This window comes from Caballeronia sp. BR00000012568055 (genome assembly GCF_029439455.1).
In the GTDB taxonomy this organism is placed as follows: domain Bacteria; phylum Pseudomonadota; class Gammaproteobacteria; order Burkholderiales; family Burkholderiaceae; genus Caballeronia.
Genome location: NZ_JAQFVG010000251.1, coordinates 1 through 57671 on the forward strand (window position 1 = coordinate 1; position 57671 = coordinate 57671).

The 57671-nt window shown below is 62.3% G+C and carries 36 protein-coding genes and 1 pseudogene (1 of these 37 running past the window's edge); 19 read left to right on the top strand and 18 right to left on the bottom strand.

The window, feature by feature from the left end:
• Positions 1-311: 311 nt before the first annotated feature.
• The 5 genes and pseudogenes from P7F28_RS14435 to P7F28_RS14455 all read right to left on the bottom strand — a co-directional run bounded on the left by P7F28_RS14435 (position 312) and on the right by P7F28_RS14455 (position 5537).
• Positions 312-1751: an efflux transporter outer membrane subunit gene (locus P7F28_RS14435; protein WP_277185203.1), complete on the bottom strand. Its 1440-nt coding sequence runs from the start codon at positions 1749-1751 to the stop codon at positions 312-314.
• Positions 1748-2701, bottom strand: a complete 954-nt coding sequence (locus tag P7F28_RS14440) for an HlyD family secretion protein (RefSeq protein ID WP_277185204.1) — start codon at positions 2699-2701, stop codon at positions 1748-1750. The genes P7F28_RS14435 and P7F28_RS14440 overlap by 4 nt, the downstream gene beginning before the upstream one ends.
• Positions 2698-2907 (bottom strand): DUF1656 domain-containing protein, encoded by a 210-nt coding sequence (locus P7F28_RS14445; protein WP_277185205.1) that lies wholly within the window; start codon positions 2905-2907, stop codon positions 2698-2700. Before P7F28_RS14445 ends, P7F28_RS14440 begins: the two co-directional genes overlap by 4 nt.
• Before the next feature lie 34 nt (positions 2908-2941).
• Positions 2942-5071: an FUSC family protein gene (locus tag P7F28_RS14450; RefSeq protein ID WP_277185206.1), complete on the bottom strand. Its 2130-nt coding sequence runs from the start codon at positions 5069-5071 to the stop codon at positions 2942-2944.
• Between the two features lie 4 nt (positions 5072-5075).
• Positions 5076-5537: pseudogene (locus tag P7F28_RS14455) on the bottom strand (MarR family winged helix-turn-helix transcriptional regulator).
• 138 nt (positions 5538-5675) lie between these two features.
• Here P7F28_RS14455 and ampC point away from each other — a divergent pair.
• Both ampC and P7F28_RS14465 read left to right on the top strand, forming a co-directional pair.
• Entirely contained in the window at positions 5676-6824 is a 1149-nt protein-coding gene (gene ampC / locus P7F28_RS14460) for a class C beta-lactamase (RefSeq protein ID WP_277185207.1), read from the top strand.
• 33 nt (positions 6825-6857) lie between these two features.
• Entirely contained in the window at positions 6858-7787 is a 930-nt protein-coding gene (locus P7F28_RS14465) for a Gfo/Idh/MocA family protein (protein ID WP_277185208.1), read from the top strand.
• Here the strand turns inward: P7F28_RS14465 and P7F28_RS14470 are convergent.
• Entirely contained in the window at positions 7784-8833 is a 1050-nt protein-coding gene (locus P7F28_RS14470) for a LacI family DNA-binding transcriptional regulator (RefSeq protein WP_277185209.1), read from the bottom strand. The genes P7F28_RS14465 and P7F28_RS14470 overlap by 4 nt on opposite strands.
• A gap of 230 nt (positions 8834-9063) precedes the next feature.
• On the opposite strand from P7F28_RS14470, the gene P7F28_RS14475 reads away from it, so the two are divergent.
• A complete protein-coding gene (locus P7F28_RS14475; protein ID WP_277185210.1) occupies positions 9064-10227 on the top strand; it encodes a mandelate racemase/muconate lactonizing enzyme family protein in 1164 nt (387 codons plus the stop codon).
• 39 nt (positions 10228-10266) lie between these two features.
• Here the strand turns inward: P7F28_RS14475 and P7F28_RS14480 are convergent, their stop codons facing one another.
• Positions 10267-11943 (bottom strand): NAD-dependent malic enzyme, encoded by a 1677-nt coding sequence (locus P7F28_RS14480; RefSeq protein ID WP_277185211.1) that lies wholly within the window; start codon positions 11941-11943, stop codon positions 10267-10269.
• A 71-nt stretch (positions 11944-12014) separates the two neighbouring features.
• Between P7F28_RS14480 and P7F28_RS14485 the strand changes: the two genes are divergently transcribed.
• The gene (locus P7F28_RS14485; protein WP_277185212.1) at positions 12015-12926 is read left to right on the top strand and encodes an AEC family transporter; all 912 of its coding nucleotides are present in this window, start codon (positions 12015-12017) and stop codon (positions 12924-12926) included.
• Here P7F28_RS14485 and aroQ read toward each other — a convergent pair.
• Entirely contained in the window at positions 12923-13363 is a 441-nt protein-coding gene (aroQ, locus tag P7F28_RS14490) for a type II 3-dehydroquinate dehydratase (protein WP_277185213.1), read from the bottom strand. The two genes, P7F28_RS14485 and aroQ, sit on opposite strands and share 4 nt — an antisense overlap.
• Before the next feature lie 21 nt (positions 13364-13384).
• Positions 13385-14437 (bottom strand): Gfo/Idh/MocA family protein, encoded by a 1053-nt coding sequence (locus P7F28_RS14495; RefSeq protein WP_277185214.1) that lies wholly within the window; start codon positions 14435-14437, stop codon positions 13385-13387.
• A gap of 50 nt (positions 14438-14487) precedes the next feature.
• Here P7F28_RS14495 and P7F28_RS14500 point away from each other — a divergent pair, with 50 nt between their 5' ends.
• Complete coding sequence (locus P7F28_RS14500) at positions 14488-15456, top strand: LysR substrate-binding domain-containing protein (protein ID WP_277185215.1); 969 nt, start codon at positions 14488-14490, stop codon at positions 15454-15456.
• Between the two features lie 4 nt (positions 15457-15460).
• On the opposite strand, the gene P7F28_RS14505 is transcribed toward P7F28_RS14500, so the two are convergent.
• The 5 genes from P7F28_RS14505 to P7F28_RS14525 are packed head-to-tail and all read right to left on the bottom strand — an operon-like array spanning position 15461 to position 20758.
• Positions 15461-15952, bottom strand: a complete 492-nt coding sequence (locus P7F28_RS14505; RefSeq protein ID WP_277185216.1) for a GNAT family N-acetyltransferase — start codon at positions 15950-15952, stop codon at positions 15461-15463.
• Between the two features lie 41 nt (positions 15953-15993).
• Positions 15994-16938 (bottom strand): spore coat U domain-containing protein, encoded by a 945-nt coding sequence (locus P7F28_RS14510; protein ID WP_277185217.1) that lies wholly within the window; start codon positions 16936-16938, stop codon positions 15994-15996.
• The gene (locus P7F28_RS14515; protein ID WP_277185218.1) at positions 16935-19442 is read right to left on the bottom strand and encodes a fimbria/pilus outer membrane usher protein; all 2508 of its coding nucleotides are present in this window, start codon (positions 19440-19442) and stop codon (positions 16935-16937) included. Before P7F28_RS14515 ends, P7F28_RS14510 begins: the two co-directional genes overlap by 4 nt.
• A gap of 6 nt (positions 19443-19448) precedes the next feature.
• Positions 19449-20219 (bottom strand): molecular chaperone, encoded by a 771-nt coding sequence (locus P7F28_RS14520; RefSeq protein ID WP_277185219.1) that lies wholly within the window; start codon positions 20217-20219, stop codon positions 19449-19451.
• 11 nt (positions 20220-20230) lie between these two features.
• Positions 20231-20758 carry a spore coat U domain-containing protein gene (locus P7F28_RS14525; protein WP_370467323.1) on the bottom strand — a complete coding sequence of 176 codons (528 nt, stop codon included), beginning with the start codon at positions 20756-20758 and terminating at the stop codon, positions 20231-20233.
• A gap of 307 nt (positions 20759-21065) precedes the next feature.
• Between P7F28_RS14525 and P7F28_RS14530 the strand changes: the two genes are divergently transcribed.
• On the top strand, positions 21066-22016 hold the full coding sequence (locus P7F28_RS14530; protein WP_277185220.1) for a transporter: 951 nt from the start codon (positions 21066-21068) through the stop codon (positions 22014-22016).
• An 18-nt stretch (positions 22017-22034) separates the two neighbouring features.
• On the opposite strand, the gene P7F28_RS14535 is transcribed toward P7F28_RS14530, so the two are convergent.
• The 3 genes from P7F28_RS14535 to P7F28_RS14545 form a co-directional block, all read right to left on the bottom strand.
• Entirely contained in the window at positions 22035-24578 is a 2544-nt protein-coding gene (locus P7F28_RS14535) for a fused MFS/spermidine synthase (protein WP_370467324.1), read from the bottom strand.
• 80 nt (positions 24579-24658) lie between these two features.
• The gene (locus P7F28_RS14540) at positions 24659-26323 is read right to left on the bottom strand and encodes an arylsulfatase (protein WP_277185221.1); all 1665 of its coding nucleotides are present in this window, start codon (positions 26321-26323) and stop codon (positions 24659-24661) included.
• Positions 26320-27447 carry a formylglycine-generating enzyme family protein gene (locus P7F28_RS14545; protein WP_370467325.1) on the bottom strand — a complete coding sequence of 376 codons (1128 nt, stop codon included), beginning with the start codon at positions 27445-27447 and terminating at the stop codon, positions 26320-26322. The genes P7F28_RS14540 and P7F28_RS14545 overlap by 4 nt, the downstream gene beginning before the upstream one ends.
• Before the next feature lie 205 nt (positions 27448-27652).
• On the opposite strand from P7F28_RS14545, the gene P7F28_RS14550 reads away from it, so the two are divergent.
• The 13 genes from P7F28_RS14550 (at position 27653) to P7F28_RS14610 (ending at position 53239) form a co-directional block, all read left to right on the top strand.
• Positions 27653-28612, top strand: a complete 960-nt coding sequence (locus tag P7F28_RS14550) for a MoxR family ATPase (protein WP_277185222.1) — start codon at positions 27653-27655, stop codon at positions 28610-28612.
• 17 nt (positions 28613-28629) lie between these two features.
• The gene (locus P7F28_RS14555) at positions 28630-29586 is read left to right on the top strand and encodes a DUF58 domain-containing protein (protein WP_277185223.1); all 957 of its coding nucleotides are present in this window, start codon (positions 28630-28632) and stop codon (positions 29584-29586) included.
• Positions 29583-30056, top strand: a complete 474-nt coding sequence (locus P7F28_RS14560) for a DUF4381 domain-containing protein (RefSeq protein ID WP_277185224.1) — start codon at positions 29583-29585, stop codon at positions 30054-30056. The genes P7F28_RS14555 and P7F28_RS14560 overlap by 4 nt, the downstream gene beginning before the upstream one ends.
• A complete protein-coding gene (locus tag P7F28_RS14565) occupies positions 30043-31053 on the top strand; it encodes a VWA domain-containing protein (protein WP_277185225.1) in 1011 nt (336 codons plus the stop codon). Before P7F28_RS14560 ends, P7F28_RS14565 begins: the two co-directional genes overlap by 14 nt.
• A 1-nt stretch (position 31054) precedes the next feature.
• A complete protein-coding gene (locus P7F28_RS14570; protein WP_277185226.1) occupies positions 31055-32563 on the top strand; it encodes a VWA domain-containing protein in 1509 nt (502 codons plus the stop codon).
• Positions 32560-33885, top strand: a complete 1326-nt coding sequence (locus tag P7F28_RS14575; RefSeq protein ID WP_277185227.1) for a hypothetical protein — start codon at positions 32560-32562, stop codon at positions 33883-33885. The genes P7F28_RS14570 and P7F28_RS14575 overlap by 4 nt, the downstream gene beginning before the upstream one ends.
• A 26-nt stretch (positions 33886-33911) precedes the next feature.
• The gene (locus P7F28_RS14580) at positions 33912-34997 is read left to right on the top strand and encodes a linear amide C-N hydrolase (protein WP_277185228.1); all 1086 of its coding nucleotides are present in this window, start codon (positions 33912-33914) and stop codon (positions 34995-34997) included.
• Between the two features lie 98 nt (positions 34998-35095).
• Positions 35096-35815, top strand: a complete 720-nt coding sequence (locus P7F28_RS14585; protein WP_277185286.1) for a DUF3348 domain-containing protein — start codon at positions 35096-35098, stop codon at positions 35813-35815.
• A gap of 10 nt (positions 35816-35825) precedes the next feature.
• The gene (locus P7F28_RS14590; RefSeq protein ID WP_277185229.1) at positions 35826-38192 is read left to right on the top strand and encodes a DUF802 domain-containing protein; all 2367 of its coding nucleotides are present in this window, start codon (positions 35826-35828) and stop codon (positions 38190-38192) included.
• A complete protein-coding gene (locus P7F28_RS14595; protein WP_277185230.1) occupies positions 38189-38848 on the top strand; it encodes an OmpA family protein in 660 nt (219 codons plus the stop codon). Before P7F28_RS14590 ends, P7F28_RS14595 begins: the two co-directional genes overlap by 4 nt.
• Positions 38841-39386, top strand: coding sequence for a DUF2894 domain-containing protein (locus tag P7F28_RS14600; RefSeq protein ID WP_277185231.1), 546 nt, complete (start codon positions 38841-38843; stop codon positions 39384-39386). The genes P7F28_RS14595 and P7F28_RS14600 overlap by 8 nt, the downstream gene beginning before the upstream one ends.
• 275 nt (positions 39387-39661) lie before the next feature.
• The gene (locus P7F28_RS14605; RefSeq protein ID WP_277185232.1) at positions 39662-51445 is read left to right on the top strand and encodes a YDG domain-containing protein; all 11784 of its coding nucleotides are present in this window, start codon (positions 39662-39664) and stop codon (positions 51443-51445) included.
• A gap of 90 nt (positions 51446-51535) precedes the next feature.
• The gene (locus P7F28_RS14610) at positions 51536-53239 is read left to right on the top strand and encodes a ShlB/FhaC/HecB family hemolysin secretion/activation protein (RefSeq protein ID WP_277185233.1); all 1704 of its coding nucleotides are present in this window, start codon (positions 51536-51538) and stop codon (positions 53237-53239) included.
• 3 nt (positions 53240-53242) lie between these two features.
• Here P7F28_RS14610 and P7F28_RS14615 read toward each other — a convergent pair whose 3' ends face one another.
• Positions 53243-57671, bottom strand: the 3' portion of a protein-coding gene (locus P7F28_RS14615) for a response regulator (protein ID WP_277185234.1). It continues 404 nt past the right edge of the window; the window shows 4429 of its 4833 coding nt (coding positions 405-4833); its start codon lies beyond the right edge, outside the window — the gene reads right to left on this strand; the stop codon is at positions 53243-53245.

The following is a 57671-nucleotide window of genomic DNA, read 5'->3' on the forward strand; positions in this document are numbered from 1 at the left end:
ATAGACCCCTACGGCGATGGCGCGTGAGCGCCGAACACGCCGCGCGGATGAGCGCGTGCCGCTTGGTTAAGGAAATAGAGGTGCTTAAATGGCGCGTACCGAGCACTTGACAGGCCGGGCAGGCCTCCGTGGCGGCGGGCTATTGTTACCGAGAGAAACCATTAATCCACTTGCCGTATCAAGAGGCAGTGTCCGGTTGAAAAAGCTGCTTTCTTTGGTGACTTTCTTTGCAGCAGCAAAGAAAGTTACCCCCCCGCCGGGGAGGCGGCTACTGCATAACCAGCAAGACAAAGCCAGCAGCAAAAAAAACCTCACCGACCGCCGTCATCCCGCTCCCACCCACCGCCTAACGCCAGAAACAAATTCACCTGATCCTGCGCAACCTGCCCTTCAGCCGCGGCAACCTGAGCCGCAACCCCAGTCAGCGTCCTGGTCGCATCAAGATCAGCGACAAAAGACTCCCGCCCAGCGGAATAAAGCCGATGTGTCTCATCCGCCGATTCAACCGCCGATTGATAAGCCGTCCGTAAAGCATCCGCACGCGTCGTATCGCCCGCGTAAGTGGCGAGATTGCTCTGAGTCTCGCGCAAGGCATTGAGCACCACAGCATCGAAATGAGCCAGCGCACCGCTGGAAGCCGCTTCCGCCTGAATCACGCGCGCGCGCTGTCCGTTGATCGGAAAGCTCCAGCTGATCAAAGGCCCGAACGCCCAGCGATTCGTATTCGCGCCGAACAAATCCTCCGCCACGCCCACCGATTCCACCGACGCTCCCAGACTCACCGATGGATACAAGGCCGCCGTCGCCACGCCAATGCGCGCCGTCGATGCCGCCAGTTGCCGCTCGGCCTGCCGCACGTCGGGACGGCGCTGGAGCAGGGCCGCGCCATCGCCGACGGGAATCGGCTGACGCAGCTTCGGCAGCTTCTTGCACGCGAGCGCTTCGGGCGGCAAAGCCGACACCGGACGCGCCAGCAATTGCGACAGCCGATACCGCGCCACCCGCTGACGCGCGATAAAACGCGGAATATCGGCAGCGAGCGTATCGGCCTGAGTTTGTCCGCGCGTCACTTCGGACACGTTGCCGCGTCCCGCGCTCTGCAATCGGCGTGACAGCACCACGCGCTGCTTCTGCAAGGACAGCGAACGCCGCGCAATCTCCAGTTCTTCAGATGCCGAACATGATTCGACATACGCCCGCACGACATCGGCGACGACCGTGATGCGCGCGAGGTCGCTCGCTGCCTCGACGGCGTCGTCATCGGCTTTGGCCGCTTCGACGCCGCGCCGCAGCTTGCCGAACAGATCGAGTTCATAGGAAACGCTCAGATCGAGCGCGCCTTCGTTCACGACCGGCAGTTTCTCTGTCAACAAATACTGTTCCGCCGATTCCTGCGCCCGCTGGAACGCCGCCGATGTCTTGCCCGAAAATCCTCCTTGCTGCTCCGCGAACGCGACTTCCGCGCGCGAGCGCGCGAGATTGGCCGCCGCCACGCGCAAATCCGCGTTCGAGACGAGCGCTTCATCGACCAACTTATCGACGACCGGATCGTCGTACAGACGCCACCATTTGACGGGCACGGCGCCTTGAGTGACGGGCGCATCGCTTGCGCCGTCGATGGCGCCGTTGGTGTACGAGGCCTTCGCCGCCGCGCCATCGGGCATCGAATAGTTGGGGCCGACAGTCATACAGCCGTTCAGCGCCAGCAGCGAGCAGGCGGCAAGCGCTGCATTCAGACGCGTCATCTTCATTGCGATGCACCCGAAGCATGCGCCGCAACAGGCGAGGCAGGCGCAGTCGGCGTCGCAGGCACCGCATTCGTCTTACCCGCAGGTGTAATACCACGTACGGAAACGGTCGCCGTGCGTCCCGCGATCATGCGGAAATCGGCGGGGATTTCATCGAGCTGGACGCGCACGGGAATACGCTGCGCGAGCCGCACCCAACTGAAGGCCGGGTTCACGTTCGGCAAGAGCGTCGAACTTTGCTGACGGTCGCGATCCTCGATCGCCGCGACGATGCTCTGCACATGCCCGCGCAACAGACCCGGCTCGCCCATCACCTTGATATCCACCGGCTGACCGATATCGATACCGCCGAGCTTCGTCTCCTCGAAGTAACCATCGACGCGGAACGAGTGCATATCCACCACCGACAACACCGCGCGTCCCGCCGACACATATTCGCCCACACGCGGCGCGCGATCGTTCAGATAGCCATCGACGGGACTGACGATGGTCGTACGCTGCAAATTGAGTTTGGCGGTATCCACGGCGACTTGCGCATCGGCGATGGCGGCAGCGGCGGTCTCCACGCGCGAGTGCGTTTCTTCGACCACTTCACGCGCCACCAGATTGCCGAGCGCGCGATTGCGGGCATCTTCGCGGCGCGCCTGATCGAGCGTGGCCTGACGCGATTGCACCACCGCCTGCGCATTGCGCAGCGCCAGTTCGTAGCGCGCCTGATCGATCAGAAATAGCACCTGACCTTGCTTGACCTGCTGATTGTCCGACACCTCGACGCTGGTGATGAGGCCCGACACATCGGGTGCGACCTGAATGACATCGGCGCGCACGTGGCCGTCGCGCGTCCACGGCGCGAACAGGTAGTAATCGACCAGCTTCCACAACACGACCGCGGCGATGGCGACGACGATAAGCGTGAGCAGCACTTGCCCGACGGAGAACCAGGTTTTTTTCACGGAAAGAGCCGATGCGAGACGATGACGACAAGCCCCAGCACCATCACATAGATGCCGAGATCGAAAATGGAGCGATGCCACACGAAGCGATAAACACCCAGACGCGCGAGCACGGTGCGGATCGCCAGATTCAGCAAATAGGCGATGAACATCAGCACCAGCACGGCGGGTACGAACACGCCGAGAATGTCGATTTCACCGATCATGCCTGACGGTCCATGAAGAAAAGTTGAGTGAGCATCATGCCGGTTCCTGACGCGGCGCGCCGCCAGCGGTATCGGGTTGCGGCTGCGTGGCGGGCGGATGCAGCGACAAACGCATGCCGATCAGCGCGTGCAGCGTATCGCGCAGGTACTTTTCGCCGAGCGTGGGGGCTTGCGGTTGCGGGTTCGTGGCGTCGGCATCGCCGGGGCCTTCTGCGATGTTGCGGCGCGAGACCTGGCGCGCGGCGGTATCGATTGCATCGATCAGTTCGTGCGGCACCGGCTGACGCGTGCGCGCCGCGATGCAGTGTTCGAAGTAGCGGCGCACATCGCCGAGTACGTCTTCGATCGAGCGCTGCAAATCCGTCGGCAATTTGCGATGCGCGCGCCGCAAATCCAGCGCATTCAACGCGACGCGAAAGTCGCGAAAGCTTTCCACCGATGGGTGCTTGTTCGAGTCCGTCGCGGCCAGACGCGGCAGCAGTTGCATCAGCCGGTCGAGCATGCGCGAATAGAGATTGCGCTGATCCGCAATCGCGCCCGGAGACGCGCATACGACGATATCCGCCCACGCCGAACGCGTCAGCCGCGCGACGGCCAGTTCCGCGCCGAACGGCCGCGTCACCGTGGTCCAGATATAGGCGAACAAGAGCCCGGCGACGCCCGCGAGATTGCTGTTCACGAACACGAAGAAGTCGGCTTCGTAAGCGCTCTGAATGCTAATGAAAGTGGCCGTGTTGACAGCGGCAAGCATGGTCACGAGCGTGAATTGCGGGCGCGGAATCAGCGTGCCGATAATCAAAAACGGTCCCGCAAAAATGATCACCAGCATCGGGAAATCGTGGACGATCGGCAACACGACGAACACGTAGAGACCGGCGAGCATCACGCTCGCGCAGGTCGCGAGGAAAAACTTGAAAACCTGCGGCGCGGGGTCGTCGAGCGTGGCGAAGAAGCAGCATGAAACGGCCGCGAGCGTGACCGCGCCCGCGCCATCGTTCCAGCCGGATTCGATCCACAGCGCGCACGCGAAGATGATCGCGCCGACCGCGACCGCCGTGGAGAACAGCATCATGCCGAGGTCGAAAAAGCGCTCGGTGCCGCCCAGACGCCAGTGTTTGAAGCGCGGCTGCCAGACTTCCGTGTCGTGGAGAATGGCGGCGCGCAGCGAGCGGATGTCCTGCCAGACATCGACGACCTGCGCGAGCCGCCACAGCGCGTTCGAAAGCAGCGCGCCGTCGATGGTCGCGAGCGCGTCGGCCGATGGGCGCATCGCGAGGATGCGGTTGCGCAAGGTATCGGCGGTGCGCGTGTCGTCGGGTTCATCGGGCTTGGGCACCGGCAGACCGACCCATTTCGCCACGTCCTGCAGCAGCGGAACAAGACCTTCGGGCTGCGTGCCGCGTGTATCGATCAGTTCGATCAGGGGATCGGCAAGCGAGGAAATCAGCGGCAGGAATATCTGCATGCGGCCCTGCAAGGCACGCGCGCGGCGGATAGTGCCGGGCTGCGTGTGATCGTAGGTCAACTGGCTCAGAATCAGTTCCAGCCCGTTGACGGTCGCCGCCAGCCGCTGCCGCGCCGCCGAAATCGGTGCGCCCGCCAGATGTCCGGACAGCGTTTCGCTCGCATAGAAAGCGGCGTCGCGGAACCACGCATCGGTACGTTCGATCAGCGTGGGCGCGAGCCGGCTCGGAAACACCACGCTGCCGACAATGCTCGCCACCACGATGCCCAGCGTAATCTCTTCGGTCCGCGAAATCGCCAGATCGAACACGGCGGTCGGATTGGTCACGGCGGGCAGCGCGATCAGCGGCAGCGTGTAGCCCGCCAGCAGAAACACGTAGCTGCGCGCGGTGCGATCGAACATCGAAAGAAACAGCAGGGTGCCGGTCCAGAGCGCCACGGCCGCGCTGAAGATATAGGGCGATTCGACGAACGGCGGCACGATCAGCACCGCGCCCGCCGCGCCGATCATGGTGCCGAGCGCGCGATACAGCGCCTTCGAACGCGTCGCGCCGACGAACGGATTCGAGACGATATAGACGGTTGCCATCGCCCAGTAAGGACGCGGCAGTTCCAGCCATAGACCGATGTAGAGCGCGATCATTGCCGCCGCGAAGGTCTTCGCGGAGAACAGCCACTCGCGGGCGGAGGGAAAGTTCACGGCTTCAGTCGTCGATAGGTTTGGCGGGTTTGCTTTCGAGCGATGCGTTGAAGACGTTCAGCACCCGCAACGTCGTCTCCAGATCCTCACGGCTGACATCTTTCAGCAGACGCGCGCGCAGCGTGACCAGCCGCGCTTCCATGCGCGCGGTGACGGCGCGGCCTTCATCGGTGAGCGTGATGGTTTTGGCGCGGCGATCCTCGGGGTCTTCGTCGCGGCGCACCAGACCCGCCGCACACAACTGATCCAGCAAACGCACCAGCGACGGCCCTTCGATCCCGACATGCTAAGCCAGCGTCACCTGTCTAACCGCTTCGCCCAGCCGGTTGGCCGTGAGCAGCGGCACGGCGCACGCCTCCGACACACCGTACGACGCCAGCACCCCATGACTGGTGCGGCGCCAGCGGCGCGCGGCCAGCACGAGCGTGCTGCTGACGGAGCGGCGAAGAATATCGAGATAGGGCATGGGGCGCGATTATAGCGACTGTTTAATTCGTTAGCATCCTATCTAACCAAAATTTCTCGTGAAGAAATCGTGTCGGGCGAGGGGAATAGAATCGCGGTTCGCGCAATCGTCGCGCAATCGTTTAAGGAACCCGGAGCTATGAAATTATTGATGGCGGCGGCACTGCTGATCGTTTCAGGTGCGGCAGCGGCGCAGGACGAAGTCAAACCCATCGTCGATCAAACCATTCAGCCGTTGATGCAGAAAAACGCGATCGCGGGCATGGCGGTCGGCGTGGTGGTGCAGGGCAAGGCTTATGTGTACGACTACGGGCTGGCATCGAAGGAAGGCAGGAAGTCCGTTACGCGCGATACCTTGTTCGAACTCGGCTCGGTCAGCAAGACGCTGACGGTCACGCTGGCGTCGTATGCGCGCGAGCAGGGCGCGCTTTCTCTGAGCGATCCCGTCAGCAAGTTCCTGCCGACGCTCAAAGGCAGCCCGTTCGGCGACGATGTCACGTTGCTCAATCTCGGCACGCACACGCCCGGCGGTTTGCCGCTGCAAGTGCCCGACGAAATCCACGATAACGCCGAACTGCTGACCTGGTTCAAGGCATGGCAGCCGCCGCATCCGCCGGGCTCGGTGCGCACGTATTCGAATCCGGGCATCGGCACCTTGGGTCTGGTGACCGCGAAAGCCATGCACGCCGATTACGATTCGCTGATGCAGCAGCGCGTTTTCCCTGCGCTCGGCATGAAGAACAGCTTTATGCACGTGCCCGCCGCGCGCGAACGCGATTACGCACAAGGCTATACGAAGGATGAGAAGCCGATCCGCATGAAGCCGGGCGTGCTGGCATCCGAAGCGTATGGCGTGCGATCGACGGCATCGGATATGACACGCTTTTTGCAGGCCAATATGAACGATGCAAGCGGTATTGCCGCGCCGTGGCAACGCGCGATCGACGCTACGCACACGGGCTATTTCAACGTCGGACCGATGACGCAGGATTTGATCTGGGAACAGTACGCGTACCCGGTGAAGCTGGACGCCTTGCTCGAAGGCAACGGCAATTCCATGATCCTCGATGCGAAGCCGGTCACGCGTATCGATCCGCCGCAAGCGCCGCGTGAGGATGTGTGGATCAACAAGACCGGATCGACGAATGGCTTCGGCACGTATATCGCGTTTGTGCCGGCAAAGCATGTGGGTATCGTGATGCTGGCGAACAAGAATTATCCAAATAGTGAGCGCGTGCAGGCCGCGTATGCGATCTTGGAAGCGTTGATGCTACGCTTGAAGCCCTGAGCTTTTTGACCCGACCACATAGCGGGATTCCTCATGAAACAAGCCATCAAACTCGCGGTTGTCGGTATCGGCAAGATCGCGCGCGATCAGCATTTGCCTGCGATTGCCGCGCAGCCCGGCTTCGAACTCGTCGCGTGTGCGAGCCGTAACGCGAGCGTCGAAGGCGTGCGCAATTACAGCGATATCGATGCCTTGCTTTCCGCCGAACCCGACGTGCAGGCCATTTCGCTGTGCGCGCCGCCCCAAGTGCGCTATGCACAAGCGCTCGCCGCGTTGGATGCGGGCAAGCACGTCATGCTCGAAAAGCCGCCCGGCGCGAGCGTGAGCGAAGTGAAGGCGCTGCACGAGATCGCACGGGCGCGTGGCGTGTCCTTGTTTGCGACGTGGCATTCGCGTGAATCGAATGCGGTGGCGCCGGCGCGTGAATGGCTGGCATCGAAGGCCATCAAGAGCGTGGAAGTGCGCTGGAAGGAAGACGTGCGGCGCTGGCATCCGGGACAACAATGGATCTGGGAAGCGGGCGGCCTCGGTGTGTTCGATCCGGGCATCAACGCCTTGTCCATCGTGACGCGCATTCTGCCGAACGAGATCGCGTTGCGCGGCGCGGTGCTTACCGTGCCGAGCGATACGGAAACGCCAATTGCCGCCGAACTGGATTGCATCGATACGAGCGGCGCGCCGGTGCGGGCGTTCTTCGACTGGCGTCACGGGCCGGTCGAAGAATGGGCGATCGATGTCGATACCGACGCGGGCCGGTTGTCGATTCGCGAAGGCGGCAAGCGCTTGTCGATCGACGGTGAAGAAACGGCGCTGGGTGCGGAGCGTGAGTATCCGGCGCTGTATGAACGCTTTCACGCGCTGATCGAATCGAAACAGGACGATGTCGATGTGCGCCCGTTGCAGATCGTCGCGGATGCGTTTTTGATGGGGAAGCGGGTGGAGACGGAGGCGTTTGGGCGTTAAGTACTCTGCCGCTCAACAATACTAAACCCCGTATCGATGCGCACCGCCTTCACGGGCGCATCGCTTTCCGCAGCGTTGAACCGCTCCAAAAGCGCGCGCGCCGCTTCGGTCCCGATCCGCGCGCCATCGATCCGCACCGTCGATAACGCCGGATAAACATGCGCCGCCGTGCTGAGATCGCCGAAGCCCATCACGGCGATATCGCGCGGCACCGCGACACCGCGACTCGCCGCTTCCGCCAGCACGCCTTGCGCGAGCGTATCCGAACTGCACACCACGATCTGCGGCTTTGTCGCGTGAGCAGCATCGAGAATCCGACTCAATCCTTCGCGTCCCGCCTGCAACGTAGCAGGCGCAGGCAGCACCTCGAACACCGGCTTCGCCGCCCGATGCTTCGCCAACTCGCGTTTCAGACTTTCGCATCGCCGCAAACCGCGCGGATCGTCCACGGACACGATGCCGAACGTCTCATAGCCCTTGTCCAGCAGATGCCGCGCGACTTGCCTGCCCACTTCCTCGTGTGAGAACCCGATCACCATATCGATCGGCTTATCCGTCAGGTCCCAAATCTCGACCACGGGAATTCGCGCCTTCGTCAGCCGTTCGATAGTCGCGGGACTATGACTCGTCCCCGCCAGCACGATCCCGTCCGGCCGCCGCCCGAGAATCGCCTCGACCAGCGCTTCTTCCTTCTCGCGCGAGTAACCGGTCAGCCCGAGCAAAGTCTGATAGTTCGATGACGTCAGTCCGTCCATCAAGGCCTGCACCGTATCCGAAAAAATCGAATTGGCGATGGTCGGCAGAAGGATCGCGACCAAACGGCTTTTGCTGCTCGCTAAACCTCCGGCCAATAGATTCGGCACATAACCCGTCGCGCGCACGGCTTCGAGAACCTTGCGCTGCGTATCGCTTTTGACGAGTTCGGGGCGGTTCAATGCGCGCGACACGGTCATTGGCGCGACGCCCGCTACGCGCGCGACATCGATCAGCGTGACGCTTTCGCCGCCGGGTGGAATCACAATCGGTTTTTCGTTTTTCTTCGCCATGTCGTTCGATACGGATACACGCTGTTCCACGCGATTAGACCATGAACCCACGGCCCGTCACGCTGGATGCGGGCATCAGTGTAAACCATGATGATTGCGCAATCATTTTCGCTTGGAATGATTGCGCAATCATTTTATGATCGGGGTATCGAATGAAAGGGTGAACCTGGCGGCGTGGGAATGCAGCGCGCCGTCGCATCGAATGTGATTTCCGCAAAGGAGAGATGTTCATGAGCATGGCTAACAATCTTGCAGCAGCGACGCCGTCGATCGATCAGATCAAGTGGGTGCGTGTAGCATCGACGTTTCTGCCGCTCGCCAATCCGATCAGCGATGCCAAAGTGCTCACCGGCCGTCAAAAGCCGATGACGGAAATCGCGATTCTGTTTGTCGAACTCGAAACGGCGGACGGGCATCGCGGACTCGGTTTCAGCTATTCGAAGCGTGCGGGCGGGCCGGGCCAATTCGCGCATGCGAAAGAGATTGCGCCGGTGCTGATCGGCGAAGATCCGAGCGATATCGCGCGTCTGTGGGACAAACTGGCGTGGGCGGGGGCATCGGTGGGGCGCAGTGGCATGGCCGCGCAAGCCATCGGCGCGTTCGATGTCGCGTTGTGGGATTTGAAGGCCAAACGCGCGAATCTGTCGCTGGCCAAGCTGATCGGCGCGCAACGCGATTCGGTGCGCTGCTACAACACATCGGGCGGCTTCCTGCACACGCCGCTGGATCAACTGCTGGTGAATACGGATGCGTCGCGCGAAAAGGGTATCGGCGGGATCAAGCTGAAGGTGGGCCAGCCGGATTGCGCGCTCGACATTCATCGCGTGCAGACCGTGCGCAAGCATCTCGGCGATGCCTTCCCGCTGATGGTCGATGCAAACCAGCAGTGGGATCGACCGACCGCGCAGCGCATGTGCCGCACCTTCGAGCAGTTCAATCTCATCTGGATCGAAGAGCCGCTCGATTGCTACGATGCCGAAGGTCACGCCGCACTCGCCGCACAATTCGATACGCCGATCGCCACGGGTGAAATGCTGACCAGCGTGTCCGAGCATTGGGAGTTCATCCGCCAGCGCGGCGCGGATTATCTGATGCCGGATGCACCGCGCGTCGGTGGGATTACGCCGTTTTTGAAGGTAGCGACGCTGGCGGATCACGCGGGTTTGATGCTCGCGCCGCACTTCGCGATGGAACTGCATGTGCATCTTGCCGCGTGTTACTCGCGTGAACCTTGGGTCGAGCACTTCGAATGGCTCGAACCGTTGTTCAACGAGCGGCTTGAGACGAAGAACGGCCGCATGATCGTGCCGACGCGGCCGGGGCTGGGTCTGACGTTGAGCGAGCGCGTGAAGGAGTGGACGGCGCAGGAAGTGGAGGTCGGAACGCGCGCGTAAGCAGCGTAGCGGCTCCGTTTTGAAACGGAGCCGCTCCCCTCAATACTTCGGCGTATAAGCCGCCTGCTTAATATGCTCCACCAGATTCGCGGGCCTTTCCACGCGCGCGAACCCATGATCGAAGATATATTCCGCTACCGATGCCGCCACGTGCATCGACGCTTCGAAAATCCGGCTTTGCGGCGGATAGATCAAACCCTTCTCAAGACTCTCATCGCTGACCTGTTCCGCGACCGCCTTCGCCGCGATGATGAACATCTCCTCCGTCACGCGCGTCGATTCTGTCGCGAACACAGCCATGCCCATCGCAGGGAAAATATAGACATTGTTGCCCTGACCCGGCACGAACGTGCGTCCTTCGATTTCCACTGGCCCGAACGGACTGCCGCTTGCGAAGATCGCCTGACCCTTCGACCACCGATACGCCTCTTCCGCCGTGCATTCCGAACGCGATGTCGGATTGGAATAAGGAAAGATGATCGGCCTTTCGTTCAACTCACTCATCGCTTCGATCACCGGTTGACTAAAGAGCTTAGGCACTGTACTTACGCCGATAATCCCAGTCGGTTTTAACGCACGCACCGCATCGACGAAAGTATCGATAGGCGCGTGATCCATCGCGAAGACCTTCTGAAAATCCGCCAGATCGGTGCGTGAATTCACCATCAATCCATTCACATCGAACAGCATGTTTTGCTTGCGCGCGCTGTCGATATCCATGCCTTCGAGTGCCATCGCCTGGCTGATCAATTCGGCGATGCCCGTCGCTGCCGATCCGCCGCCGAGAAACAAGAAGCGCTGATCGGTGAGCTTTTGCTTAGAGATGCGAAGCGCTGCATAGATGCCCGCAAGTGCGACGGCGGCGGTGCCTTGAATATCGTCGTTATAGGTGCAGACTTTATCCTTGTAGCGCGCAAGCAAAGGCACCGCGTTGAAGTTCGCGAAGTCTTCCCATTGGATGCAGCACTTTGGATAAATCTCCTGCACGGCGCTGACGAATTCATCGACGAAGGCGTGATAGTCGTCGCCACGTACGCGTTCATGCCGCGAGCCAAGATACAAGGGATCATCGAGCAAGGTGGCATTGTTGGTGCCGACATCCAGCGTGATGGGCAGGCAGTGCATCGGCGGCACGCCTGCACATGTTGTATAAAGCGCGAGTTTGCCGATGGGAATGCCCATGCCGCCGACGCCGAGATCGCCCAGACCGAGAATGCGCTCGCCATCCGTCACCACGATAAATCGCACATCCGGCTCGGGCCAGTTGCGCAGAATATCCTTCACGCGGCCGCGCGCGCTGATCGGAATATACAAGCCGCGCGTGGCCCGGAAAACGTGATCGAATTTCTGACACGCTTCACCGACTGTCGGCGTATAAACAATCGGCATATACGTCGCCGGATCGGACATCAATAAGGCATAAAAAAGGGTTTCAGTACGCGCCTGAAGATCGGAGAGAAAGAGGTATTTTTGAAGGTCGTTGTCGAGCTGTTCGAGTTGCGCATGCGTGCGCGCGACCTGAAGTTCGAGCGTGCTTACACCCGGCGGCAACAAACCTTCCAGCCGATACTGCTCGCGCTCCGCCTGCGTGAACGCGGAACCATGATTGAGCCGCGGATTGCGGAGGATGTCATAGCCGTGGGCTTGCGTGGACATGTGCGTGCTCCTCGTGACGTTGAGCGTGAAATGACATTGAAAAGCGCCATCGCTCGTCATAGTGTAGACATGCTTAGCGATCGAGTCAGCGAAGATGCCACGTATAAGTCTGAGAAAAGGAGATCATCGTTATGCAGCTAGCCGGCACGATCCTTCCGATCTTTGCGATCATCCTCACCGGATGGCTGGCGGGCGCATACGGCTATATTCCGCGCGAACTGTCGGGACCGTTGATGCGCTTCGCGTATTACGTCGCCATGCCCGCGCTGGTGTTTTTGACTATCGCCGATGAGCGGCTTCGCGCCTTGCTCGACTGGCGTTTTATCGCCGCGTTCGGCGGTGGATCGATGCTGTGTTTCGTGGCGATGATGCTGTTCGCGCGCGTCGCAAGAGGCGCGAATCTGCGCACGAGCGCAATGCTCGCGGCGGCGGTATCGATGACCAATACGGGCTTCGTCGCGCTGCCGATATTGAAGACGCTATACGGTCAGCCCGGCGTGTTGGCCGCTGCGATCGCGACGGTGTTCGTCGGCGCGATCATGTTTCCGGTACTGGTGATTCTGCTCGAAATGGATCGCGGCGAGTCGGCGCGCTTCGCGGTCGTCGCGCGGCAGATCGCGACCAATCCCGTCATTCTGGCGACTATCGGCGGGTTGATCTGGTCTTTGATCGGACTGAAGTTGTACGGGCCGTTTGCATCGTTTTTGTCGATACTCGGCGAAGGATTGACGCCGTGCGCGTTATTCGCAATCGGACTCGAACTCACGGTGAAAGAGTTGCGCAAAGGCATGACGTTCTATGCGGTGCTGACCGCATTGAAACTGCTCGTCATGCCGTTGATCGTCTACGCGTTATGTCTTGCGTGCCGGCTCGATCACACGGCGACGATTGCCGCCGTGGTGTGCGCCGCCGTGCCGACTGCAAAGAGCGCCTATGTGCTCGCCGTCGAATACGATGTCGAGAAACAGGTCGTCGGCGCGGTTATATCGATGAGCACGCTGTTCTCCGTGCTTACTTTGCTGGCGTGGTTGTATGTGCTTTAGCGCGCTTTCGCTGCCGATACCGCCGCACGCAACGCCAGCAAATAACTATCGACACCGAAGCCGCATATCTGCCCGTTCACCACTTCGGCAAACACGGAGTGATGCCGAAACGCTTCCCGCGCGTGAATATTCGACATATGCACTTCGACGATCGGCACGGTCATAATGGCGAGCGCATCGCGGATGCCGTAGCTGTAGTGCGTCCACGCGCCGGCGTTGATTAGCACGGCATCGACGCCATCGGTAAAGGCTTGGTGGATGCGTTCGCACATCTCGCCTTCGTGATTCGTCTGAAAGCTATCGACCTCGGCATTGAGTTCGCGGCCGAGCGCCTTGAGTTTGTCGTCGATTTCAGCGAGCGTGATGGTGCCGTATTGCGCAGGATCGCGCTTGCCGAACATATTGTGATTGACGCCGTGAAGCATGAGTACGTTCATTTGATTAGTGTCCCTATCTATTTAGTCGCGCGGCAATTCGACGACGGTGCCATGCGTGGCCGCCGTCACGATGGCTTCGGTCACGAGCAAGTTTCTGAGTCCATCGCGCGCAGATACCAACGGCTTCACTTCGCCGCGCGCGACCGCACCGAAGTGCTCCATCTGATGTTTGATCGGATCGTCCCGCACCATGCCGACGATGCCCGTTTCGAAGGGTTTCCACCATGAGCGGTCTTCATCGCGTGCATAGGTTTTCAGGCGCATAGTTGGGATTGCCAGGCTTCCGTTGGTTCCGGCGACGAGATAGCAATCTTCATCGTCGTAAGTGGGATAAGCCTTGTTTTCCTGCGATGTCTGCTCCCAGCTGCGCGCGCTCGCCGCCGTATCCGAGAGCAGGAAGGTGCCGAGCACGCCGTTCTCGAAGCGTAAATTGATGGCGACGGTATCTTCCACCGCGAAGCCGCGCGTTTCGTGCGATTTGAACGCCTGCACCGCGACGATATCGCCGCACATCATGCGCAGGTTGTGGACCTCGTGAATCATGTTCAGCAGAATCGGACCAGCGCCGATTTCACGACGCCACGGGGCATCGGCGAAATAGTGGTCGGGCTTCAGGAACATGGCCGTGCCGGTGACCGCGACCAGCCGCCCGAGCACGCCGGATTCGACCACCTGACGCGCTTTCGCCATGATCGGGCTGTGCGCGCGATGATGGCCGATCAGCACCGCCACGCCTGCATCGTCAACCGCGCGCACGAGGGATTGCGCTTCCGCCACGGTCGGCGCGATGGGCTTTTCGAGCAGCATCGGTACGTGTGCTTCGAGCGCTTGCATCGCGTGCGGCACGTGAAGCTGATTCGGCGTTGCCAGCACGATGCCATCGGGCTTGTCCTTCGCGAACAATTCGTCGAGCGTGGCGTGCAGCGGCACATTGGCTTGTTCCGCCAGCGCTTTCGCGGCGGGCGAAGGATCGACGATAGCCGACAGCGCGCGCGTGCCGCTTTGCTGAATTGCGCCGATATGCGCCTGTCCGATATAACCCGCGCCCGCCACCGCGATGCGTGTCTTGCTCATGCCTGTCTCCGTTATATGAATCGCAATGACGCACAGAATAAAGTCAACCGATGCGCTTACAATGCGTGCATCCTTCACTTCACTCATTCCAAATCGTGAATAATGATTGGGATCTCATCGACCTGAAAGTGTTCTGCGAAGTGGCGCGGCGCTCGAGTTTCGTGGCGGCGGCCACCGAACTCGGCATTTCACCGGCGTACGTCAGCAAGCGCGTGGCGGATCTGGAAAAGGCGCTCGGCGTGACGCTGTTTCATCGCACCACGCGGCGCGTGCGCATCAGCGATTCGGGCGAGGCGGCGTATGCGTGGGCGCGCAAGGTGCTCGAAGCGGTGGACGGACTGAACGACAGCGTCGCGCATACGGAGACGCGTCTGACGGGCGAGTTGCGCATCAGTTCGAGTCTGCGGCTGGGCCGCAATCATTTGTCGCCGATTCTCGCGGAACTGCATCGCGCGCATCCGGACCTTGAAATCTGGCTGGAATTGATGGATCGGCGTGTCGATCTGTTGGCGGAAGGCTTCGATATCGATATCCGAATGGGCGAAGTGTCGGAGCCGCATCTGGTGACGCATCTTGTGGTGGAGAACGCGCGCGTGCTGTGCGCCGCGCCGGAATATCTCGCCAAACGCGGCACGCCGAAGACGATTGCTGAACTCGCCGGGCACGATTGTCTGCTTTACCGCGAGCGGCATCAGACGTTCGGTGTGTGGCGTTTGCAAGGGCCGCAGGGAATCGAAGCGGTGAAGGTGACCGGGCCGATCGGCTCGAATCACAGCGATATCGTGAGCAATTGGGCGCTGGCGGGGCACGGCATCATTCTGCTCAATGGTTGGGATGTCGCGCCCGCGCTCAAGTCGGGGAGATTGCAGCGCGTGTTGCCGGAGTATCGGCAGGAGGCGAATGTGTGGGCGGTGACGGCGGCGCGCTTGCAGACATCGCCCAAGCTGAGGACGTGTACGAACTTTATTATGAAGCGGTTGAGGAAGGGGCCGTTTGCGTTGGATACGTCGGTGGGGTGAGCGCTCAGAAGCGCTTCGTCATCAGCAGCGAATCGAAATAAATCCCGTCGATTTTCAGTGCTCTTGGCTCTGTCGCGTACACGCTGAAACCCACCGCTTCGTATAGCCGGATCGCTGCGGCGTTATCCGGCGAACAGTGAAGCGTGAGTTCTTCGACACGCGTTTTCGCATAGTCGATTATCTCAAGGACCAGCGCCGCCGCCAGCCCCGTTCCGCGCGCGACAGGGCGCACATACATGCCCCAGAGCGTGCCCTTGTGCTTCATCTTCGCGCCTGTCGGCACCATCAGCCCGGCCACGCCTGCAAGCGATCCATTGTCGAGAAACGCGCCGAACACGGCATGATCGATCACGCGCGCGCGAAACCACGCGTCGGGCTGCGCGCGTTCGTCTTCGTAATCGGCACCGAATGCGGACGGGTGAAGCTGCAATCCTTCGAGCCGGATTTCGCGGAAGGCGTGAGTATCAACTTCGGTCAGGCGGCGAATGGAAGGCATGACGTATGAGCGACGATAAATGACTCATCTTACCGACACGCTCAAAACGTCACCGTCGCAATCACCGTATCGCTATAACTTCCCGGTGGCGGCGTGACCTGCGGCAACACGCGCGCATAGACCGGAATCGTCTGCGCCGATCCGTTGCCCGTGCCGCTTACCGTCGTCGTTCCAGACGTTCCATCGCCCCACGGCGTCGAATAACTCGATGTCGTATATAACCCGTACGCGATCTGTTCCGTTCCGCCAGTGCGCGTCATATTGCGCGTCGCGCCGCCCGACAGCGATATTGTGTAAGCCGCCGTATTCGTACATGTCACCGTCACGCCACCCGCTGCGCTCAGCGTCGTCTTGAGCAAACCCTGCGTGCCGAAGTCGATATTCGCCGCGTAAATCGAACAATCGTTGACCACGCTCGCCGTCACCGGAAACGAAAACGATCCCGTCAGCAGCGGAATCGCGAGGCAGTCCAACAGCGTTCCCGTCGATACCGTCGTCTGCAATCCAATTGCCGCCGATGCCCCGAACGATGCGCTATAACTGCCCGGCACCGCGCCCGTCTGCGGACTCATCAGCTTCCCGTACACGGTGACGGTCGTATCGATCTTGCCCGCCGTCACCGGTAAATCGAACGCCGCCGCCGGAAAACCCGCAGGCGCGAGCGTGCTTCCGACGATATTGGTGCCAGCCGAATCGGTATAAAGGTTGTACTGCAAAGTATTTGTGCCGCTCGTCATATAGCGAGGTGAGTAACTCGTCTGCCCGACGCCCGGCCCGATGCTGATGCACACGCGCGCCTTCGCAAGCAATCCTGTGCATTTGATCGCGATGGTCCCCGACACCGTCGCCGCCGTGCTGATCGGGCTGAACGAGCCGAACGCCAGCCCCGTCGATGTCGCTGAACAAAGCTGCGCATGTGCATTATTCGCGGCAAATCCGCCGCAAATCAGAATCACGAGCAAAAGCACACGGCGCAGCAGATTCATCGTGTCACCTTCGTGCAGACGTAGGGGCCGAGCGTATCGAGCGCATTGCCGGCGGCGGGTTCGAACGCGACGTCCAGCTGACATGCGCCGCTGCCGTCCGCGCCGTTCCATTGCGCTAGCAGATGATTATGCGGCTTGAGATCATCGATGAAGGTCAGGCCGTCGTAGCCGATCATGTATTGCTTGCCGGTTTCCGTGACGGTCGCGTGCGCGCCGGGCGCGAGCGGACGGCCTTTTTCATCGACGAGACGCAGTTGTGCGCCGCTGTAATTCTGAATCATAAAACGCGCCAGCACGCCTGCGCGCGCCTGCGGCGTCACGTTCAGGCTGGTCGAACTGATCGACGTGGTCGCGGGCAGACCGAGCGGATCGATCGACAGATGGTTCGAATCGTAAGGCAGCAGGTTCGGCACGAGCAAGTGACCCGAACCGTTCGTCATGCCAATCAATCGGTTCTCGTGCAGCACGGGCACGTTCGGCATGCCGTTGGTATCCACCACCGCAAAAGCCTCGTCGATACGCCTTCCCGCCAGCACATCGCCCGCCATCAGCACGATCGAACCGGAGCCGTCGAGTTCCGTCGATGTATGGCCGCGATTCTGATACACCGAGCCGATCAGGTCGCCGTAGCGGCTGCGATACGTGCCTTGCGCGAGACCAATGGTGTTCTGATCCTGCTGCCCGCCTTGCACCTGCCAGCCGAAGCCGCCGTCATAATCGGGCGTGCGGGTGAGCGAGGCGTTGGCCATCGGCGAATGATGATCGAAACCGCCCGAGACGCTTGCATTGATATTGCCGCCGATCGGCATGCTCAGTGCTACGAACAATCCCGTATTTTTGGTCGTGCCGAAATCGCGATAAAGACTCGTCGAAAGCGCAACGCTGCCGCCGATCGTCGATGAATACGACAGCGAGCCGATGCGTGAATGTCCGGTGTAGTCGTCATCGACGCCGACGTAGGTGACGCTGATCGAAGCGGGCATATCGCCGAGCTTGATCGGCGTGGCGATAGTCGCGCGTTCGGTATTGCGCGGCACGGGCGTGCCTTCGCTGGACGCGAGATCGCCGTAACGGGACGTCGCGTGCTGAACCTGCATATCGACCGATAACGCCGGCGCGCGATATTGCCAGCCCGCCGTGAATTGCGCGCCGGTGCCGGAAACGGTCGTCAGTTGCGGCTGCACGAGCGTGCCGTCGGCGTCGTAGTAGCCGGTGACGGGCGCGCTCACCTTGCCCGTGCTCGCCGCCGCCGACACATTCACCACGCCGAACGCGCCCGCGCGAATCAACGTGCCCGCGCCGAGGTTGACGATGCCGCGCGTCGCTTCCATATGCGCCTCGACGGTCAGCAACTGCCACACGCCGCGCCTGAGCGATCCTGAAAGCGACGGCTCGCTCGTATAGTTCATCGATTCCAGCCCGTAGGAGCGGCGCACGAAGCCCGCTTCCATCGAAAAATCCGTCAGGCCGGGGGCGAGCAGGCGCGAGTCCATGTAGAGCGGCACGGTGGTCATCACGTTGCGGCCGAGCGCATCGCGCGTGACGATGGTGGCTTCGCCTGCGCCCGTCACGGCCGGCACCGCGTTGATGACGAACGGGCCGGACGCGGTGTTGCCGCTGTATTGACGCACGTTGTTCACGTAGAGATCCACAGCGGTCGGCACTGCGGCCGAGCCGCCCAGCAAGGGCACCGGATACGTGACGAGATCCGGCCGCAGCGAGAAATCGCGCGACACTTGCACGCCGCCCATGCGCACCGGACGCGTCCACGAAAGCGAAGAACTGATCGTGTCGCCCACGCGCGTGGTGACCATGGTGTCGGGATCGGAATGCCGCCATGAAGTATCGAGGCGCGTGTAACCCATGCGCGCGCCGTATCGGTAAGCGGTGCCGGTATTGCTGAACGTGCCGCCCGGATAAAAGAAGCGTTCCTCGCTAAACAGACCGAAGCGCGACTGATCCTGCGGCTGCACGGTAAACTCGTAGTTGATGAGCGCGCCGGTCGCGGTGGACGTCACCTTGCGGCGCTGCGTGATATCGCCGAGCGTGGCGGGCACGCGGCTCGCATCGCTCACCTGAATATCGATCCGCTGCTGTTCCGGCCGATACACATACGACAGCCCCGCAATCGTCGCCAGCGCCACGCGGCCTTGTGCATCGGCGGGCGCGGTGCCGCTGAGAATGCCCACTTCGGCCAGCTCCTCGGAACGCGCATAGAACGCGCCGCCGATCATCTCGAACTGCGCCACCTGTTCCGTCGATACCCCGTTGATCACCACTTCGAGATACAGCGCGCCATCGCGCGTGGCGCTCGCCGTCCCCGGAACCGCCGATGCCGCTGGCACCGCCCACGCCGCATGCACGGCGAAGGCCAGCGTCGCGCCGGCCGCGAGCGCAGCAGGCCAACGATTGCGCAAAGGCGCACGCAAACCCGCGCACGATCGTTTGCTCGGCTGGGCGCGCGCGGTCCTCCGTCCGCACACGGCTGGGTCCCGGAGTTTCACGACGGCTTACTTCGACGACACCACGAGCTTGCTGTCCAGCGACACCTGCGCGGTCACCGGCGTGCCGTTGACGATCGCATGGACGGTGGCGTTGCCCGCGTTGCCAGAAACGCTCGCCGCATCGCCGACGGGCCACTGACGCGTGGCGTGAGCCAGCGCGTAACCAAGCAGGCCGGGCGCGAGTTCCGTGCTGTGGCCATCGGCCCATTCGATCCGCACCTGGCTCAATTGCGCATGCGCCGTATCCCCGTTTGATGCGCGCAGCATCAAGCGCCCCGGCACGTTTTTGCCATCCGCGCCGGCCACGCGCTGCAGCGAGAAATCGACCTTCGGCGTGGCGCTGGCGGGCGCGCCCGCGAACACAGGCACCGAATAGCGCAACTGCATGCGCACGCCGGAAGTACGCGCGGTTTCGGCCTGCGGAATTTCATCGACCAACAGGCGATACGTCTCTTCGCCCTGCGGCGCGTCGCGGCTCGTGCGCAGAATCCGCACGGTCTGATCGCCGCCTGCCGGAATCGTGATGATCGGCGGGCTGGCGACGATGCGCTGCGCTTCGTCGAGATGATCCTCGTCGAGCGTCTGCGACCAGCCGAACACGCGGACCTGCGCGGTGATCGGCTGATCGCCGCGATTGTGCAGCTTCATGACCGCTGCGGGCTGCTCCGCCGACAGATCGACGCGGATCGGCGAGACCTGGAGCGAGCCTGCGTGCGCGTGCATCGCAAGGAACAAGGGCGCTACGGCCGCAAGACGTTTGAAACGAGAGATAGACATCGCCTGAGTCCTCAGAAGGTCACGGTCGCCGTAATGGTCGATGAGTACGCGCCCGCGGCCGGAGCCGTTTGCGTCGGTACGCGGCCATACACGGTGAGGGCTTGCGCGGAACCGTTGCCGGTGCCGGACAGCGTGTCGGTGCCGACCGTGTTGCCCCAGTTCTGCGAACGTGCCGAGTCGCGATAGAGGCCAAAGTTGACGGTGTTCGAACCCGAGCCGCCGAGCAGACGCGTGCCGATGGCCGAGCCTGTTACGGAGCCCTGATCGAGTCCGACGTTGTACGCCGTGCCCTGGCTGCACGTGACGGCGAGACTGGTCGATTGATCGATGTTCGAGGTGATGAGGCCGGTTGTACCGAAATCGAGCGAATTGGCGGTGATCGAGCAATCCGCCTGAATGGTCAGCGACACCGTGAAAGTGGTCGTTTTCGGACTGGCGGCATCGGCCAGAAGGGGTGCTGCACCGGCGAGCGCGAGCGCCATGCCGGTCACAGCGACGCGCGGTCCGACGCGTCGCTTTCTCTCAGTCAAGGTCCGCATTTTTCTCTCCGAATATGCGTGTATTGGTGTTTGAAGGGATGTGGAAAAAGCCCGCTTGAGCCCGTTTAGTCCGCTTCAAACACCATAACGGCAGTCGGAAATAAATTCTTTAGCAGTCTGATGATTAATTTTTTTCAGTAAAAGTGACTGCTTAAACGTTTGGTTTTTGCGGATGCTTATGACCGGCGGCGCGCTTTACAACGCGGGGGAATTCCAATATTGCTGATTCGGCCTCGGCCTTTCACGCTTGGCCCTACGGGCAGCGGCGGGCGGTTTCGGGGCGATTCCCGGATCGAGAGGTGAAGCCATGAAGATTCGTCGGATAGCCATCGCGGTGGCGCTCGCGGGCGCTTGTTGCACCCAACCGGTATTTGCGACCGAAGGCGGGCTCGGGCGGCCGGTGGCGGGAACGAGCGTGCTGTCGGGTGTCGGCGTGGTGCCGCCGGAAGAAGTGTGGATCGCGAGCATCGAGGAGTTGTATCTGGATGGCTCGATTTCCGGCAGCAGGCAGGTGCCGGTGGGCGGGCGGTCATCGATCGGGCTGAACGGGGAGGTCGCTTTTACGCTGGCCACGCTGGTCAGAACATGGGGCAACTTCGGCGGCTGGAGTCTGGCCTCGGGTTTTACGCTGCCGTATGTGTGGGAACTGGCGCGCGGCACGTTCGCGGTAGGACAGCGAACCGCAACGACGAGCGACCGCGCATCGAATCTATACGACCTGTACTTCACGCCGATTCTGGCGGGCTGGCATTTTTCGCAGACCGACCATATCGCGCTGAGCTTCAACATCTGGGCGCCGACGGGCAATTACGAAGCGGGCGCGCTGGCCAATCCGAGTCTGAACACATGGACCTTCGTGCCGCAAATTGCGTACACGCATCTGATGCCGAAATACGGACTCGAATTCGATGCGGTGATGGGTTTTCAGTTCTACACGCGAAATTCGGCGACGAACTATCAGAACGCACCGTTATTCACGCTCGATGTGATGGGACTCAAGAAGTTCGCCAATGGCTGGGGCGCGGGTATCGTGATGGGAACCGTGCAGCAGCTTGGTAAAGATACCGGGCCGATTCCGGATCGGCTCGATGGCTTCGTCGGCCACGACTTTACTGTCGGCCCGATTCTGACGTATGGGATGAAAGTGGCCGGGAAAGCGCCGCTGTCGATGAGTATCCGATGGGTGCCTTCGGTCACGAGCACGAATCGGTTGAGCAGTACGAAGACGTTTTTGGCGACGGCGACGTTGGTGTTTTGAAGCGCGGGCGGAGACAGTTCAATTGCCTGCGCCCAACACCCATCGATAATAAGGATTACTATGATCCTCCGTCAACACGTCCTGAATCTCCCGCGCCCAGCCGTTCCGATCGCCCCGATACGCATCCAACCCGGCCCGATAGAACGCATGCAGCGTGGCGCGTTCGTTACGCATCGCATCGGCAAAAGCGGCATCTGCGTTCGATAAAACCGGCTCGCTTTGCAAGGCCATCAAATGCGCAAACGCCGATGCAAACTCCATCGAATTCACCCAGGGCGCATATTCGATACGCGGATCGTCGTCCGTCACGGGCAACGCATCGGCTGCGTAGTAGGCGAGCGCCGGCCCGTCCGCGACCCAGTTCGCCAGCAACGCTTCCGGCGATGCAATTCCCACTTCGCGCAACGCGCGCGCCACCTCCGGCACCGCGAATCGCGCGCGGACCTTCGCGACATCCAGCGTCAAAGGCGCATTCGATCCAACCAACATCATCTCGTGAAATTCGGTGGTCCACAGCGCCGCATACGGAAACACGCGCACGAAGCTCTGAATCAGCGAACGCGTCTGCGCTTCGTTCTGCGTCGCGAGCGGCAGCCATTGCGCGACGATTCCGCCCGGGTTCAAGCGCTTTGCCGCCAGCGTATAAAAATCGGTCGAATATAGATTGACGACGCCCGCAGCCGAGGGCGGCGGCGGTTCCAGCGTAATCATGTCGTAGCGTTCATCGCGTGCGAGCAGATCACGCCGTCCATCGGTGATGCGGATATCGATGCGCGGGTCCGCACTCACGCCATCGTTGCCATCGAAGCGCGAGGACGCGCGCACGACTGCCGGCAGCAACTCAGCTACCGCGCGCTTCTGCAAATCCGGCCACGTCAGCAGCGCGCCCGCCGTGATGCCCGTGCCCATGCCGATCACCAGCGCGGAACGCGGCGTGCCGTTGTGCACGATCAGCGGCGCGAGCGCCTGCAAACGCATGTAGCGCAGCGACGTCATTGCATCGCCGGAATTGGACACGCCTTGAATATAGAGGCGGCGAAAACGTTGCGCGTCGCTGCCTTGCTCAAGCACCGCGACCGTGCCACCCGCATTTTCTTCGTAGTACACAAGTGTTCCGTGATGCGCTTGCGCGAGCAACATACCGAGCCGATTCGCAGGCGTGAACAGCAAGAATATCGCTGTCAACACAGCCACGCACACGCAGGCAACGATGCCTGTTTTCTGCGGCTCGCGTCCCGACAAAGCCGCCGACAAGCCGACGAAACTTCCCGCTACGGCAAGTACGCCGAGTGCGCGAATCAAGCCGAGCGAAGGCACCAGCACGAAGCCAGCGAACAGCGTCCCGGCAATGCCGCCCGCCGTGTTCCATGCCACCACGCGTCCCACATCCGCGCCCAAAGCGGAAGAAGCCGTATGTTGTTTCGATTCGCGATCGCACGCCATGCGCAAGGCAAACGGAAACGCCGCGCCGAGCAGCACGGTCGGTACGAGCACGATCGCGCAGGCAGCGACAAAAAAGCCCGCGCACATAGATGCAAGCAGATTGCCGCTCATCGACAACACGAACGCGGCGGCATGCTGTTGAGCGAGCGCGAGCCAGTCGCCCGCACACGCGACGCCCGCAAACGCCACCAGTCCCGCCGATGCGATCAGCACGCCGAACACGCTCCACGCGTCGCGGACGCGATCGACGAATCGCGAGGCCAGCGCGCTGCCGATTGCCAGGCCGAGAAGATACGTTGCCAGCACGATCGAAAATGCGAAGCTGCGCGTGCTGATGAACTGTCCGATCGCCTGCGACCAGATTACTTCGTATCCCAAAGCAATGCCGCCTGCCGCTGCATAGAGCGCAACAGCGGATCGCACGTTCGCACCTTCAGCAATCGCATGGCCACGACCAAACGAAGCCTTTCGCATGATTCCAAGCGCGAAGGCGCAGAGTGCCGCCAGCGCATTCAGCGCCGCCGCAAACAAGCCACTGCCTTGCACGCCAAACGCGGGGATCAGCGCGAACGCGGGCAAGAGCGCGCCGAGAATCGCACCGGCCGTATTCGCGGCATAAAGCTTTGCGCCCGCGCCGCCGATCTGCGATCGCGCGGGCCCGATCACGCGCATCAAAACGGGTAAGGTGCCGCCCATTGCAATCGCCGGAATGCCGACGAGCGCAAACGGCAAGAGCCACGCAAGCACGCCCGCATGCGTCTGCATCGCATCGAAAAGCGCTGCACAGCGCGCCAACGCCAGCGTCGCGCCGATGCCCGTCACGAGCGTCAGCGCTTCCAGCGCGGCATACAGCAACAAGGGCCGCGCCGTGCGATCCGCAAGCTTGCCGAACAGCCATCCACCCAACGCAAGCCCTGCAAAAAAGGCGCTAATCGCAATACTTACCGCCTGCACTTCGACGCCCACCACGAGCGTCAACTGCTTCACCCAAATCACCTGATACACCAGCGACGCGCAACCCGACGCAATCAGCAACAACGCAGGCAATACGATGGAACGGCCCGCAACATAAGACGATTCGGCGTGACGTGCTTTCATATCGGCAGTGAGCGGCTTCATCGCAAACGGTCCCTCCTGTTGCAGAAAAACCCGCTGCCTCTTTCGAAGCAGCGGGTGTCATCGAGTACTGAAAAAAGGGCTTATTTGCCGGTGCCGCTCAGACTGTTCATCAGCGCCTCCGTCATCTGGTCGATGCTGAAGCTCGCGGGCCGCTGGCTCGGCGGATATTGCTTGAAGGTCGCGAGGAACGGCGCCACCTTCGCGACCGCGTATTGCGCGATATAAACGTTCTTCACGGTCCAGTCGTAATACTGATCAGAGACGATATCGGCGCGCTCATACGGGTCCATGCGCAGATTGAAGATCTTCGGAATGCGCAGGCAGGTGAATGGATTGGCCCACACTTCGTAACCGCCTGGCTGACGCTGTTCGCAGAAGACCACTTTCCAGTCGTCCTGACGCATGGCGACGAGCAAGCCATCGTCATTGAAATAGAAGAACTCGTGACGCGGGCCTTCCTTCGCTTGTCCGGTTAAATAAGGCAGAAAGTTGTATCCGTCCAGATGATTCTTGAAGGTCTTTCCGCCGATCGTTCCGCCCTTCAGCAAGCGGTCCGAGATGTTGCTGTCGCCTGCCGCTGCGAGCAGCGTCGGGAACCAGTCGAGTCCGGACATCATCTGGCGCGAGACCGTATCGGGCTTGATATGCCCCGGCCATCGGATGATCGCGGGGACGCGGAACGCGCCTTCCCAGTTGGTGTTTTTCTCGGAGCGGAACGGCGTGGTCGCCGCATCGGGCCACGAGAACTGGTTCGGGCCGTTGTCCGTCGTATAGATGACGATGGTGTTATCGGTCAGTTTCAGATCATCCAGCGCCTTGAGCAGCTTGCCGACATCGTTGTCGTGTTCGATCATGCCGTCCGCGTATTCGTTGCCGGGCATGCCGCTTTGACCTTGCATCGATGGCCGCACATGCGTGAACAAGTGCATGCGCGTGGTGTTCATCCACACGAAGAAAGGCTTGTTGGCCTTGGCCTGACGCTGCATGAAATCGATCGCCGCCGCCGTGGTTTCGTCGTCGATAGTCTCCATGCGCTTGGCCGTGAGCGGGCCGGTATCCTGAATCTTTCCGTCTGCGAACGAATGGATCACGCCGCGCGGCGCGTTTCCCTTGATCCATGCGGTATCTTTCTTCGGATAATAGGGACGCTCCGGTTCTTCTTCTGCATTGAGGTGATAGAGATTGCCGAAGAACTCATCGAATCCGTGCGCGGTCGGCAGATATTCGTTACGATCACCTAAATGATTTTTACCGAACTGGCCGGTTGCGTAGCCGAGCGGTTTCAATGCCTGCGCAATCGTAATGTTCGATGCCTGCAATCCCACCGTCGAACCCGGAATGCCGACTTTCGATAAGCCCGTGCGCAAGGTCACTTCACCGGTGATGAAGGTCGAACGTCCCGCCGTGCAGCTATTCTCCGCATAGTAATCCGTGAACAGCATGCCTTCTTTTGCAATGCGATCGATATTCGGCGTGTCGTATCCCACCACGCCCTGGCCGTATGCGCTGATATTGGTCTGCCCGATATCGTCACCGAAGATCACGAGGATATTCGGCTTCGGCCCCTGATTTTGCGGTGGCGGATTGTTCGCAGCGGGCTTGGCATTGTTCGCCGCCGCCGGCTTGGCGTTGTTCTGCGACTGCGCGCGAGACACCAAAGGCGGCACGATCAGCACGCATAGCGCCGCAAACGCGGCCAATGCGCCCGCCCACGTGCGCAGGCGTCGAAGAGTGGGTTTTGTCATTGTGGAACTCCTTTGCTCCGATCGTGCGTCTGCGTCCACGCATCCTTGTCCATCACCAGCCGGAAACCGAGATGCGACATGCTGTTGTACGGATCGGTGCCGCGTCGCGCGCTCGGGCGATAGCTCAGGCAATACGATTCGTTGCACAGAAACGAGCCGCCGCGCGTCACGCGTTTGGGTGCATCAACGGGGACGCCGGGATCGGCCGGATCCCATGAATTCGCAGGCCCGCGCGGTTCATCGATCACACCGTTCGCGGTCGCTTCACGCCGGAACTGATCTGCGCGATACCAGTCCGCAGTCCATTGCCACGCGTTGCCGGTCATATCGTAGAGACCGTAGCCATTCGCCGGAAAGCTGCCGACCCGGCTCGTACCCGCCGCGCCGCCCGCCTTTGCACTCACGACTGGAAAGGGCTGCGTCTGCTGGCCTTGCCAGACATTGGCCATCTGCTTGCCATCCGGCGAGAACTGATCGCCCCACGCATAAGTCGCTTGTTCGAGACCGCCGCGCGCCGCGTATTCCCACTCGGCTTCGGTTGGAAGACGCTTGCCGGCCCACGTTGCGTAGGCCTGAGCATCTTCATAGGATACCTGAACAACGGGGTAATCGTCACGTCCTTCAATACTGCTCGACGGTCCTTCCGGATGTCGCCAATCCGCACCGGGCACGAAGCGCCACCATCGCGAATAATCCTGCAAGGCCACCTGTTCCTTCGTGCCGACGAAGACCATCGCGCCCGCGACCAGCGCGCTGTCGGGCGGGCGTGGCGTGCCGGGCGGCAACTGAACTTTCAGCGTGTCCCAGTCGGGCTTTTTCTCGGCGGTGGTGACGTAGTGCGTGGTATCGACGAAAGCGCGAAACTCGGCGTTGGTCACGTGATGTTCGTCCATCCAGAAGCCGTGCACGCGGACCTTGTGCGCGGGACGCTCGTTCGCTTGCGCGAGTTTGCTGTCGCTGCCCATCAGAAACACGCCGTCGGGCACCCACGCCATATGCTTCGGGCCGCTGACGCCATCGCCGATCACGATCTGCACCGGTTTAGGACGCGCCTGCTGGTTCATCGCCCAATTGACCGCGTAGCCTGCGAGCGCAGGGCACAACAACAGCAACACCGCCCACATGCCGATGCGGCGCGCACGCTTGTTCAAGGCCGACTCCTGCGCCATATCCGTCACCTCATATTTGTCGGATACCGCCATGTCGAGCCACCAATATACGAACGATTCCGCGATTTCAAGCGTTTTTCGCCGGACATGCTTTGACGAAACGGCGCCGCTTTGGTATCTGGTAACAGATGCGTCACATCCCGGCGGACTGTTCGACATCATGCGCGACACCATCCTGCGATTCGAAGCGAGCATCGGGCAAGCCGTGGTCGGGCAAGAAGCGGTCGTGCGGCAAATACTGATCGCGCTGCTCGCGGACGGACACGTGCTGCTCGAAAGTCTTCCGGGCCTCGCCAAAACGCGCACGGTCAAGGCGATTGCTGCGCGTCTTGCATGCAGCATGAAACGCATTCAGTTCACGCCCGATCTCCTGCCCTCCGATATCACCGGTGGCGAGACGCTGCTGCAATCGGGCAACGAACGCACGCTGCGTTTCCAGCCTGGACCGATCTTCGGCAACCTGATCCTTGCCGATGAAATCAATCGCGCGCCCGCCAAAGTGCAATCGGCCTTGCTCGAAGCAATGGAAGAGCGGCAGATTTCAGTGGCCGGAGAAACGCACGCCATGCCGCCATTGTTTCTTGTGATGGCGACGCAGAATCCGATCGAACAGGAAGGCACTTATCCGCTGCCGGAAGCGCAGATGGACCGCTTTCTTTTGAAAGTGCTGATTACGTATCCTGCGCCGCAAAGCGAAGCCGATGTGCTGCGTTTGCTGCGGCGTGAAAGCGAAGGCGCGCACGAATCGTTCGATACGCTCTCGCAAGAAGACATTTTTGCCGCGCGCGATGCGGTGCGGCATATCGCGGTGTCGCCTGCTATCGACGAATACATCGTGTCGCTGGTCAACGCAACGCGCCACGGCGATGCGCTCGATACGGACCTCGGCAAGTGGATCGAAGTGGGCGCGAGTCCGCGCGGCGCGATCGGGCTGGATCGCGCGAGCCGCGTGCACGCGTGGCTCGATGCGCGCGATTACGTCACGCCCGACGATGTGCGCGCGATCGTTCATCCGGTGCTGCGGCATCGCCTGATCCTGTCCTACGATGCGAACGCGGATAACGTCAGCGCGGACGACGTGATCGACCGTCTTGTGCAGAAGGTCGCCGTGCCCGCGTAAATTGATAAGGCATCCAGATGATGCAAGAGGACGAATCGAGCGTCTATATCGATGCGGCGCATCTCGCGCGACTGGAGTATCGCGCGCGCGGATTGAGCTTTTTGCGGCCCGCGCCTGTATCGAGCATCTTGTCGGGACGTCAGGCGTCGCGCATGCGCGGACGCGGGCTGAATTTCGAGGAACTGCGCGGCTATCTGCCCGGCGACGATATCCGTCATCTCGACTGGCGAGTGAGTCTGCGCACCGGCAAGCCGCATGTGCGTGTCTATACGGAGGAGCGCGATCGTCCCTTGCTCGTGGTGGTCGATCAGCGCATGAATATGTTTTTCGGTTCGACGCGCGCGTTCAAATCCGTGGTCGCGGCGGAAGCGGCGGCGCTCGCGGTGTGGATGGGCTTCAGCGCAGGTGATCGCGTCGGCGGTGTCGTGTTCGGTGATGATGAAGTGCTGCGCGTGCGGCCCTTGCGCAGCAGAAGCCGTATCGACATGCTGTTCAACGGTATCGCGCGAATGAACCGTTCCTTATCCGCCGATAGCGTCGCGCGCACGCACTACGCGCAATTGAATGCCGCGCTCGAAGGCGTGCTGCAAATTGCCGGACATGACTTTCTGATCTGCATCATCAGTGATTTTGCGGGTGCGGATGAACGCACGCGGCAATTGCTGCGGCAGCTTGCATCGCATAACGATGTCATCGCCGCGCTGGTCTTCGATCCGCTATGGCAGCGCATGCCTGAACATCGCGCGTTAGTCGTCAGCGAAGGACGCTTGCAGGTGGAGTTGCGTATCGACAATGCGCGCGTGCGTGAACCGCTGGCGACGCTTTTCAAAGGACGTGCGGCGCAGATTGCGGAACTGTTGCGCGCGAGTGGCGTGCCGTTGATGGCGTTATCGACAGCCGAGCCTGTAGTCGATCAGGTACGAAGATTGTTCGGAGAACGTCCTAATCGAAGGATACCGGGAAGCGGGACATGAACGGCTCCGCGTTGCGTGAATTGCCGCTGCCCGCGCCGGTATCGTACGCGCCTCAGACCATCGGCTGGCTGTTCGTGCTGCTGTTGATGCTGGCGCTCGGCGCGATGTTCGCGTGGATCGCATGGCGGCGCTATGAACGCGGGCGGTATCGGCGTGAAGCGCTGGCGGAGCTGGAACGTATCGAGCAAAAGCTCAAGCACGACAAAGCCGCACTTGCCGATATCGCGCCGCTTATCAAGCGCACCGCATTGGCTGCCGCGCCGCGCGAATACGTCGCGTCGTTGAGCGGGGCGGCATGGCTTGCGTACCTGCAAAAAGCGCATCATTCGTTCGATGATGAAAGCGGCGCACTGCTGCACACATCGGCTTATGCGCCACGTGCAGCGCTCGATTCAATCACGCCGCAGCAAGCGGATCGCTTCGTGAACGCGGCGCGCGAATGGATCGAACATCATCATGTGGAAGTTTGAGTTTCCGTGGATGTTCGCGCTGTTGCCACTGCCCTTGCTGGTGTGGTGGCTCGCGCCCGCGTATCGCACCACAGCGTCCGCCGTGCGTATGCCGTTCTTCCACGAAATGGCCGATGCCGCCGGCGAGAAACCCGCGCCCGGCGGCGTGCGTCTGCGCAGCAATTGGATGCAGCGTTTGCTGATGCCTTTTTTGTGGATGTTGCTCGTCATCTCGGCGGCGCGTCCGGTGTTCGTGGAGCCGCCCGTTACGCGCGAGTTGCCCGCACGCGATCTCTTGCTTGCCATCGACTTGTCGCAGTCGATGAGCGAGCGCGATTTCATCGACACGCAAAGCGGCGAACGCATGGATCGTCTGAGCGCGGTCAAGCGCGTGGTTGCGCAGTTCATCGCGAAGCGCAAGGGCGATCGCATTGGTCTGATCGTGTTTGGCGATGCCGCGTATCCGCAAGCGCCGCTGACGCTCGATCACGACAGCGTGCTGATGCTGCTCGACGCCATGCGCATTGGCATGGCGGGACCGCTTACCGCTATCGGCGATGCGCTCGGTCTCGCCGTCAAGATGATGGAGACCACGCCCGCACAGGAAAAAGTGCTCGTACTCCTGACCGATGGTAACGACACCGCCAGCGCCATTCCGCCGATGCAGGCCGCGCGCATCGCGAAGCGGCACGGGATCGTGGTGCATACCATCGGCATCGGCGATCCGGGCACGGAAGGCGAAGACAAGGTCGATCTCGATGCGCTGGCGCAGATCGCAAAAGCCACCAATGGCAGCGCGTTTCGTGCGTTGGGCCGCGAGGAAGATCTCGCTGCGGTTTATGCGGCTATCGACAAGATGACGCCTGAGAAGATCAAGCGCGAGGTGTATCGGCCGCAGACGGAATTTTATTGGGTGCCGCTGGCATTGGCGGTTTCGCTGCTCGCGCTGTATCACGTGATGGCGTATCTGATTGCCTTGCTGCGTGCGCCGCGCCGTGTCGAAATGAACGAGGCATGAGATGGCGATCGATCTCACCGCGTTTCATTTCTTGCGACCGATATGGCTTCTGCTGCTGATTCCCGCGTTACTGTTGCCTTTTCTATGGCTGCGCCGTAACGATGTGCGGGCGCGGTGGCGCAATATCATCGCGCCGCATTTGCTGGAACATTTGATCATTGGCGATACTAAACGTCGCGGCATGCAACCCGTGCACACGCTTGCGCTTTTGATCGCACTCGGCGCAATCGCAGCAGCAGGGCCGACGTGGCAACAAGAACGCCCGCCGTTCGATCAGGATAAAGCGCCGCTCGTCGTCGTGCTGTCGCTCGCGCGTTCGATGAATTCGAGCGATATTGCGCCGACGCGGATCGAACGGGCCAGGCAGAAAGTGCTCGATCTTGCAGCCGCGCGAAAAGGTGCGCGCACAGGACTTGTTGTATTCGCATCGAGCGGGCATCTCGTGGTGCCGCCGACAGAAGACGCCGCGATGCTGCAACTCTACGTTCCCGCGTTATCGCCCGATCTGATGCCGCATGATGGCGAGAATGCGGCGGCGGGGTTATCGATCGCTGAGAACATGCTGCAAAAGGACGAAGCCGCTGGCACCATCGTTTTCATGAGCGATGGTTTCGATGCAAGCCATAGCGATGAATTCATACGCATAGCGAAGCAATCGAAACATCAGCTGCTGTGGCTTGCGGTAGGCGCATCCGGTGCGTCGTTCGATGCCGACGCCATTCGCAAGATCACGCAAGCCGCATCGATTCCGCTTGCCAGCATGCGTGGCGATGACGACGATATCGATTGGGTTCAGCATCGCGCGCAGGTGTATCTCGAAGCCGCGCAGGATGAGAAGGTCGTGCCGCGCTGGAAGGAAACGGGCTACTGGCTCGTGATGCCGATCCTGCTTGTCGCGCTGTATTGCTTCAGACGCGGATGGACGGTGAAATGGCTGCCCATGTTTATCATCGCAATCGCTTCGGCATCGACGCCTAAGCTCGCGCATGCCGAATGGATAGACTGGTTCGCCACGCACGATCAGCAAGGCCGCTATGCGTTCGAACACGGCGACTATCAACGCGCTGCATCGCGTTTCGATAACGCCATGTGGAAAGGCCGCGCGCAATATCAGGCCGGTGATTACGATGCCGCGCTCGAAAGCTTTTCGCATATCGAAACAGCGGAGGGTTACTTCTACGTCGGCAATACGCTTGCACAACTAAAGGATTACGCGAGCGCAATCGCGGCGTACGATCACGCGCTTACCAAACGCGCTTCGTTCGATGAAGCGCGCGTGAATCGCGAGTTGATGCAGCGCTTGCTCAAAGACGAGGAGCAGAACGACAGCGAACCGACCACCGTCAAGCCGGATCAGGTCGATAACAAGAAGCAGAAAGAGAAGGGCGGCCAGCGCGTGACGATAAACGCAGCGCGTCCGTCCGAAGAAGCATGGATGCGCAACTTGAACACGTCGCCCGCTGCGTTTCTGCATCGGCGATTCGAGGAAGAAGCGGGGCCATCGCAATGATTCGCCGATTCGTCTTATGTTTGCTGCTGCTGTGCTCAATGCTGGCGCACGCCGACGAACACACCGACGACACCCCGCGCACCATGCTTCGCGCGCATCTCGAACCATCGGGCGCGGTTACGGCAGGCACCGCGATCACGCTCGTCGTCGATGCCCTCACGACCACATGGTTCACCGCCGCACCCGACTGGCCGCTGTTCGACATGCCGGACGCCTTCGTCACGCTGCCCGATGAAAACGCGCAGAACCTCAACGAGACCATCGACGGTGTGCACTGGTTTGGCGTGAGCCGCGCGTATCGCATCGTGCCGCGCACGGCGGGCACGTTCGATGTGCCTTCGTTCAAGATCACCCTGCATCCCGGCGGCACCGAAACACCCGTCATACTCGATACCCCCGCGCTCCGTTTGACCGCGACGCTTCCACGCGGCGCAGAAGGTATGACGACCTTCTTTCCCGCGCCGCACGTGAGCGCGACGCAGCGTATCGATCCGGCCGATGGCAAGCTCGAAGTCGGCGGTACCGTCACGCGCACCATCACGCAGCGCGCGGACGCCACCGAAGCGATGCTGATCCCGCCGCTCGCCTTTACCGATATCGACGGTCTGCGCCGCAACGACAAACCGCCTGCCACGCGCAATATCACGCAGGATCGCGCGGGTTTGATTGCAGGCGAGCGTGTCGATTCGGTGACATACGTGGTGAATCGGCGTGGACATTTCGAACTCCCGCCGGTTCGTATCGAATGGTGGAACACGCTGACACATTCTCGTGAGACCATCGACCTTCCTGGCGTGAGCTTCACCGCGCGCGCCGCGCATGAAAAGCCGTTGTGGGCGCTGCCCGCCGATGCCGCGCGCCATACGGTGATCTTTTTGAATGCGCGCGATGTGGTGGCGGTGTGTATCGCGTTGGCGTGTATTGTGGCGGGCGTGGCGTGGTATCCGCGTATCGGCATATGGCTTGCACGCCTGAAAGCGCGTCTTGCCAACGCGCGCAAGCAACGCAAGGAAGGCGAACGCGCCGCATGGCATGCGCTGTCGCAAGCCGCTGATTCGGGCATCATGCAACGCGTGGTGCCCGCGCTGTATCGATGGATGGATGTGAACCCGCGCATGAAGCATCCCGCGCGGCTGAGCGATCTGCAAGACGAAGCCGAAGACGAAGACGTGAAGCGCCTCGCCAAGGCGGTCGAAGCGCATTACGCTGCATCGAGCGAACGAAAGGATGCCGCGCCGCGCATACGCTTTCGACGCCGCATCGGATGGAATCGCGCACGCGCAGCGAAGCGGCCCGCGCTGCCGCCACTGAACGAAGGATGAACGCATTCAAACCAGAAGGAGATGCCATGCCTCGCATCAGATTGAAACTCGCCAGTTTTGTCGTGCTCGTGCTGCTTTCGACATCGTTCGCGCTGGCCTGCACGCGCGCGCTGTATGTCGGCGACAAAGGGCTCGTCATCACGGGCCGCACGATGGACTGGTCCGAGGACATGCGCTCCAATCTCTGGGTGATGCCCGCAGGCATCGAACGTGATGGCAACGCGGGACCGCGCTCGATCAAGTGGAAATCGAAATATGGGAGCGTGGTGGTCTCGGGTTATGAAATCGGCACCGTGGATGGCATGAACGAACGCGGACTGGTCGCCAACGCGCTCTATCTCGCGGAGACGGATTACGGCAAGCCCGACCCGAAGCGCGATCCGATGTCCATCAGCCTGTGGGCGCAATACGCGCTGGACAACTTCGCCACCGTCGGGCAAGCGGTCTACGTGATGAGCCGCGAGCCGTTCCAGATCATCGCGCCGCCGTTGCCGAACGGCAAACCGCTCACCATTCATCTTTCGTTGTCCGATGCACATGGCGATTCGGCCATCTTCGAATACATCAACGGCAAGCTCATCATTCATCAGGGCAAAAAGTACAAGGTCATGACGAACTCGCCGATCTACGACGAGCAACTCGCCATCGACACGTATTGGCGAACGGTCGGCGGCTCGGGCTTTCTGCCGGGCACCAATCGCGCGGCGGACCGCTTCGTGCGTACTTCCTTTCTGCTCGATGCCATTCCCAAACAGTCCGATCCGAGCTATATGGCGGGCGTGCCGCAGCAATCGGGCGCGTATTTCGCGGCGGCGAGCGTGATGAGCCTGATGCGCTCGGTGAGCGTGCCGCTGGGCATCAGCACGCCGCAGCAGCCGAATCTCTCCTCGACCATCTGGCGCACGGTGTCGGATCAGCAGAATCTGGTTTATTACTTCGATTCAGCCACGCGGCCGGATACCTTCTGGGTGTCGCTCAAAAAGCTCAATCTCAATCCGGGCGCGCCGGTGATGAAGCTGACCATCGACCACGGGCAAGTGTTTTCGGGCGAGACGGCGGGCAATTTCGTGGCGACGCCCGCGTTCACTTTCATGCCTGCAAAAGCACCCTGACGGACGCGGATCAGGCATCGGTCCCTGAAAACCCTTAGCCTGTCCGGGCGATTCCCCTTCGCCGTTGTGTAAACTAGCGGGTTTTGTCACCGACGAGAATCGTGCAGACCGCTCCGCGCACAGCGATCAGCGGCCCGGCGCTGGTGCGCCTGCTGGCCCGTTTCGCCGCTCCAGACCAAGCCGTGGCCGTTCCGGCGTCCTCGCTGTCCGACCGCCTGAGCCAGTGGCTCGGCTGGACGGACGCGATCGCGCTATCGACCGCGCTCGCCGGCGATCCGCCCGCCGTGTCGGCGGCGGTTTCCGCGCCCGAAAGCGAGATCGACGCCGTCGTGAACGCGCACGATGCGCTCATGCGCCGATTGACCCGCGACGAGCGCAAGGAAGTCCGTGGTCGCAATCGCCGCGCGATGCCGCCGCCGCCGGATTTGCCCATCGACTACGCGGTGTTTCGGCAGGATTACCTGTCCGCCCAACAGTCGATGGAAACCGACATCGGCGCATGGCGCACGCGGCTGCGCGCGGCGGTCGCGGCGCAATCGACGGATATGACGCGCCTGGCCGTCGTCGATGCCGTGATGGAACAGGCGCTCGCCGCACGCGAACGCACGTTGTTGTCGCAGGTTCCGGTGCTGCTCGGCAAGCATTTCGAGCGCCTGAAGCGTGCGAATGCGGACGCTGAAACGGGCACGCAAACTCAGGCCTGGCTCGACGACTTCCGCCGTGACATGCAGCACGTTCTGCTCGCGGAACTCGAAATTCGTTATCAACCGGTCGAAGCGCTGCTCGCGGCGCTCCGGCATCCTTCCAGCCCTCGCTGACTGGTACGCCATGCCTCGCTATCTCTTGAACGTTGCAGTGTTTCTGGCCGGTCTCGCCGCGGTATGCGGCATCGCGGTCGGCTATATCGGCTCGAATTTTCTGGCGCTCGCGGTCACCTTGCTGATCGGCGCGTGCTATCTGGCCGGCGCATCCGAATTGCAGCGCTATCAGCAGACCACGCAAGCCTTCGCGCGCGTGCTCGATGCCCTGCACACGCCGCCCAAAAGCCTCGGCGTATGGCTGGAAAATCTGCCCGCGACGCTGCGCAATGCCGTGCGTTTGCGCGTGGAAGGCGAGCGCAGCGCCTTGCCGGGCCCGGCGCTGACGCCGTATCTGGTCGGCTTGCTGGTTTTGCTTGGGATGCTTGGCACGCTGCTCGGCATGGTCGTGACCTTGCGCGGCACGGGCGCGGCGCTCGAAAGCGCAACCGATCTTTCCGCGATTCGCTCATCGCTGGCGGCGCCGGTGACGGGCCTGAGTTTCGCGTTCGGCACCTCGATCGCGGGCGTCGCGACATCGGCGATGCTGGGTTTGCTGTCCGCCTTGTGCCGCCGCGAACGTATGCTGGCCGCGCAGACGCTGGACCTCAAGATCTCGACGACGCTGCGTTCGTTTACGCCGATCCACCAGCGCGAGGAATCGTTCCGGCTGATGCAGCGGCAGGCGGACATCATGCCGAAACTCGCCGAACGCCTCGACGCGATGATGCACGCCATCGAACAACACAGCATGGCGGCGAACGAGCGGCAGATCGTCAATCAGGACGCGTTTCATGCGAAGACGGAGACGGCGTATCGGCGTTTGGCAAACTCGGTGGAGCAGTCGCTGAAGCAGAGCGTGGCGGACAGCGCGCGGGCCGCGAGCGCCGCGTTGCAGCCGATCATGCAGACGACGATGGACGGCATCGCGCGGGAAACGGCAGCGTTGCAGGGCAAAGTGGAACAAGCCGTCGCGCAGCAACTCGATGGCCTGAAACACGGCTTCGAAGCATCGACGGAAAAGGTCGCGGATATCTGGACGCGTTCGCTCGACGGGCATCGCCAGTCGAATGCCAATCTGGTCGATGGCGTCGCCGCGCAGATCGGCGCGCTGAATGCGGGCTTCGAGTCGATGCTGGCGAAACACGCCGAATCGAGCGAGTTGCAAACGCAAGCGGCGGAGCAACGCGCGGACAGGCTGATCGATAACGTTGCGACGCAAGTGGGCGCATTGAACGCCGGTTTCGAGTCGATGCTCAGCAAACACGCGCAATCCAGCGATGCCTTGGTCACCAAGATGGACGCTTCGACCGATCGCTTCGCCGAGCAACATGCGCAAGCGGGCGAGGCCATCGCCGCGCGTATGAACGATGCGTTGCAGCGTATCGCGCAGAGCTTCGACGAGCGTTCGACCACGTTGATCGATGGCGTGGCATCGCGCCTCGAAACCACGTCGTCGGGTTTGTCGCAGACGTGGCGCGACGCGCTCACGCAGCAGACGCAGGCCGGCGAAACGCTCGCCGCACAGCATGAAAAGGCCTTGAATAAGGCATCGGCGAACTTCGAACACCATGCGGCATCGCTATTGAATTCGATGGACCGCTCGCACGCGGACCTGCGCACCGAACTCGCCGCGAACCACGAAGCGCGTCTGACCGCATGGAACGATTCGCTCGCCGCGCTCGCCTCCACATTGCGCGAAGAATGGCAGGCCGCGAACGCATCGACGGCGGCGCATCAGAAGCAAATCTGCGACACGCTGGAGCAGACCGCCAGCAATGTCTCCGCGCAAACCGAAGCGCATGCGAAGGCCACCATCGCGCAGATCGAAGGGCTGGTGCAGACCGCATCCGAAGCTCCGAAGGCGGCCGCCGAGGTCATCGCCGAACTGCGCCAGCAATTGTCCGATTCGATGGTCCGCGACACCGCCATGCTCGATGAGCGCGCGCGTCTGTTGTCCACGCTCGAAACACTGCTCGATGCGGTGAATCACGCATCGAAGGAACAGCGCGTCGCCGTCGATGCGCTCGTCGCGAGTTCCGCCGATCTGCTCGAACGCGTCGGTACGCAGTTCACGGACAAGGTCGAAACCGAAACCGCGCGCCTTGGCGAAGTGGCCGCGCATGTCACCGGCAGCGCAGTGGAAGTCGCGAGTTTGTCGGATGCGTTCGGCTCGGCGGTGCAGGCATTTGGGACATCGAACGAATTGCTGGTGACGCAGTTGCAGCGCATTGAAGGCGCGCTCGACAAGTCGCTTGCGCGCAGCGACGAACAGCTTGCGTACTACGTTGCGCAGGCGCGTGAAGTGATCGATCTGAGCCTGATGTCGCAGAAGCAGATTGTCGAGGACTTGCAGCATATCGCCGCGCAACGCGCGACAGGAGCGCGTGCCGCATGAGCAGCGAAGATTTCGACGGCGGTGTCGAAACCGCCGCGCCGGTCTGGGCCGCATTTGCCGATCTGATGTCGGTGTTGCTCGGCGCATTCGTGCTGATTCTGGTCGGTGTCATCGGCGTGCAATTGCAACTCTCGACACGGCTCGATGAAGCCATCAAGCAGCAACAAGAAGAAGCGCAGCGACGCAAGTCGCTCGAACAGGCGCTCGCGGGGCCGCTCGCTTCGGGACGCGTGACGCTGGTGAACGGGCGCATCGGGATCAGCGGGAATGTGTTGTTTGCGCTGAACTCGGATCAGTTGCAACCGCAAGGGCGCGATGTGTTGAAGAGTCTCGCCGGTCCGCTGCGCGCGTATCTGGATTCGCACGATCAGACGCTGATGGTGAGCGGTTTCGCCGACGATCAGCAAGTGCACGAAGGCAATCGGCGTTTCGCGGATAACTGGGAACTGTCGGCCAAGCGCGCGCTGACCGTCACGCGCGCATTGATCGATGCAGGCGTGCCCGCGTCCACGGTATTTGCGGCTGCGTTCGGATCGGAGCAGCCCGTCACGCCGAACAAGGACGACGAAAGCCGCGCGAAGAATCGGCGCGTGGAGATATCGGCGGTGCCGAAGCCTACGAACACCAATACCAGCACGACCATCAAACATGATTGAGCGCGTGATGGCATCGCTCGAAGCATGGCGCGCATCCGGCGATGATCGCGTGAATCGCGTGCGCTTTCGTATGATCGAGGCGTTCGCGCTTCGTGCATCGCAATACGAAGGCGAAGCGCGGCGTGTGATGGACGCGCGTTTGTCGGCACTGGTCGAAGCGTACGAACAAGACGTCGCGAATAAAAAAGAAGCAGACGACGTTTCGGCAGAAAGCCCGCTCGCCCAACTTCTGCAAGAGATGCACCAACGCGCCGGGACTCACGCCGCGCCCGCGGAATTGGCCGATTATCTTCGCGCGGTTTGGTCCAGAGTCAGCGCGGAAAAGCGCCTGCGCGAATCGCTTGCGCAAGTGCCTAAAAACGCGGGGCCTTTGAATTCCAGCAGCCTCGTGCATCGCTCGCTTTCATTGATGCGCGAAGCCTCGCCCGAGTATTTGCAGCATTTTCTCAGCTATCTCGACTCGCTCGCCTGGCTGGAAGACACCACCGCGCGCCCCGCGCCGACGAGCACGCCATCACGCAACAAACGCGGCGGCTGATCCGCGCGATGGTGTCGGTCCGGCGTTGCTGCGCAAACTGAACGAATCACCTCGATTGTTGCCGAACGCTGCGCTTCGTTTCACGTTGCAAAGCAATTGATACGAACAGCTAAGCAAATCGAAACGATACCGTGACGAAGCGAGAATCGATCATCCTTCACACTGGTTAAACCGCAAACTCTGCACTACCTTTACCTTGTAAATACGGGTAGAGGAAAGTTTGGCGATAGGGTCTGAATGCCCGGCAACACCTCGCCCCGACGACCGGTGATGCCATGAATCATGTCTATCGCTTGTGCTGGAATCGTTCGCTTGCGCAATGGGTGGTCGCGTCGGAACTGGCGAAAGGCGGACGAAGGATTGCGGCGTGCGTGCTTGCGGGCGCCTCGTGCGCAACGTTTGCGGCAGGCGGTCCTGGCGGTGGACAGATCGTGTCGGGTGTCGGCAGTATCAGCGAATCGGGCGTGACCACCACGATTCAGCAATCGAGCCAGACGCTCAGACTCAACTGGCAAAGCTTCAATGTCGATGCCGCGCATACCGTCGATTTCGTACAGCCGGGCCGCAACGCGCTCGCCGTCAATCGCATTCAAAGCAGCACGCCCAGCGCGATTTTCGGGCGGCTGAATGCCAATGGTCAGGTCTGGCTCATCAATCCCAACGGCGTGTTGTTCGGGCCGTCTGCGCAGGTCAATGTGGGCGGCATTGTCGCGTCCACGCTCGATGTCGATGCAAACACGCTGAGCGGCAACACGCGCACGTTCAGCGGCGCGGGGCGCGGAAGTATCGTCAATCAAGGGTCGATCGTCGCGGCGGATGGCGGCTATGTTGCGCTGCTCGGCAATCGCGTGTCGAATCAGGGCGTGGTGTCGGCGCGGCTCGGCACGGTGGCGCTCGCGGGCGGCAGCGCGGCGACGCTGACCTTCGACGGTTCACGCCTGCTTCACGTCGAAGTCGATGCCAGCACGCTCGGCAATCTCGCGGAAAACCGGCAATTGCTGGTCGCGGACGGCGGGCAGGTCGTCATGACGGCGGGCGCAAAAAACGAGCTGCTCGCGAGCGTGGTGAATAACACGGGCGAAGTGCGCGCGCGGACCGTCGGCGAGCAACAGGGCAAGATCGTGCTGCTCGGCGGCATGCAGGCGGGACAGGTGAACGTCGGCGGCACGCTGGATGCAAGTGCGCCCGAGGGCGGCGACGGCGGATCGATCGAAACATCGGCGGCGCATTTCAATCTCGCGCCGGACGCGCATATCACGGCAGCCGCGCCTGATGGACACGCTGGCAACTGGCTCGTCGATCCAACCAATCTCACCATCGACGCCACGACGGCGAGCACGGTATCGAACACCTTGCAAGGCGGCACCAGCGTCACGGAGCAGACCACGGCAACTGGCGCGACCGGTCCCGGCGTGCAATCGTCCGGCGCGGGCGATATCAACATCAACGCGCCCGTCACCTGGACCAACGCGGCGGCGAATTTCACCTTGCAGGCGCTGAACGCCATCAACGTGAACGCGGCGGTGAACGGCGCGGGCAATGTGACGATGCAGGCGGGCACCGGCAATCTGAGCATCGCGCCGGGCGCATCGGTGACGGGCGGCGCGGGCGTGGTGCTGGCGACATCGGCGAACTTCGTGAACAACGCGGGGAGCGCGGCGGTGAGTACGGGCACGGCCGCGCCGTGGCGTATCTATTCCACCGATCCCCGGCTCGATACAGCGGGCGGGCTCGCGCCTGCATTTATTCAGTACAACGCGCCATTTCAGACAGCCGCTGCTGCGAGCGGAAACGGCTTTCTTTACAGCCTTGCGCCGACGATTACCGTAACGGGATTGACCGGCACCATCAGCAAGGTCTACGACGGCACGAGCGCTGCGCCACTCACGGGCGCGAATCTCAACGCAAGCGGCCTCATCAACGGCAACACGATTCAAAGCGCTACCGGCACGTACGCCACGCCCAACGCGGGTACGACGATCCGCGTGTCATCGCCTGCGGCGAGTGCGGGTGTGGTCGTGACGGATGCCAGCGGCAAGATTCCCGTGTTCGGTTATGCGCTGGCGGGCGCGGTGACGGCGGATATCGGCATCATCACGCCTGCGCCGCTTGCCGCGACCATCGTCGGCGATCCGACCAAGGTGTACGACGGCTCCGCGTCGGCGTCGCTGGCAGCGGCGAATTACGGCTTGACCGGCTTCGTCGCCGGGCAGGGCGCGACAGTCAATCAGGCTAGTTCGGTTTCCTACGCAACCGGCGATGCAGGCGCGGCGATCCCCGTCAACGCGACGTTCGCATCGACCAGTTTTGTGGCCAATAGCGGCACGAGCCTGTCGAACTACAAGCTGCCGACCAGCGCGACGGGCATGGGCACCATCACGCCCGCGCCGCTGATCGTCACGGGGCTGCTGGCGAACAACAAGGTCTACGACGGCACATCGTCCGATGTGCTCACCGTCAATGGCGCGTCGATTTTCGGGGTCATCAGCACGGACGTGGGACAAGTCACGCTGAACACGGCAGGCGCGACGGGCGTGTTCGCAACATCGAACGCGGGCAGCAATATCGCAGTTTCGGCTGCGGGACTGACGTTGACGGGTGCGCGTGCATCGAACTACAGCATCGCGCCATCGACGAATCTGGCGGCGAATATCACGCCCAAAGCCATCACCGTTTCCGGCGTGACCGCGAATAGTAAGGTGTACGACGCGACGACGGCAGCATCGCTCAATCTCGGCAGCGCCGCGATCACCGGTCTCGTTCCCGCCGATGCCGCCAACGTCACGCTCTCCACCGGTGCCGCAAAAGGCGCGTTCAGCCAGTCGAACGTCGGCAATGCATTGACAGTTTCTGCAACCGGTTTCGCGCTGGCGGGATCGGCGGCGGGTAATTATTCGGTGTCGGCGCTCACCGGCATCACCGCGAATATCACGCCTGCGCCGCTGACCATCAGTTTGCTCGGCGCGCCCTCCAAGGTCTACGACGGCAGCGCGAACGCCACGTTGACCGCATCGGATTATGCGATCTCGGGCTTTGTCGCCGGACAGAACGCGACGGTCGCGCAATCGTCCGCGCAGTATGCGACGGCGAACGCGGGCAACGGCATCACCGTGACCGCGACGCTCGAAGCCTCGGACTTCGCGCCGGCTGCGGGCACGTCGATGTCGAACTATTCGTTTCCTGCCACGCGCACGACGACAAGCGGCGTGATTCGTCCAGCGCCGGTCACGGTGAATATCATTGGGAATCCTACTAAAGTATTCGATGGCAACGCGAACGCCACGCTGAGCGCAGGCAATTACGCCGTGTCGGGCGCGATTCCCGGTCAGTCGATCAGTCTGAATGGGGCGTCCACTTCGGCGCTGTATGCATCGGCGAATGCGGGGTTTCAGGGCGTGAGCGCAACGCTCGGCGGCGCGAATTACGTTGCGGGACCGGGTACGTTGTTGTCGAACTATCTGTTGCCGACGAGCGCGAGCGGCATGGGCACCATCACGCAGAAAGTGATCAGTACGGGATTGACATCCGCAATCACGAACAATCCGACCAAGCTCTACGACGGCACCACGGTCGCGAACATTCCCGCCAATGATTTCACGCTGACGGGCTTTGTCGGCACGGATAGCGCAACGGTCACGCAGACGGTCACCGGGCAATATGCGTCCAAAAATGCCGGGCCGCAGCCCGTGCAGGCGACTCTGACGACATCGGAACTCAGCGCGGGTCCGGGCACGAATCTGAACAATTATGTGTTTCCGGTGACGGCCTTCGGCAACGGCACGATTCTTCCTGCACCGCTCGCCGTATCGATAGTAGGGAATCCTACTAAAGTCTATAACGGCAACGCGACCGCAAACATCAGCAGCGGCAATTTTCAGCTCAACGGCTTTGTCGCGGGCGAGGGCGCGACGATCACGCCGACCACGCAATTCAGCTATGCGCAGGCGAACGCGGGCGCATCGACGATCAGCGGTGCGCTCGTGTCAGGCAACTACGCGGCCAACGCCAACACGCTGCTGAGCAATTACGTGCTGCCGACGATGGCCTCCGGTCCCGGCATCATCACGCCCGCGCCGCTTTACATCATCAACACGTACGCGACCAACAAGGTCTACGACACCACTTCCGCCGATACACTCGACACCAGCCGTTCCACGCTCTCCGGCCTCGTCGCCGCCGATGCGGGCAAGGTCACGCTCAATACATCGACCACGGGCACGTTCGCGCAATCCAATGCAGGCAGCAATATCGCGGTGACGGCGAGCGGCTTCGGCATTTCGGGCAGCGCGGCGGGCAATTACGCGTTGCAGCCGTTGACGGGACTCGTGGCGAACATCACGCCCGCGCAACTCACCGTGGGTGGCGCGGTGGCCAATAGCAAGGTCTATGACGGCACCACGACCGCGACCATCGACAACAGCAAGGTCACGCTCTCCGGTGTGCTCGGCAGCGATAACGTCACGCTGACCGGCGAGAGCGCGACGGGGCGCTTTATCACATCGAACGTGGGCAACAATCTAAGCGTGACGTCGAGCGGATACGCGCTCAGCGGCGCGCAAGCGGGCAATTACACGCTGACGCAGCCAGCCGGGTTGTTCGCCAACATCACGCCTGCGCCGCTCAATGTAGTGATCAGCGGGAATCCGGTGAAGGGTTATGACGGAACCACATCGGTCAGGCTCGGTTCGGCGGATTTCACGGTGACGGGCTTTGTCGGCAATCAGAGCGGACAGGTCGCGCAGGCAGCGTCCAGCGGCTATCTGTCGCCAAACGCGGGCGTGAATGTGGGCTTGAGCGCGACGCTGGAACCATCGGATTATGTGGCGGGCGCGGGCACGAATCTGTCGAACTATCGCTTGCCGACGAGCGCGACCGGCACGCTCGGGCAGATCACGCCGAAGATCATCGATCTGACCGGGTCGCGCGTATATGACGGCACGACCAATGCCAACGCCGCTCTGTTCACGAACGCGGGCACGGTCGCCGGTATCAACGGGCAGACGCTGAGCTTGAGCGGCGCGGGCACGCTTGCGAGCAAGAACGTCGGCAGTCAGGTGGCGTTCACGGCGGGCACGCTGGCGCTCGGAAACGGCACGGGACTGGCGAGCAACTACACGCTGGCGGGTGGCATCGACTGGGTGACGATCACGCCCGCGACGCTCACGGTGATCGGCACGATCGCCAGCAGCCGCGTGTACGACGGCACCACCGCCGATGCGCTGCAAGGCGCGCAATTGTCCGGCGCCATCGCGGGCGACGATGTCGTGCTCGGCAACGCGGCGACCGGCAGCTTCGCCAACAAGAACGCGGGCACGGGCAAGGCGGTATCGACGAACATGAGCGTGTCGGGCGCGGATGCCGTCAATTACAAGCTCGTGCAGCCGACCGGTCTCACCGCCAACATCACGCCGCTGGCCATCACGGTGAACGCGACCGGCAACAACAAAGCCTACGACGCGACCACCGCGGCCAACGTGAATCTCACCAGCACGGGCGTGCTCGCGGGCGACAACATCGTTTTCACCGACACCACCGCCAACTTCGCGCAAGCCAATGTGGGCAATAACATCGCGATTGCGGTGCTGGGTATCGGCGCGACGGGCACGGATGCGGGCAATTACGCGCTGCTCAATCCGACGGCCGCGACCAGCGCCAATATCACGCCGTTCGTGCTCAATCTCCAGGGCACGCGCGTGTACGACACGACCACGAGCGCCGCCGCCAGTCTCTTCGGCAACAAGGGCACGCTGACGGGCGTCGCGGGACAGACGCTCACGCTCGGCGGCGCGGGGACGCTGGCGAGCAAGACGGCGGGGACGCAGAAGGCGTTTGCATCGAATGGATTGAGCGGTTTTACGCTGACCGGCAACGGCGCGGCGCTCGCCAGCAATTACACGCTTACGGGCGGCACCGATTGGGTCACGGTCACGCGCGCGCCGCTGACGGTCACGGGCACGAGCGCGCTGAGCAAGACGTACAACGGCACCACCGCCGCGCAATTGCAGGGCGCAACGCTCGTCGGCGTGCTCGGCGCGGACGCCGTCACGCTCGGCAATACGGCGACGGGCACGTTCAACAACAAGAACGTCGGCCAAGCCAAGCCGGTGACGGCGAGCATGACCCTCTCCGGCGCCGATGCCGCGAATTACGCGCTGACGCAGCCAGCGGGCCTTACCGCCAACATCACGCCGCTGGGCATTACGGTGAACGCAGCGGGCATCAGCAAGGTCTATGACGGCACGACGACTGCGCGCGTCACGTTCACCAGCCCCGGCCTCGTTTCCGGCGATAAAGTCACCTTCACCGATACCGCCGCCACCTTCGCGCAGTCCAACGTCGGCACGAATGTGCCGGTATCGGTCGCGGGCATCGGCGCGACGGGCACGGATGCGGCCAATTACACGCTGCTCAATTCGACGGCGAGCGCCACCGCGAACATCACGCCCTTCGTGCTGAACCTCAGCGGCACGCGCGTCTACGATGCACGAACCGATGCGAACGCGAGCCTGTTCGGATCGAACGGTTTGCTGACGGGCGTGGCCGGACAGACGCTCACGCTTTCCGGCACCGGCGTTTTATCGACGAAGAACGTGGGCACGCAGCAGGCGTTTGCATCGAATGGATTGAGCGGTTTCACGCTGACCGGCAACGGCACGGCGCTCGCCAGCAACTACACGCTCACGGGTGGAAAGGACGGCGTGACCGTCGTGCCTGCGACGCTGGCCGTCACCGGCACCACGGTCAATACCAAGGTCTACGATGCAACCACTGCCGCAAGCTTGAGCGGCGCGACGCTCGCAGGCGTACTCGGCACCGATGCCGTCACGCTCGGCACCGCGGGCACCGGCACGTTCAACAACAAGAACGTCGGCGCAGGCAAACCGGTCACGCCCGCGACCATGACGATTTCCGGCACCGATGCCGCGAACTATGTGCTCGTGCAGCCCACCGGTCTGAGCGGCACGGTCACGCCGCGTCCCGTCACGGTGAGCGCGACGGGGCAGAACAAGACCTACGATGGCACGCCGAACGCGACCGTGACGCTGGCGCAATCGGGCGTGATCGCAGGCGACAGCGTGAGCTTCGGGTACGGCGGCGCGAGCTTCGGCACATCGAACGCGGGGACGGGCATCGGCATACAGGTGAGCGGGATTACCGGCAGCGGCGCGGATGCGGGCAATTACGCGTTCAATACGACGGCGGGGGCATCGGCGAATATTTTGCCTGTGGTGCTAAATCTGACCGGCACGCGGGTTTATGACGGCACGACGGGCGCGATTTCTACGCTGTTCGGCAATAGCGGCGTGCTGAACGGCGTTGCAGGGCAAACGCTGACGCTTTCCGGCGCGGGTTCCTTATCGACGAAAAACGTCGGCACGCAGCAGCCTTTGGCTACCAACGGCCTCACGCTGACGGGAAACGGCGCGGCGCTGGCGAGCAATTACACGTTCGCGGGCGGTATCGATTGGGTGACGGTCACGCCGTTGCCGATCACGGTGAACGCCATCGCGCAGAACAAGACCTATGACGCGACGACAGCCGCGAACGTCGCGCTGAACAGCACCGGCGTGCTCGCGGGCGACATCGTCACGTTCGGCGATACCTCCGCCAACTTCACGACGCCGAATGCGGGAAGCGCGGTGCCGGTGACCGTGGCAGGCATCACCGCGAGCGGCGCCGATGCGCGCAACTACAGCTTTGCCACGACCGCGACGACGAGCGCGACGATATCGCCCGTGGTATTGAATCTGACCGGCACGCGGGTTTATGACGGCACGACGGGCGCTGCTTCTACGTTGTTCGGCAGCAACGGCGTGCTGAATGGCGTCGCGGGGCAAACGCTGACGGTTTCCGGCGCGGGTACGTTGCCGACGAAGAACGTCGGTACGCAGCAGCCTTTGGCGACGAGCGGTCTCACGCTGACCGGAAACGGCGCGGCATTGGCGAGTAACTACACGTTCGCGGGCGGCATCGATTGGGTGACGGTGACGCCGCTTGCCGTGACGATCGGCGCGATCGGACAGAACAAGACGTACGACGCGACGACGAACGCGCAAGTCGCGTTGAGCGAGAAAGGCGTGCTGGCAGGCGATAACGTCGCGTTCGATTACGCGTCCGCGAACTTCAATACGCCCAATGCGGGCGCGAATATTCCCGTGCAGGTTTCGGGGATTACGGCAAGCGGTGCCGATGCGCGCAATTACAGTTTTTCCACGAACGCGACTACGATCGCGACGATATCGCGTGTCGTGTTGAATCTGACCGGCACACGGGTTTATGACGGCACGACGGGCGCGGGTTCTGCGTTGTTTGGCAATAACAGCGTGCTCGATGGCATCGCCGGGCAAACCCTGACGCTTTCAGGTGCGGGCACGCTATCGACGAAGAATGTTGGTACGCAGAAGCCTTTGACGACCAACGGCCTCACGCTGACCGGCAACGGCGCGGCGTTGGCGAGCAACTACACGCTGACGGGCGGTATCGATTGGGTGACGGTGACGCCGCTTGCGATCACGGTCGGCGCAATCGGCCAGAACAAGACGTACGACGCAACGACGAACGCGCAAGTCGCGTTGAACCAGACCGGCGTGCTCGCGGGCGATAACGTCAGCTTTAACTACGCATCCGCGAACTTCACGACGCCGAACGCAGGCACGAACATTCCCGTGCAAGTCTCAGGCATCACCGCCAGCGGCAGCGATGCCGCCAACTACACGATCAACGCGACGACCAGCACGGCGGCGAACATCGCGCCAGTTGTGCTGAATCTCACCGGCACGCGCGTGTATGACGGCACAACGGGCGCTGTTTCTACGCTGTTCGGCGATAACGGTGTGCTCAACGGCGTCGCGGGACAAACGCTGACGGTTTCAGGCGCGGGCACATTGCCGACCAAGAACGTCGGTGCGCAACAGCCTTTGGCAACGAACGGACTCACGCTGACGGGCAATGGCGCGGCATTGGCGAGCAACTACACGCTGGCGGGCGGTATCGATTGGGTGACGGTCACGCCGCTTGCGATCACGATCAGCGCGATCGGCCAGAACAAGACGTATGACGCGACGACGAACGCGAAAGTCGCGTTGAACGAGCAAGGCGTGCTCGCAGGCGATAACGTCGCGTTCGATTACTCCTCCGCGAACTTCAATACGCCCAATGCGGGCGCGAATATTCCTGTGCAAGTCTCGGGCATCACCGCAAGCGGCGCGGATGCAGTGAACTACAGCTTCTTATCGAACGCGACGGCGAGCGCGACTATCGCGCCTGCGATGTTGAATCTCACGGGCACGCGTGTGTATGACGGCACGGCGGGCGCTGTTTCTACGCTGTTCGGCGATAACGGCGTGCTGAACGGCGTCGCGGGGCAAACGCTGACGGTTTCAGGCTCGGGCACGCTGCCGACCAAAAACGTCGGCACACAGCAGCCTTTGACAACGAACGGATTCACGCTGACCGGCAACGGCGCGGCGCTGGCGAGTAATTACACGCTGGCGGGCGGTATCGATTGGGTGACGGTCACGCCGCTTGCCATCACGATCAGCGCGATCGGCCAGAACAAGACATATGACGCGACGACGAACGCGCAAGTCGCGTTGAACGAAACCGGCGTGCTGGCGGGCGACAACATCGCGTTCAACTACGCGTCCGCGAATTTCACGACGCCGAACGCAGGCACGAACATTCCCGTGCAGGTCGCAGGCATCACCGCCAGCGGCAATGACGCATCAAATTACACGATCAACGCAGCGACAACGACCACAGCGAACATCGCGCCTGTCGTGCTGAATCTGACGGGCACGCGCGTGTATGACGGCACGGCCGGCGCGAACGCCAATCTCTTCGGCACTAACGGCGTGCTCAACGGCATCGCAGGGCAAACGCTGACGCTTTCAGGTGCTGGCACGTTATCGACGAAAAACGTCGGTACGCAGCAGCCTTTGGCAACCAACGGCCTCACGCTGACGGGCAACGGCGCGGCGCTCGCGAGCAACTACACGCTGGCAGGCGGTATCGATTGGGTGACGGTGACGCCGCTTGCGATCACGCTCACAGCCACAGGCCAGAACAAAACATACGACGCGACGACAAACGCACAAGTCGCGCTGAACGAGCAAGGCGTGCTCGCAGGCGATAACGTCAGCTTCAACTATGCGTCCGCGGACTTCACAACGCCGAACGCAGGCACCAACATTCCCGTGCAGGTTGCAGGCATCACCGCCAGCGGCAATGACGCATCAAATTACACGATCAACGCAACGGCAAGCACCACAGCGAACATCGCGCCCGTCGTGTTGAATCTCACCGGCACGCGCGTGTACGACGGCACGACAGGCGCGAACGCGAATCTCTTCGGCACCAACGGCGTGCTCGACGGCATCGCCGGACAAACGCTCACGCTAAGCGGAGCCGGCACGCTGCCGAGCAAGAACGTCGGCACGGAACAGCCGCTTGCGACCGATGGCTTCACGCTGACGGGCAACGGCGCGGCGTTGGCGGGGAACTACACGTTCGCGGGCGGCATCGATTGGGTGACCGTTACGCCGAAGCCGATCGTCATCAGCTTTACGCCGTTGAGCAAGACCTACGACGGCACCACGGCCGCGCAGTTCACCGGACTGCATATACAAGGCCTGCTCGGCGGCGATGCAGCCACCGTCACCGCGAACGGCGCGACCTTCAGTTCACCGAACGTGGGCGGCGGCAATATCGTGGCGCTAACGGGAATCACGGCGAGTGGAATTGGTTTGGGTAACTACACATTCAGTACCACGGCGAGCGCGCCCGCGCAGATTTTGCCCGTCGTGTTGAATCTCACAGGCACGCGTGTATATGACGGCACGACCGTCGCAGCTTCCACATTGTTCGGCAATAACGGCGTGATCAACGGCGTCGCCGGACAAACGCTGACGGTTTCAGGCGCGGGCACGCTATCGACGAAAAACGTCGGCACGCAGCAGCCTTTGGCCACCAACGGACTCACGCTGACCGGCAACGGCTCGGCGCAGGCGGGCAATTACACGCTCGCGGGCGGCATCGATTGGGTGACAGTCCCGCCGCTTGCCATCAACGTCAGCGCGACGGCGGCCAACAAGGTTTATGACGGCACGCGCGCTGCATCGGTCGATCTGTCGGGCAACGGCGTGCTCAAGGGCGATGACGTCAGTTTCAGCGCGCAGTCCGCAAGCTTTGCATCGCCGAATGCGGGGAACGGGATCGATGTCGCGGTGACGGGCATCCAGGGCAGCGGCGCGGCGGCGGGGAACTACACGTTCAATTCGACGGCGACGGCATCGGCGAATATCACGCCGGTCGTGCTCGGTCTGACCGGCAGCCGCGTGTATGACGCGACAACCGGTGTATCGGCGGGATTGTTCGGCGCGAACGGCGTGTTGAATGGCATCAATGGCGAGACGGTCACGTTGTCGGGCAGCGGCGTGCTCGCAAGCAAGAACGTCGGCAATCAAATCAACTTCACGACGGGCACGCTGACGCTCGCAAACGGCAGCGGGCTGGCGAGCAATTACACGCCGGCGGGCGGCATCGACTGGCTGACGATCACGCCCGCGACCTTGCACGTGGTCGGCACGCAGGCGACCAGCCGCTTATACGACGGCAGCATCGCCGATACGCTCTCGGGCGCGACGCTTACAGGCGTGCTCGGCAGCGATCAGGTCACGCTCGTCAACGGCACATCGGGCGCGTTCCACGATCCGGTCATCGGCAACGGCAAGCCGGTCAGCACGGCCATGTCGATCGATGGAACCGACGCGGGCAATTACGTGCTCGTGCAGCCATCGGCCTTGAGCGCGGACATCACCGCGCAGGCCGTGCCGATCACCACCGTGCCCGTGGGCACCTTCGCCAGCACGCAGGCGCTGGTCGGCGCGAACGGCGTCGCCACGCCGTACGGCACCGCGCCTGCCGGTTCGCCGGGCGACACCACCGGCAATCAGAAGCAGGAAGACACACCCGGCGAGCGCAACGTCGCGCGATCCGACTTCAATCCCGGACTCGCGCTGACGGTGATCAACGGAGGAATTCGATTGCCGGCGAATTGAAACGTCAATTGAAACGTCAATGGAAACGTCGTTCGAAAGGAGCGTGCGCAGCGCCGTCTGCGCCGGGAAAAAAAGTCCCCCGCAGAGACCATGACCGAGACACGCGCGACCACTCTCCACAAGACCCGAACCTGCCTCGCCGTCACGTTCGCCACCACCGTGCTCGCGACACACGTCGCGCAGGCTCAGGTGCGCGGCACGCTCCCGCCGAACAGCGGACAATTGCTCCAGCAAGCGCCGCCACCCGCGACGATCGTTCCGCCTTCCAATCTCGATCTCACCATTCAGCGTTCCAGCGAAACGCCTTCCGCCGATACGAAAACCTTCTTCGTCCGCAGGATCGATATCACCGGCAATACCGAATTGCCGACCGCGCTGCTGCACGACGAAATCGCTGCGGGCGAGAACAAGAATCTCACGCTGGCCGATCTCGATGCGCTCGCCAATCACCTGAGCGACGTGTACCACGCGCACGGTTACCCGCTCGCCACGGCCTACGTGCCCGCGCAGACCATCGACGATGGCATCGTGCGGATCGCGGTGGCGGAGGCGCGATACGGCGCGGTATCGATGACCAATAAAAGCGCCGTCTCCGACCGCGTGCTGAACGACACGCTCGCCGCGCTGCAACCGGGCGACGCCATCACCGAATACGCGCTCGAACGCACCTTGTTGCTGCTTCAGGACATTCCCGGCGCGCAGGAAAATGCCACCTTGAAACCGGGCCAGACGGTCGGCACCTCCGATCTGCTTGTCGATGTCACGCCGCAAGCGCGTATCAGCGGCGATGTCGGCATCGACAATTCCGGCGATCCTTATACCGGACGCGTCCGCGGCAGCGGCGCGCTGAATGTCAGTAATCCGCTCGGGCAGGGCGATTTGCTGAGCGTGAGCGCGCTGACGGCGGGACACGGCATGACCTACGGCCGCATGGATTATCGATATCTGCTGAACGGGCAGGGCACCACGCTCGCCGCGACCGTTTCGGGCCTCGACTATCACCTCGGCGGCGATCTTTCCGATCTCGATGCGCATGGCTCCGCTTTCGTCGGCGGCGTGGTGCTGGCGCAGCCGCTGATCCGCAATACGCGCGGCAATCTGTTCGGCCAGGTCGAATACGACTTCAGGCGGCTGAACGACAATATCGACGTGATCGGTTTGCAGAACGATCGCCATACCAACAGCGTGACCGCCACGCTCGCCGGCGATGAACTCGATTCGACCGGCGTGGTGAACGGCCGCATCGCCATGACTTACGGCGTGCTCGCGGCGAACAATCTGCAAACCGATTTCATCGATCAACTCGGCACCGATACGGCGGGCCATTACGTGAAGCTCTCGGTATCGCTGTCGCGCTTGCAACAACTCACGCGGCACGATGCGCTGTATCTCGGCTTTTCAGGGCAGACCGCGAGCAAGAACCTCGATACGTCCGAGCAGTTCTATCTCGGCGGACCGGACAGCGTGCGCGGTTATGGCGTGGGCGTGCTGTCGGGCACGCGCGGTTATCTGGCGACGTTCGAGTATCGGCACGATCTGAGCATTCCGTCGATTCCCGGCATCTGGCAGTTTTCCGTTTTCGTCGATACGGGCTGGGTGCAGGTCTACAAGAACGCGTTCGCGCCGGGGCCGAATACGGGGCAATTGAGCAGCGCGGGCGCGGGCGTGCAGTGGAACGGGCCGTATCGAATCACGATGAGCGCGAGTGTCGCGGTGCCGTTCGGGCGCAAGCCCGAAGTGTTGAGCGCGAGCGTGTCCGTGCATGCGTGGCTGCAGATGCGCAAAGCGTTCTGACTTTTAGCGCACCACCGCCGCATTCAACGCGTTCATCAACGCGAGCGGATCGTAGGGCTTGCGCAATTGGATCGCGCGGGGCAGGGCGCGGCGTTCATCGTCGGTGAGCGTGAGATCGTAGCCGGTGACGAAGACCACGCCGAGATGCGGCGCATCGCGGCAGGCGTTCATCGCGAGGCGCACGCCGGATTCGCCCGCTAAATCCACATCCGTTAGCAGCACTTCGAAGCGCTGTTCGCGCAAGTGCGTCAACGCTTCATCGACGGAACCGGCTTCGGTCAGATCCAGCCCGAAAGTGCGCAGCAATTCCGCGCTGCTCGCCCGCACCAGTTCGTTATCCTCGACGAAAAGTACGCGCATGCGCGCCATCGCGTCCACGGCGTCGGGTTGCGGCGCGTCCACCGTCACGGCGGCAGGCGCATCTTCGATACGCGAATGCAGCCCGAGCACATGCCGCACCTTGCGCGCCAACGCCTCGTGCGTATAAGGCTTGCTCAGCAAGTCGATGCCCTCGTCCAGCCTTCCCGCATGCACGATGGCGTTATCCGTATAACCCGACGTGAACAGCACCGCGATGCCCGGCACGCGTTCGCGTGCCTTACGCGCGAGTTCGGTGCTGCGCAGCGGGCCGGGCATCACGACATCGGTGAACAAGAGGTCGATCGGCACGCCGCTTTCGACGATCGCCAGCGCGCTCTGCGCATCCTTCGCGCGCAGCACGCGATAACCCAAATCGCCGAGCATCGCGACGACGGTGGCGCGCACTTCCTCGTCGTCTTCGACCACCAGAATGGTTTCGCTGCCGCCCTTGGCCGGACCAGTATCGATATCGGTTTCGAGGTCTTCTTCCTGTTTCGCGCGCGGCAGATAGATGCGCACCGTGGTGCCGTGGCCTTCCTCGCTGTACACCTTCACGTGCCCGCCGGATTGCTTGACGAAGCCGTAGACCATCGACAGACCCAGTCCCGTGCCTTGTCCTTCGCGCTTGGTGGTGAAGAACGGCTCGAAGGCGCGTTCCAGCACTTCGGGCGACATGCCCGCGCCGGTATCGGTGACGGCGACCATCACGTACTGGCCGGCCGTGACTTCGGCGTGGCGCAGCGCGTAGGCTTCATCGAGCGAGGCGTTGCCGGCTTCGATGGTCAGCTTGCCGTGACCGCTCATCGCGTCGCGCTCGTTGATCGCCAGATTGAGCAGCGCGTTTTCCACCTGAAATGGATCGACCAGCGTGTTCCACAAGCCGCCCGTCACCACCGTTTCTATTTCGATGCCATCGCCCAGGGCGCGGCGGAACATATCGTCGAGACCGCGTACGAAGCGGCCGAGATTCACCACCTTCCGCGCGAGCGGCTGGCGTCGTCCGAACGCGAGCAATTGCGAAGCGAGATTCGCGCCGCGCGCCACGCCCGCAAGCGCGCTGCGCACGCGTTGCTCGGGCTTTTCGCTGCCCGCGACGTCCTTCGCCAGCAATTGCAGATTGCCGCCGATCACCTGCAACAGGTTATTGAAGTCGTGCGCCACGCCGCCCGTCAGCTTGCCGATGGCCTCCATCTTCTGCGCCATCCGCAGCGCTTCCTCGGCGTGCCGCAGCGCGTCGGCGGTTTCGCGGTCGGTGGTGACGTCGCGGCCCACGCCATGAATGCGCCGCGTATGCGGATCGAGCGACAGATTCCACGCGATCCACCGCCAGCCCTGATCCACGCGTCCGAGCCGGCATTCGTAACGCACCGGCACGCCCGTTTCCCGCAGCCGGTCCAGTTCGATGGAAACGGCGGCCACATCGTCCGTATGCACCAGATCGAGCATGGTGCGCGCGTGCAGGCGTTCGAGGTCCATGCCGAGCACCGTGGACCACGACGGACTCACGCGAAGCAGTGCGCCGTCGAAACTGGTCACGGCGAACAGATCCTCGCTCAGTTCCCACAGACGATCGCGATCCGCGACGGCATCCGCGACGCGGCGTTCAAGCGTTTCGTTCAGCTCGCGCAGCGCGGCCTGCGCCTTGGTGCGCTCGGTGATCTCGTCCTGCGCCGCCTGGAAGAGCCGCGCATTGTCGATGGCGATCGCCGCCTGCGCCGCGATGCCGGTGAGGATGCGCTCGGCGCGTTCATCGAATATGCCGGGTTCGGGGTGGCCGAAGAACAGCCCGCCCAGCACTTCGCCATTACGCGATACGACCGGCGCGGCGAGATAGCTCACCACGCCCAAGTGTCCCTTCGGCATGCCGTGATGCGGCGCGTTCTGGCCGTAGCGCGGATCCTTCGTGATGTCGTCCGAGCGCACGATGCCTTCGCCGCCGAAAGTCGGCCCGAAGACCGCCGTATTACGCGGCATCGGAAATTGGGAGAAGGTGTCGGTCGGTACGCCGGAAAGCGTGTAGAGCGTGTAGCGGCCACCTGCTTCGTCGAGCACGTTGTAGAAGAACGAGCCGAAGGCCGCGCCCGTGAGTTCGGTGGCGGCATCGACCACGACCTGCACCGCGCGCGATAAATCCAGTTCGCCTGCCACCGCCGTGCCCACACGATTCAGCACTTCCAGCATGCGCGATTCCTCGCGCAGCTTCTGCTCCGTCTCGCGCCGCAAGCGCGCCAGCCGCAGATTGCTCGACACGCGCGCCAGCAACTCGCGCGCGGAAAACGGCTTGGTCAGATAATCGTCCGCGCCCGCTTCGAGACCGCCCACGCGCGCTTCTTCACCCGCGCGCGCCGACAGCAGCACGACCGGCGTGTCGCGGAGCACGTCGTCGGCGCGGATCGCGCGTAGCAGGCCGAAGCCGTCGAGGCGCGGCATCATCACGTCCGAGACGATCACTTCCGGCGACAGATCGCGGACCATTTGCAAAGCGTCTTCGCCATTGGCGGCGACGCTGACTTCGTGGCCCGCCGAGGCAAGCATGCGGCGCATGTAGTCGCGCAGATCGGCGTTGTCATCGACCACGAGCACGCGGCCCTGCACGTCCGCATAAGCCGACTGCATGTCTGATGCACCGAGCGGCGCGTGATCGGCATCGGACAGCAGGACGTCTTCGCGATCCGGACTCCAGCGCAGCGCTTCGTTTACATAGGAGCGCGCGCCGCTGCTCGCCTGCGCGTGCGACAAACCTTCCGCCGATTCCGACGCCGCCGGCAGCGTAATCACGAAGCGCGTGCCTTCGCCCAGCGTGCTGTCGGCATCGATGGTGCCGCCGTGCAGCTTGACCAGTTCCTGCACCATCGCCAGACCAATCCCGCTGCCTTCCACCGATCGTCCTGCCGCGCCCGCCACGCGATGAAACCGCTCGAACACGCGCGCCAGTTCCTGCTTCGAAATGCCGATGCCGGTATCGCGCACGCTCATTTCGATATCGCCCGCCGCGTTATGGCCGAGCGCGATCTCGATGGTCCCTTCGAAGGTGAACTTGTACGCATTCGACAGCAGATTCATCACGACTTTTTCCCACATGTCGCGATCCACCGCCGCGACGATGGGCTCCGCCGCCATGTCGATATACAGCCGCAGACCCGCCGTCTCGATCGCCGAACGGAACAGCGAGGCGAGTTCTACCGTGAACGCGGTGAGATCCGTGCGCTGCACGTGCATTTCGATCCGGCCCGCCTCGATGCGCGAGAAGTCCAGCAGCGCATTCACGAGCTTGAGCAGCCGCAGCCCGTTGCGGTGCATGATTTCGATGATGCGCACGTCCTCGCGCCCGATGCGTTCGGGTTTGGCGAGCATTTCTTCGAGCGGCCCGAGCATCAGCGTGAGCGGCGTTCTGAACTCGTGGCTGATATTGGAAAAGAACGTGGTCTTGGCGCGATCGACTTCCGCGAGCGCTTCGGCGCGGCGGCGTTCTTCGTCGTACGCGTGCGCATAGCCGATGGCCGCGCCGATCTGCCCCGCGACCAGATTCATGAACGCGCGATACGCTTCATCGAATAGCCGATACGGATTGAGGCCCGCGACCAGCACGGCGGCGCGTCCCGTTTCGCCCGATGGCGCAATCGGGATCAGCGCCGCGCGTTGGGGCGCGACATTCCATGCGCCGGCGGGCAGCGGGGTATCGAAAACGTGATCGAGGTTGGTGACGAGGCGCACCTGATTGCTGCGCAAGGTGTCCTGAAGCGGCCACGACGCCACGCGCGCCGCCGCATGTTCCGGTTCGATACCGCTCGTGCCGACCAGCGTCGCCGTATCGCCGCCCGGCTCGATCGCATAGAGCAGCGCGAAGGGCAGATCGCGCGGGGCGGTGCCGAGCGCTTTCATCGAGAGCGCGCAGGCGTCCTGCCAGGTGCGCGCCTTCGCCGCCGATGCCGCCAGTTCGCGCAGCACGCCTAGTTGGCGCTCGCCGAGCACGCGCTGTGTATCGTCGCTGTTGGCGCAGATGATGCCGCCCGCGCCGCCGCGATCGTCGGGAATCGGGCTGTAGGAAAACGTGTAGTACGTTTCCTCCGGA

Excerpts from the sequence above, each read along its gene's own strand:
- P7F28_RS14435 (WP_277185203.1), bottom strand. The coding sequence starts at position 1,751 with ATGAAGATGACGCGTCTGAATGCAGCGCTTGCCGCCTGCTCGCTGCTG.
- P7F28_RS14445 (WP_277185205.1), bottom strand. The coding sequence starts at position 2,907 with ATGATCGGTGAAATCGACATTCTCGGCGTGTTCGTACCCGCCGTGCTG.
- ampC (WP_277185207.1), top strand. The coding sequence starts at position 5,676 with ATGAAATTATTGATGGCGGCGGCACTGCTGATCGTTTCAGGTGCGGCA.
- P7F28_RS14465 (WP_277185208.1), top strand. The coding sequence starts at position 6,858 with ATGAAACAAGCCATCAAACTCGCGGTTGTCGGTATCGGCAAGATCGCG.
- P7F28_RS14470 (WP_277185209.1), bottom strand. The coding sequence starts at position 8,833 with ATGGCGAAGAAAAACGAAAAACCGATTGTGATTCCACCCGGCGGCGAA.
- P7F28_RS14475 (WP_277185210.1), top strand. The coding sequence starts at position 9,064 with ATGAGCATGGCTAACAATCTTGCAGCAGCGACGCCGTCGATCGATCAG.
- P7F28_RS14480 (WP_277185211.1), bottom strand. The coding sequence starts at position 11,943 with ATGACGAGCGATGGCGCTTTTCAATGTCATTTCACGCTCAACGTCACG.
- P7F28_RS14485 (WP_277185212.1), top strand. The coding sequence starts at position 12,015 with ATGCAGCTAGCCGGCACGATCCTTCCGATCTTTGCGATCATCCTCACC.
- aroQ (WP_277185213.1), bottom strand. The coding sequence starts at position 13,363 with ATGAACGTACTCATGCTTCACGGCGTCAATCACAATATGTTCGGCAAG.
- P7F28_RS14495 (WP_277185214.1), bottom strand. The coding sequence starts at position 14,437 with ATGAGCAAGACACGCATCGCGGTGGCGGGCGCGGGTTATATCGGACAG.
- P7F28_RS14500 (WP_277185215.1), top strand. The coding sequence starts at position 14,488 with ATGCGCTTACAATGCGTGCATCCTTCACTTCACTCATTCCAAATCGTG.
- P7F28_RS14505 (WP_277185216.1), bottom strand. The coding sequence starts at position 15,952 with ATGCCTTCCATTCGCCGCCTGACCGAAGTTGATACTCACGCCTTCCGC.
- P7F28_RS14510 (WP_277185217.1), bottom strand. The coding sequence starts at position 16,938 with ATGAATCTGCTGCGCCGTGTGCTTTTGCTCGTGATTCTGATTTGCGGC.
- P7F28_RS14520 (WP_277185219.1), bottom strand. The coding sequence starts at position 20,219 with ATGTCTATCTCTCGTTTCAAACGTCTTGCGGCCGTAGCGCCCTTGTTC.
- P7F28_RS14525 (WP_370467323.1), bottom strand. The coding sequence starts at position 20,758 with ATGCGGACCTTGACTGAGAGAAAGCGACGCGTCGGACCGCGCGTCGCT.
- P7F28_RS14530 (WP_277185220.1), top strand. The coding sequence starts at position 21,066 with ATGAAGATTCGTCGGATAGCCATCGCGGTGGCGCTCGCGGGCGCTTGT.
- P7F28_RS14535 (WP_370467324.1), bottom strand. The coding sequence starts at position 24,578 with ATGAAGCCGCTCACTGCCGATATGAAAGCACGTCACGCCGAATCGTCT.
- P7F28_RS14540 (WP_277185221.1), bottom strand. The coding sequence starts at position 26,323 with ATGACAAAACCCACTCTTCGACGCCTGCGCACGTGGGCGGGCGCATTG.
- P7F28_RS14545 (WP_370467325.1), bottom strand. The coding sequence starts at position 27,447 with ATGTGGGCGGTGTTGCTGTTGTTGTGCCCTGCGCTCGCAGGCTACGCG.
- P7F28_RS14550 (WP_277185222.1), top strand. The coding sequence starts at position 27,653 with ATGCGCGACACCATCCTGCGATTCGAAGCGAGCATCGGGCAAGCCGTG.
- P7F28_RS14555 (WP_277185223.1), top strand. The coding sequence starts at position 28,630 with ATGATGCAAGAGGACGAATCGAGCGTCTATATCGATGCGGCGCATCTC.
- P7F28_RS14560 (WP_277185224.1), top strand. The coding sequence starts at position 29,583 with ATGAACGGCTCCGCGTTGCGTGAATTGCCGCTGCCCGCGCCGGTATCG.
- P7F28_RS14565 (WP_277185225.1), top strand. The coding sequence starts at position 30,043 with ATGTGGAAGTTTGAGTTTCCGTGGATGTTCGCGCTGTTGCCACTGCCC.
- P7F28_RS14570 (WP_277185226.1), top strand. The coding sequence starts at position 31,055 with ATGGCGATCGATCTCACCGCGTTTCATTTCTTGCGACCGATATGGCTT.
- P7F28_RS14575 (WP_277185227.1), top strand. The coding sequence starts at position 32,560 with ATGATTCGCCGATTCGTCTTATGTTTGCTGCTGCTGTGCTCAATGCTG.
- P7F28_RS14580 (WP_277185228.1), top strand. The coding sequence starts at position 33,912 with ATGCCTCGCATCAGATTGAAACTCGCCAGTTTTGTCGTGCTCGTGCTG.
- P7F28_RS14590 (WP_277185229.1), top strand. The coding sequence starts at position 35,826 with ATGCCTCGCTATCTCTTGAACGTTGCAGTGTTTCTGGCCGGTCTCGCC.
- P7F28_RS14595 (WP_277185230.1), top strand. The coding sequence starts at position 38,189 with ATGAGCAGCGAAGATTTCGACGGCGGTGTCGAAACCGCCGCGCCGGTC.
- P7F28_RS14600 (WP_277185231.1), top strand. The coding sequence starts at position 38,841 with ATGATTGAGCGCGTGATGGCATCGCTCGAAGCATGGCGCGCATCCGGC.
- P7F28_RS14605 (WP_277185232.1), top strand. The coding sequence starts at position 39,662 with ATGAATCATGTCTATCGCTTGTGCTGGAATCGTTCGCTTGCGCAATGG.
- P7F28_RS14610 (WP_277185233.1), top strand. The coding sequence starts at position 51,536 with ATGACCGAGACACGCGCGACCACTCTCCACAAGACCCGAACCTGCCTC.